The 56,763-nt window shown below is 62.9% G+C and carries 55 protein-coding genes, 1 tRNA gene and 1 pseudogene (2 of these 57 only partly in view); 32 read left to right on the top strand and 25 right to left on the bottom strand.

Features of this window, described 5'->3' with window-relative positions; genetic code table 11:
- The 6 genes and pseudogenes from pgl to KBX07_RS02170 form a co-directional block, all read right to left on the bottom strand.
- Window positions 1-654 carry the 5' portion of a 6-phosphogluconolactonase gene (gene pgl / locus KBX07_RS02195; protein ID WP_255997630.1) on the bottom strand. The gene continues 75 nt to the left of window position 1, outside the view, so 654 of the gene's 729 nt are visible here — the first part of the coding sequence; the start codon lies at window positions 652-654; its stop codon lies off the left edge, out of view.
- A 45-nt stretch (window positions 655-699) separates the two neighbouring features.
- Entirely contained in the window at window positions 700-1,635 is a 936-nt protein-coding gene (locus tag KBX07_RS02190; RefSeq protein WP_256022810.1) for a glucose-6-phosphate dehydrogenase assembly protein OpcA, read from the bottom strand.
- Window positions 1,636-1,661: 26 nt separating this feature from the next.
- Window positions 1,662-3,200, bottom strand: a complete 1,539-nt coding sequence (gene zwf, locus KBX07_RS02185; RefSeq protein ID WP_256003655.1) for a glucose-6-phosphate dehydrogenase — start codon at window positions 3,198-3,200, stop codon at window positions 1,662-1,664.
- Window positions 3,201-3,335: 135 nt separating this feature from the next.
- Window positions 3,336-4,436: a transaldolase gene (tal, locus tag KBX07_RS02180; RefSeq protein ID WP_255997632.1), complete on the bottom strand. Its 1,101-nt coding sequence runs from the start codon at window positions 4,434-4,436 to the stop codon at window positions 3,336-3,338.
- 25 nt (window positions 4,437-4,461) lie between these two features.
- Window positions 4,462-6,603 (bottom strand): transketolase, encoded by a 2,142-nt coding sequence (tkt, locus tag KBX07_RS02175; protein WP_255997705.1) that lies wholly within the window; start codon window positions 6,601-6,603, stop codon window positions 4,462-4,464.
- Between the two features lie 151 nt (window positions 6,604-6,754).
- Window positions 6,755-7,870: pseudogene (locus tag KBX07_RS02170) on the bottom strand (CapA family protein).
- A gap of 217 nt (window positions 7,871-8,087) precedes the next feature.
- Between KBX07_RS02170 and KBX07_RS02165 the strand changes: the two are divergent.
- Complete coding sequence (locus tag KBX07_RS02165) at window positions 8,088-9,038, top strand: heme o synthase (RefSeq protein WP_255997706.1); 951 nt, start codon at window positions 8,088-8,090, stop codon at window positions 9,036-9,038.
- A 6-nt stretch (window positions 9,039-9,044) separates the two neighbouring features.
- Here KBX07_RS02165 and KBX07_RS02160 read toward each other — a convergent pair whose 3' ends face one another.
- The 5 genes from KBX07_RS02160 to mptB all read right to left on the bottom strand — a co-directional run bounded on the left by KBX07_RS02160 (window position 9,045) and on the right by mptB (window position 14,533).
- Window positions 9,045-10,010 (bottom strand): quinone oxidoreductase, encoded by a 966-nt coding sequence (locus tag KBX07_RS02160; RefSeq protein ID WP_255994953.1) that lies wholly within the window; start codon window positions 10,008-10,010, stop codon window positions 9,045-9,047.
- Window positions 10,011-10,059: 49 nt separating this feature from the next.
- A complete protein-coding gene (locus KBX07_RS02155; RefSeq protein WP_255994952.1) occupies window positions 10,060-11,103 on the bottom strand; it encodes a heme A synthase in 1,044 nt (347 codons plus the stop codon).
- An 82-nt stretch (window positions 11,104-11,185) separates the two neighbouring features.
- Window positions 11,186-11,956, bottom strand: a complete 771-nt coding sequence (locus tag KBX07_RS02150; RefSeq protein ID WP_005290067.1) for an ABC transporter permease — start codon at window positions 11,954-11,956, stop codon at window positions 11,186-11,188.
- 4 nt (window positions 11,957-11,960) lie between these two features.
- Window positions 11,961-12,869 carry an ABC transporter ATP-binding protein gene (locus KBX07_RS02145; RefSeq protein WP_255994951.1) on the bottom strand — a complete coding sequence of 303 codons (909 nt, stop codon included), beginning with the start codon at window positions 12,867-12,869 and terminating at the stop codon, window positions 11,961-11,963.
- Window positions 12,870-12,874: 5 nt separating this feature from the next.
- Complete coding sequence (gene mptB / locus KBX07_RS02140) at window positions 12,875-14,533, bottom strand: polyprenol phosphomannose-dependent alpha 1,6 mannosyltransferase MptB (RefSeq protein ID WP_255994950.1); 1,659 nt, start codon at window positions 14,531-14,533, stop codon at window positions 12,875-12,877.
- 114 nt (window positions 14,534-14,647) lie between these two features.
- Between mptB and KBX07_RS02135 the strand changes: the two genes are divergently transcribed.
- The 9 genes from KBX07_RS02135 (at window position 14,648) to KBX07_RS02095 (ending at window position 23,182) form a co-directional block, all read left to right on the top strand.
- A complete protein-coding gene (locus tag KBX07_RS02135; RefSeq protein ID WP_255994949.1) occupies window positions 14,648-15,346 on the top strand; it encodes a metalloregulator ArsR/SmtB family transcription factor in 699 nt (232 codons plus the stop codon).
- The gene (sufB, locus tag KBX07_RS02130) at window positions 15,339-16,784 is read left to right on the top strand and encodes a Fe-S cluster assembly protein SufB (protein ID WP_040423696.1); all 1,446 of its coding nucleotides are present in this window, start codon (window positions 15,339-15,341) and stop codon (window positions 16,782-16,784) included. Before KBX07_RS02135 ends, sufB begins: the two co-directional genes overlap by 8 nt.
- The gene (gene sufD / locus KBX07_RS02125; protein ID WP_256022807.1) at window positions 16,785-17,966 is read left to right on the top strand and encodes a Fe-S cluster assembly protein SufD; all 1,182 of its coding nucleotides are present in this window, start codon (window positions 16,785-16,787) and stop codon (window positions 17,964-17,966) included.
- A gap of 31 nt (window positions 17,967-17,997) precedes the next feature.
- A complete protein-coding gene (sufC, locus tag KBX07_RS02120) occupies window positions 17,998-18,753 on the top strand; it encodes a Fe-S cluster assembly ATPase SufC (protein ID WP_256022806.1) in 756 nt (251 codons plus the stop codon).
- Entirely contained in the window at window positions 18,754-20,010 is a 1,257-nt protein-coding gene (locus tag KBX07_RS02115) for a cysteine desulfurase (protein ID WP_256022804.1), read from the top strand.
- Window positions 20,011-20,032: 22 nt separating this feature from the next.
- Window positions 20,033-20,482, top strand: coding sequence for a Fe-S cluster assembly sulfur transfer protein SufU (gene sufU, locus KBX07_RS02110; RefSeq protein ID WP_256022802.1), 450 nt, complete (start codon window positions 20,033-20,035; stop codon window positions 20,480-20,482).
- A gap of 71 nt (window positions 20,483-20,553) precedes the next feature.
- Window positions 20,554-20,982 (top strand): metal-sulfur cluster assembly factor, encoded by a 429-nt coding sequence (locus tag KBX07_RS02105; protein WP_256022898.1) that lies wholly within the window; start codon window positions 20,554-20,556, stop codon window positions 20,980-20,982.
- A gap of 32 nt (window positions 20,983-21,014) precedes the next feature.
- The gene (locus KBX07_RS02100) at window positions 21,015-22,643 is read left to right on the top strand and encodes an ABC-F family ATP-binding cassette domain-containing protein (protein ID WP_256022801.1); all 1,629 of its coding nucleotides are present in this window, start codon (window positions 21,015-21,017) and stop codon (window positions 22,641-22,643) included.
- Window positions 22,643-23,182 carry a DUF421 domain-containing protein gene (locus KBX07_RS02095; protein ID WP_005290089.1) on the top strand — a complete coding sequence of 180 codons (540 nt, stop codon included), beginning with the start codon at window positions 22,643-22,645 and terminating at the stop codon, window positions 23,180-23,182. The genes KBX07_RS02100 and KBX07_RS02095 overlap by 1 nt, the downstream gene beginning before the upstream one ends.
- 4 nt (window positions 23,183-23,186) lie before the next feature.
- Here the strand turns inward: KBX07_RS02095 and KBX07_RS02090 are convergent, their stop codons facing one another.
- On the bottom strand, window positions 23,187-23,921 hold the full coding sequence (locus tag KBX07_RS02090) for a glutamine amidotransferase (RefSeq protein WP_005290091.1): 735 nt from the start codon (window positions 23,919-23,921) through the stop codon (window positions 23,187-23,189).
- A 65-nt stretch (window positions 23,922-23,986) separates the two neighbouring features.
- Between KBX07_RS02090 and KBX07_RS02085 the strand changes: the two genes are divergently transcribed.
- On the top strand, window positions 23,987-24,220 hold the full coding sequence (locus KBX07_RS02085) for a PLDc N-terminal domain-containing protein (protein WP_005290092.1): 234 nt from the start codon (window positions 23,987-23,989) through the stop codon (window positions 24,218-24,220).
- A gap of 90 nt (window positions 24,221-24,310) precedes the next feature.
- On the opposite strand, the gene KBX07_RS02080 is transcribed toward KBX07_RS02085, so the two are convergent.
- From KBX07_RS02080 to KBX07_RS02070, 3 genes are read right to left on the bottom strand one after another with little or no spacing between them, the layout of a single operon-like run.
- Window positions 24,311-24,427: a MerR family DNA-binding transcriptional regulator gene (locus KBX07_RS02080; RefSeq protein ID WP_232210292.1), complete on the bottom strand. Its 117-nt coding sequence runs from the start codon at window positions 24,425-24,427 to the stop codon at window positions 24,311-24,313.
- A gap of 40 nt (window positions 24,428-24,467) precedes the next feature.
- Window positions 24,468-25,838 (bottom strand): PFL family protein, encoded by a 1,371-nt coding sequence (locus KBX07_RS02075; RefSeq protein ID WP_255994944.1) that lies wholly within the window; start codon window positions 25,836-25,838, stop codon window positions 24,468-24,470.
- Between the two features lie 6 nt (window positions 25,839-25,844).
- The gene (locus tag KBX07_RS02070; protein ID WP_256022799.1) at window positions 25,845-26,114 is read right to left on the bottom strand and encodes an ACT domain-containing protein; all 270 of its coding nucleotides are present in this window, start codon (window positions 26,112-26,114) and stop codon (window positions 25,845-25,847) included.
- Window positions 26,115-26,179: 65 nt separating this feature from the next.
- On the opposite strand from KBX07_RS02070, the gene KBX07_RS02065 reads away from it, so the two are divergent.
- A complete protein-coding gene (locus KBX07_RS02065; RefSeq protein WP_256022797.1) occupies window positions 26,180-26,857 on the top strand; it encodes an SDR family oxidoreductase in 678 nt (225 codons plus the stop codon).
- A 5-nt stretch (window positions 26,858-26,862) separates the two neighbouring features.
- Here KBX07_RS02065 and KBX07_RS02060 read toward each other — a convergent pair whose 3' ends face one another.
- The gene (locus KBX07_RS02060) at window positions 26,863-27,600 is read right to left on the bottom strand and encodes a glutamine amidotransferase (protein ID WP_256022796.1); all 738 of its coding nucleotides are present in this window, start codon (window positions 27,598-27,600) and stop codon (window positions 26,863-26,865) included.
- A 124-nt stretch (window positions 27,601-27,724) separates the two neighbouring features.
- Entirely contained in the window at window positions 27,725-30,505 is a 2,781-nt protein-coding gene (acnA, locus tag KBX07_RS02055) for an aconitate hydratase AcnA (protein WP_256022794.1), read from the bottom strand.
- Window positions 30,506-30,711: 206 nt separating this feature from the next.
- Between acnA and KBX07_RS02050 the strand changes: the two genes are divergently transcribed.
- From KBX07_RS02050 to KBX07_RS02040, 3 genes are all read left to right on the top strand, one after another.
- Window positions 30,712-31,203 (top strand): DUF6676 family protein, encoded by a 492-nt coding sequence (locus KBX07_RS02050; protein ID WP_255994941.1) that lies wholly within the window; start codon window positions 30,712-30,714, stop codon window positions 31,201-31,203.
- 567 nt (window positions 31,204-31,770) lie between these two features.
- Window positions 31,771-33,531, top strand: coding sequence for a DIP1281 family NlpC/P60 protein (locus KBX07_RS11430; protein ID WP_255997648.1), 1,761 nt, complete (start codon window positions 31,771-31,773; stop codon window positions 33,529-33,531).
- Window positions 33,532-33,567: 36 nt separating this feature from the next.
- Entirely contained in the window at window positions 33,568-34,617 is a 1,050-nt protein-coding gene (locus KBX07_RS02040; protein ID WP_256003675.1) for a ferrochelatase, read from the top strand.
- Window positions 34,618-34,624: 7 nt separating this feature from the next.
- Here KBX07_RS02040 and KBX07_RS02035 read toward each other — a convergent pair whose 3' ends face one another.
- A complete protein-coding gene (locus KBX07_RS02035) occupies window positions 34,625-35,374 on the bottom strand; it encodes a hypothetical protein (protein ID WP_040423701.1) in 750 nt (249 codons plus the stop codon).
- Window positions 35,375-35,437: 63 nt separating this feature from the next.
- On the opposite strand from KBX07_RS02035, the gene KBX07_RS02030 reads away from it, so the two are divergent.
- From KBX07_RS02030 to KBX07_RS02020, 3 genes are read left to right on the top strand one after another with little or no spacing between them, the layout of a single operon-like run.
- Window positions 35,438-36,286, top strand: a complete 849-nt coding sequence (locus tag KBX07_RS02030; protein WP_255994937.1) for a DUF3097 domain-containing protein — start codon at window positions 35,438-35,440, stop codon at window positions 36,284-36,286.
- Window positions 36,287-36,296: 10 nt separating this feature from the next.
- Window positions 36,297-36,722 carry an NfeD family protein gene (locus tag KBX07_RS02025; RefSeq protein WP_255994936.1) on the top strand — a complete coding sequence of 142 codons (426 nt, stop codon included), beginning with the start codon at window positions 36,297-36,299 and terminating at the stop codon, window positions 36,720-36,722.
- Between the two features lie 2 nt (window positions 36,723-36,724).
- Entirely contained in the window at window positions 36,725-38,026 is a 1,302-nt protein-coding gene (locus KBX07_RS02020) for an SPFH domain-containing protein (protein WP_256022793.1), read from the top strand.
- A 10-nt stretch (window positions 38,027-38,036) separates the two neighbouring features.
- Here the strand turns inward: KBX07_RS02020 and KBX07_RS02015 are convergent, their stop codons facing one another.
- The 3 genes from KBX07_RS02015 to KBX07_RS02005 form a co-directional block, all read right to left on the bottom strand.
- The gene (locus KBX07_RS02015; protein ID WP_256003679.1) at window positions 38,037-38,600 is read right to left on the bottom strand and encodes a MarR family transcriptional regulator; all 564 of its coding nucleotides are present in this window, start codon (window positions 38,598-38,600) and stop codon (window positions 38,037-38,039) included.
- Window positions 38,601-38,623: 23 nt separating this feature from the next.
- On the bottom strand, window positions 38,624-39,277 hold the full coding sequence (locus KBX07_RS02010; RefSeq protein WP_256022791.1) for a TVP38/TMEM64 family protein: 654 nt from the start codon (window positions 39,275-39,277) through the stop codon (window positions 38,624-38,626).
- A gap of 49 nt (window positions 39,278-39,326) precedes the next feature.
- Window positions 39,327-39,415: transfer RNA gene (locus KBX07_RS02005), tRNA-Leu, on the bottom strand.
- A 174-nt stretch (window positions 39,416-39,589) separates the two neighbouring features.
- Between KBX07_RS02005 and KBX07_RS02000 the strand changes: the two genes are divergently transcribed.
- Window positions 39,590-40,120, top strand: coding sequence for a YbhB/YbcL family Raf kinase inhibitor-like protein (locus KBX07_RS02000; RefSeq protein ID WP_005290120.1), 531 nt, complete (start codon window positions 39,590-39,592; stop codon window positions 40,118-40,120).
- A 392-nt stretch (window positions 40,121-40,512) separates the two neighbouring features.
- The gene (locus tag KBX07_RS01995; protein ID WP_256022789.1) at window positions 40,513-40,866 is read left to right on the top strand and encodes a hypothetical protein; all 354 of its coding nucleotides are present in this window, start codon (window positions 40,513-40,515) and stop codon (window positions 40,864-40,866) included.
- Here KBX07_RS01995 and KBX07_RS01990 read toward each other — a convergent pair.
- The gene (locus tag KBX07_RS01990; protein WP_256022788.1) at window positions 40,863-41,939 is read right to left on the bottom strand and encodes a quinone-dependent dihydroorotate dehydrogenase; all 1,077 of its coding nucleotides are present in this window, start codon (window positions 41,937-41,939) and stop codon (window positions 40,863-40,865) included. The two genes, KBX07_RS01995 and KBX07_RS01990, sit on opposite strands and share 4 nt — an antisense overlap.
- 12 nt (window positions 41,940-41,951) lie before the next feature.
- Window positions 41,952-43,016 (bottom strand): hypothetical protein, encoded by a 1,065-nt coding sequence (locus tag KBX07_RS01985; RefSeq protein ID WP_255994929.1) that lies wholly within the window; start codon window positions 43,014-43,016, stop codon window positions 41,952-41,954.
- A 117-nt stretch (window positions 43,017-43,133) separates the two neighbouring features.
- On the opposite strand from KBX07_RS01985, the gene KBX07_RS01980 reads away from it, so the two are divergent.
- The 9 genes from KBX07_RS01980 (at window position 43,134) to KBX07_RS01940 (ending at window position 52,048) form a co-directional block, all read left to right on the top strand.
- On the top strand, window positions 43,134-43,961 hold the full coding sequence (locus tag KBX07_RS01980) for an undecaprenyl-diphosphate phosphatase (RefSeq protein WP_256022896.1): 828 nt from the start codon (window positions 43,134-43,136) through the stop codon (window positions 43,959-43,961).
- A 35-nt stretch (window positions 43,962-43,996) separates the two neighbouring features.
- Window positions 43,997-45,235, top strand: a complete 1,239-nt coding sequence (gene mshC / locus KBX07_RS01975) for a cysteine--1-D-myo-inosityl 2-amino-2-deoxy-alpha-D-glucopyranoside ligase (protein WP_256022786.1) — start codon at window positions 43,997-43,999, stop codon at window positions 45,233-45,235.
- A gap of 24 nt (window positions 45,236-45,259) precedes the next feature.
- Window positions 45,260-45,640, top strand: coding sequence for a hypothetical protein (locus KBX07_RS01970; protein ID WP_256022784.1), 381 nt, complete (start codon window positions 45,260-45,262; stop codon window positions 45,638-45,640).
- Window positions 45,633-46,325 carry an HAD family phosphatase gene (locus KBX07_RS01965; RefSeq protein ID WP_256022783.1) on the top strand — a complete coding sequence of 231 codons (693 nt, stop codon included), beginning with the start codon at window positions 45,633-45,635 and terminating at the stop codon, window positions 46,323-46,325. Before KBX07_RS01970 ends, KBX07_RS01965 begins: the two co-directional genes overlap by 8 nt.
- Before the next feature lie 5 nt (window positions 46,326-46,330).
- On the top strand, window positions 46,331-46,594 hold the full coding sequence (locus KBX07_RS01960; protein ID WP_256022781.1) for a phosphoribosyl-ATP diphosphatase: 264 nt from the start codon (window positions 46,331-46,333) through the stop codon (window positions 46,592-46,594).
- 19 nt (window positions 46,595-46,613) lie between these two features.
- Window positions 46,614-47,465 carry an ATP phosphoribosyltransferase gene (gene hisG / locus KBX07_RS01955; protein WP_256022779.1) on the top strand — a complete coding sequence of 284 codons (852 nt, stop codon included), beginning with the start codon at window positions 46,614-46,616 and terminating at the stop codon, window positions 47,463-47,465.
- A 21-nt stretch (window positions 47,466-47,486) separates the two neighbouring features.
- Entirely contained in the window at window positions 47,487-48,905 is a 1,419-nt protein-coding gene (gene aspA, locus KBX07_RS01950; protein WP_256022778.1) for an aspartate ammonia-lyase, read from the top strand.
- Between the two features lie 136 nt (window positions 48,906-49,041).
- Entirely contained in the window at window positions 49,042-50,352 is a 1,311-nt protein-coding gene (locus KBX07_RS01945) for an anaerobic C4-dicarboxylate transporter (protein ID WP_370686997.1), read from the top strand.
- A gap of 19 nt (window positions 50,353-50,371) precedes the next feature.
- Window positions 50,372-52,048, top strand: coding sequence for a formate--tetrahydrofolate ligase (locus KBX07_RS01940; protein ID WP_256022776.1), 1,677 nt, complete (start codon window positions 50,372-50,374; stop codon window positions 52,046-52,048).
- Here the strand turns inward: KBX07_RS01940 and KBX07_RS01935 are convergent.
- The gene (locus KBX07_RS01935; RefSeq protein WP_256003702.1) at window positions 52,045-52,857 is read right to left on the bottom strand and encodes a RecB family exonuclease; all 813 of its coding nucleotides are present in this window, start codon (window positions 52,855-52,857) and stop codon (window positions 52,045-52,047) included. The two genes, KBX07_RS01940 and KBX07_RS01935, sit on opposite strands and share 4 nt — an antisense overlap.
- Before the next feature lie 26 nt (window positions 52,858-52,883).
- Here KBX07_RS01935 and KBX07_RS01930 point away from each other — a divergent pair, with 26 nt between their 5' ends.
- Genes KBX07_RS01930 through arc form a run of 3 tightly spaced genes read left to right on the top strand, consistent with a single transcriptional unit; the run spans window position 52,884 to window position 56,401 of the window.
- On the top strand, window positions 52,884-54,053 hold the full coding sequence (locus KBX07_RS01930) for a M18 family aminopeptidase (protein ID WP_256022774.1): 1,170 nt from the start codon (window positions 52,884-52,886) through the stop codon (window positions 54,051-54,053).
- Window positions 54,054-54,064: 11 nt separating this feature from the next.
- Entirely contained in the window at window positions 54,065-54,898 is an 834-nt protein-coding gene (locus tag KBX07_RS01925) for a tRNA (adenine-N1)-methyltransferase (RefSeq protein ID WP_256022772.1), read from the top strand.
- Window positions 54,899-54,907: 9 nt separating this feature from the next.
- Complete coding sequence (gene arc, locus KBX07_RS01920) at window positions 54,908-56,401, top strand: proteasome ATPase (RefSeq protein WP_256022771.1); 1,494 nt, start codon at window positions 54,908-54,910, stop codon at window positions 56,399-56,401.
- 17 nt (window positions 56,402-56,418) lie between these two features.
- On the opposite strand, the gene KBX07_RS01915 is transcribed toward arc, so the two are convergent.
- A protein-coding gene (locus KBX07_RS01915; RefSeq protein ID WP_256022769.1) for a PLP-dependent aminotransferase family protein crosses the window boundary here: on the bottom strand, window positions 56,419-56,763 show its final stretch. The gene runs 1,044 nt beyond the window's last position; the window shows 345 of its 1,389 coding nt (coding positions 1,045-1,389); the start codon falls outside the window, past its right edge; it ends in the stop codon at window positions 56,419-56,421.

Genomic DNA, 56,763 nt, shown 5'->3' with positions numbered 1-56,763 from the left:
GGGCCACTGCGGAGTCGGGGAGTCCTTCAGCAGGGCAGCGGTGGCCTCGGCTTTCTCGGAGCCAGAAACGAGGAGCCAGACCTCCTCGGCGCGTGAAATGCCCGGGTAAGTGAGGGTCAGGCGCTCGGCCGGCGGCTTCGGGGACTCGGTGACGGCGACGACGAGTTTTTCGGTCTCATCCAGCTGCTCCGAGTTGGGGAACAGCGAGTTGACGTGTCCGTCGGGTCCCATGCCCATCAGGTGCAGGTCGAAGCCGTCGGGGGCGTGCCTGCGGATGGCATCCTCGTAGTTCGAGGCCGCTTCATCGAGCTGCCCGCTGCCCGGGCGGTACCCGTGAATGTGCGCCTCCGGAATATTGACGTGGTTGAGCAGCGCGTACCGCGCCTGGCCCTCGTTAGAGTCCGGATCGTACACGGGCACGTTGCGCTCATCGCCGAAGAACACGTGGACGCGGGTCCAATCGATCTTCGCACGGACGAGGCGGGACAGGAGCTTGATGCCGGCGCCACCGCCGGTGAACACTACGCGCGCGATCCCGTCCCCGTGCACCCCACCGGTGGGGGTAGACACGATGGTTTCGATGGTCTCGACGAACTGGGTGGATGCTTCGTCGATAAGCACATCGAGGTTGGGGACGTTCCTGACGGTAGTCATTGTGATCGCTCCTTGAAAGCCTTGAAAAACAGCTCGTCTTCGACTCTAGACAACTTTAACGTTGGGCAGAGACTTGAGTGCTTGAGAGTACGCCCAGTCGGGGTCAAGGTGGCGCAGCTCCTCCGCGAGACAGTCGGCGTCGCTGCGCACGCTCATGGCCACGAAGGCTTCTGCAACGCCCGGGATCTTCACGCTCAGCGTCTTGTCGTCCTTGATTTCGACCTGCACAGGCCCGGAGTCACGGTGCAGGGTCAGACGGCGGATAGGGAACAAGCGTGACGGCTCTGAAGCCGACTGCTCGCTCGCGATACGCCGCACCTCAACGCCGAGAGAGGCGGAGAGCCAGCCGGCGGCGATATCGACACTCGGGTTGTCGTCCGGGCCGTCAATGTCGACGGAGGTGACCGGGTCACGCGGGTACGCGTCGAACGCGGAGGCCACCACGCCGCGCCAGTGGGTGATGCGCGACCACAGCATGTCCGAGTCCCCGGGCGCGTAGCCGTTCTTCAGACGCAGCAGGGCGTTGCCGCTGACGTTCTCACGGGCGTTGGTAATGCGGCGGTGCGCGATGCGGCCGAGCGGGTGCTCACTCGGGCGCGCCGGCGCCGTCGACGGCCACCACGCGACAATCGGGGTGTCCGGCAAGAGCAAAGGCGTGACGACGGAATCGAGGTTCCGCGCGAGCTCGCCGTGCAGGTCCATCACGACGATCTCGGAGGCCCCGGCGTCCGCAGCCAGGATGGCCTGCGCATCGAGCGAGGATGGGCCGTCAACATTGCCGGTGATGAGCATGAGCACACGCGAGGGGTGCTCATGGGAAGCCACGCGCACCTGGTCGAGGATGGACTCGACATCATCGTTGATGTCGGCAACGACGATGAGGGTGAGCACGCGGCCAGTAGCCAACGAGTGGTTCTCTTGCGTGTCCAGGAGAAGCTTGGCGATGTCCCGGGTGGACGTATCGGAGAGGGTGACGTACATGGTGTTCCTTCTCTGGTTCTTTCCTGCTAGGGGCGGCGCCAGGTGCGGCCGGCAGCGTGCATCATCTCATCGGCGGATGACGGACCCCACGTGCCGGCGGGGTACTCGTCCGGGCGGCCGTTTTCAGCCCAGTAGTCCAGGATCGGGTCGAGGATCTCCCAGGAGCGCTCGACCTCGGCGGAGGTGGGGAAGAGGCCGGTTTCGTCGAGAAGCGCGTCGAGAATGAGGCGTTCGTAGGCTTCCGGCGACTCCTCGGTGAACGCTTCGGCGTAGGAGAAGTCCATGTTGACGTCGCGGACCTCCATCGTGGAGCCGGGCACTTTGGAGCCGAAGCGCAGCAGAATGCCCTCGTCCGGTTGGACACGGATGACTAGGGTGTTGGCACCGAGCTGGCTGGTCAGCCCAGGATCGAACGGCTGGTGCGGGGCTTTCTTGAACACGAGGGCGATCTCCGTGACGCGGCGGCCCAAGCGCTTGCCTGTCCGGAGGTAGAACGGCACGCCCGCCCAGCGCCGCGAATTGATGCCCAGGGTGCAGGCAGCATATGTCTCGGTGGTGGATTCCGGGTCGAAGCCCTCTTCCTCGCGCAAGCCGACGACCTGCTCCGAGCCCTGCCAGCCGGCGGTGTACTGGCCGCGGGCCGTCGTCTCTTCAAACGGGCCAATGGGCTTGGTGGCACGCAGGATCTTCAGCTTCTCGTAGCGCAGCTGGCGCGGCGAGAAACTGACCGGCTCGTCCATAGCCACAAGCGCCAAAAGCTGCAGCAGGTGATTCTGGATCACGTCGCGGGCAGCGCCAATGCCGTCGTAGTAGCCGGCACGGCCGCCCAAACCGATGTCCTCGGCCATGGTGATCTGCACGTGGTCGACGTAGCGCGAGGACCAGATCGGCTCGAACAGCTGGTTGGCGAAGCGGAAGGCGAGGATGTTCTGAACGGTTTCCTTGCCCAGGTAGTGATCGATGCGGAACACCGCGCGTTCCGGGAAGACAGAGTTGATCGTCTCGTTGAGCTCCTTGGCCGATTCCAGGTTATGGCCGAACGGTTTCTCAATGATGACGCGGCGCCACTGCTCGTCCGTTCCGTGGGCCATGCCGGTGCGGTCAAGCTGACTAACCACGTTGGCGAAGTACTCGGGCGGCACAGAGAGGTAGAACGCCCAGTTGCCGGCGGTGCCACGCGTGGCGTCCATCTCTTTGAGGAGCTCGGCCATGTTGTCGAAGGCCTGATCGTCATCGAACGCGCCCTGGACAAAGTGCATGCCCTCAGCGAGCCGGTCCCAGACGTGCTCGTCGAAATCGGTGCGGGCACCTTCTTCGACCTGCTCGCGCACGTAAGACTCGAACTCTTCGTTCGACCACGGCCTGCGGCCAAAACCGACGAGAGTGAAGCCGGCGGGCAGAAGACCGCGGTAGGCCAGGTCGTAGATGGCGGGCAGAAGTTTGCGCTTAGCTAGGTCGCCGGTCACGCCGAAGATGACCATGCCGGACGGTCCCGCGATGCGGGGCAGGCGCCGGTCGGCGCGGTTACGAAGAGGATTGGACCATTCGGGTGCCGGTTCCGTCATGGCTGGCGGACCTTTCGTGAGATAAGCGGAAAGGTTGCTCACCAGTAGAAGGGGAGCAACCGTTGAGCCGTGGTGCCGGCCCAGGCAATGTTCATTCATTAAACCTTAGTCGCCAGGGCCGGATGAAGGTTCTGATTATTTTAGATTCTCCAACATGGAGTCGAGGAGCTCCTGCCAGGCATCGACGAACTTGTCCACGCCTTCCTTCTCCAGCACGCGGACCACATCAGCGATATCGATGCCGACGGCTTCGAGCCGGTCGAAGACCTTCTGCGCGTCCTCAGCTGTGCCGGTAAGCGTGTCGCCGGAGACGTTGTCGCCCTCAATCGCAGCGTCGATGGTCGGCTCTGGCATGGTGTTGACGGTGTCGGGGCCGGCAAGCTGCGTGACGTACCTGTCTGCCGGGTAGGCAGGGTTCTTCACGCCTGTCGACGCCCACAGCGGGCGCTGCTTGTTCGCACCGTCCGGCAATTCAGCCATGGCGGCGTCATCGAAGGAGTCGAGGAATAGCTGGTAGGCCAAGCGAGCGTTAGCGACGCCGGCTTTGCCCTTGAGCTCCTGCGCTGCGTCGGCGTGCTCGTCGCTGATGGCGTCGAGGCGGTTGTCCACCTCGGTGTCCATGCGGGAGACGAAGAAGGACGCTACGGAGTGGATCGTGGACACGTCGTGGCCGTTCGCCGCAGCCTGCTTGATGCCCTCCTTGTAGGCGTCGATGACCTGCTTGTAGCGCTCGACAGAGAAGATGAGCGTGACGTTGACGGAGATGCCCGCCGCCAGGGAAGCGGTGATGGCCGGCAGGGATGCGTCCGTTGCGGGAATCTTGATCATCACGTTCGGGCGGGCCACCATCTCCCACAGCTCGGCAGCATGGGAGACAGTTCGCGCCTCATCGTCGGCGTGGCGCGGGTCCACCTCGATGGACACGCGGCCGTCACGCCCGCCGGTGGACTCGTAGATGTCAAGGAAGAGGTCGCAGGCGTCCTGCACATCCTTGATGGACATGGCGTAGACGGCCTCATCTACGCCGGCTTTGCCTTCCTTGAGCTGCTGGATGTGCTCGTCGTAAGCGTTGCCCTTGGACATCGCGTTGGCGAAGATCGCAGGGTTGGTGGTCACGCCGACGATGGACTTCTCAGCCTTGATCTGCTCCAGGTTGCCGGAGGTGATGCGGTCGCGGGACAGGTCGTCCAACCACGTGGAGGTGCCCAGCTCGAAGAGACGGTCGATTGCGGTCATGGTTGTTCTCCTTAGTGGTGGTGGCTTAGATGTTGTCGCCGCGGACGCGGGTGCGCTGCGGGTCAGCGGCAGAGTCTGCGGGGCCTGCGGATTCGGAGCTGGCGGATGCAATGGATTCACGCGCTGCTTCGAAGACGGCGTCAGCGGTGATGCCGAAGCGTTTGAACAGCTCGTCACCGGGGGCGGACGCGCCGAAGTGCTCGAGCGAGACGTTGCGTCCGTGGTCACCGGTGAAGCGGAACCACGGCATGGACACACCAGCTTCGACGGAGACGCGGGCGCGCACCTGAGGCGGGATCACGGAGTCGATGTACTCGCGGTCCTGCTGCAGGAACCACTCCATCGACGGCATGGACACGACACGGGTGGCGACACCGTCCTGTTCAAGCTTGCTGGCAGCTTGAACAGCGAGTTGGACCTCGGAACCTGTCGCGATGAGCAGGACGTCCGGGGTCTCGTTGGAGCCTTCAACGAGCACATAAGCGCCGCGGGCCACGCCCTCGAAAGCCTTCTCCTTGGTGCCCTCCAGAACGGGGAGGTTCTGACGGGACAGGGCGAATGCCTTCGGCTGCTCGTCAGCCTCGATGGCGGCCTTCCACGCAGCGGACGTCTCGTTCGCGTCGGCCGGGCGGATGACTGCCAGGTCCGGGATGGCGCGCAGGGCGGTCAGTGTTTCCACGGGCTGGTGGGTCGGTCCGTCCTCGCCAAGGCCGATGGAGTCGTGGGTGAACACGTAGTAGCCGTCGATGCCTGACAGAGCCGCGACGCGGATGGAGGGGTAGAGGTACTCGGAGAAGATCAGGAAGGTGCCGCCGTAGACGCGGGTGCCACCGTGCAGGGCAATACCGTTCATGATCGCGCCCATGGCGTGCTCACGGATACCGAAGTGCAGGTTACGGCCGTAGGGCTCGGCGGTGAACATGTCGGTGGAGATGGATTCCGGGCCGAAGGACGGCTCTCCCTTGATCAGGGTGTTGTTGGAGCCAGCCAGGTCGGCCGAACCGCCCCACAGTTCCGGAAGCGTCGCGGCGACAGCCTGGATGGAGGCCTCGGATGCCTTGCGGGTAGCCAGGCCCTTCGCGTCGGGTTCCCAGGTAGGCATGTCGTCGGCCCAGCCCTCAGGCAGGCGGCGTTCGGTCACGCGGTCGTAGAGGGCCTTGTTGTCAGGGTTGGCGGAGGCCCATTCGTCGAAACGCTTTTGCCACTGCGCGTGCGCCTGTGCACCGCGCTGGGCCAGGCCGCGGGTGTGGTTGATCACCTTCTCCTCGACGCCGAACATGACCTCCGGGTCGAAGCCGAGCACCTTCTTGGTGGCCGCGACTTCCTCAGCACCGAGGGCGGCACCGTGCGCGGCACCAGTGTTCATCATGGTCGGGGCGGGGTAGCCAATGACCGTCTTGACGCGGATCATCGTCGGGCGAGAGGTGTCGGCCTTCGCCTCCTCGACGGCGGACAAGATGGCAGCGACGTCCTCGCCGGACTCAACGGTCAGGGTCTGCCAGCCGTAAGCCTCGTAGCGGGCCATGACATCCTCAGTGAAGGCGATCTGGGTGTCGTCCTCGATGGAGATGCGGTTGTCGTCCCAGAAGGCAATGAGGTTACCCAGCTTTTGCGTGCCCGCCAGAGAGGAAGCCTCAGAGGTCACGCCCTCCTGCAGGTCACCGTCGCCGGCGATGACGTAGATGAAGTGGTCAAAGGGGGACTCGCCCGGCGCGGCGGACGGGTCGAAGAGACCGCGCTCGCGGCGCGAGGCCATCGCCATACCCACTGCGGAGGCCAAACCCTGGCCCAGCGGGCCGGTGGTGATCTCCACACCGGCGGTGTGGTTGTACTCGGGGTGGCCCGGGGTCTTGGAACCCCAAGTACGCAGGGAAACCAAGTCCTCGATCTCAAGGCCGAAGCCGCCCAGGTACAGCTGGATGTACTGGGTCAGGGAAGAGTGACCGTTGGACAGCACGAAGCGGTCGCGGCCGACCCAGTGCGGGTCAGCTGGGTCGTGCACCATGACGCGCTGGTAGAGAGTGTATGCCAACGGCGCCAGCGACATGGCCGTTCCCGGGTGGCCGGAGCCGCAGTTCTCCACTGCGTCTGCGGCCAGCACGCGCACCGTGTCCACGGCGCGGGTGTCGGTGTCGGTCCAGTCCTCCGGGTAGCGGGCCACAGTCATGGCCTGCAGCTCCTCGGGCAGGTGTGCGGCGTTGTCAGAGTTCTCGGAAGTCACTATGTCCTCGCTTACCGGGGGTTCGGGGTGATTACTCCACACCACACTAGTGGCAATCATTGCGCCGGTCGCAGGTGGGACCGGGGTTCGCGCGCGGTTAGTCCAAGTAGCCGACCACCTCGACGTCGGTGTAGTGGTTCATCATCCGCTCGATCACGGCTTTGGAGGCGGCGGGGTCGACGTGGGGCAGCGAGTCAGCGTCGGCAAGCGGAATCACTTTGAACTCAGGCGTGTGCGGCATACCCATGTTGTATGTCGGCATGAACCGGATTGAATCCAGCGTCAAGGTGCCATCTTTGCGGCGGGTGATGGTGTATTCACCGATGCCGCCATACTTCGTCTCCTCCGCGAATTGTCCGTGCAGGATGTTTCCGTGACCCCACCAGACACCTAGGCCCGGCTCGTTGTCGGGGTAGCGCTGGAACGGTTCAATCACATGCGGGTGCCCGCCGAGCACAAAATCCGCTCCAGCATGGCGCGCGGTGTCGGCGGTGTCGATTTGGTACTGCACGGGGAAGGACTCGTATCCCTCGCCGGCGTGCATGATCACGATGAGCACGTCGACGTCTGGCCGCAACGCAGCAATGTCCGCACGCATGAGTTCGGGGCCAATGAGATTGACCGACCACTCAGCCCCTTCCGGCACCGGGATGCCGTTTGTACCGTAGGTGTAGGACAAGAACCCCACCTTCAAACCGTTGCGGTCGATCACGCGCGGCGTGGCACGGTCCTCAGGTGAGCTGTAACTGCCCACATACAGCATTCAGCGTTCACGGAGATTGCTTGTCGACGTTTGCAGCCCCTCCAACCCACGATCCAGCGAGTGGTTCGAAGCGTTGTTGACTATGTCCACGCCTGCCCCTGAGAGTGCGTCGACGACTTCCGGGGGTGAGTTGAAGGCTGGGTACCCGGAAAGCAAGAGTTCTTCTCCGGCGACGGGGACCTCCATGTTCGCCGTGGTGATGTCGGCGTTTTGCAGGTACGGGCGCACGGGGTCGAGCATTGGCGCAAAGTTGTAGCCGGTCCCGCCCGCACGGTTCGCCGCGTCGGCGTAAACCTCTTCATGGGGGAGGATGTCGCCAATGGAGCGGATCGTGATCGACGCCTCGATGTCGTCTTGCTCTGGAAGCGCCGCAGCGGTGTCCTCACCAGAGTCTGCCGGTATAGAAGGGGAGGACTGCACGGCTTGATCAACGAGGCTGCAGGAGCTCATTGTTGCGGCGGAAACCATGGTGATAGCGGAAACCACGGTGAATGTGACGCGGCGGGACATGCATTTCAATTTATCAGTATGTGATTTCCGCCCGCATGCTTTCCAGCGGTACGATATCCGGGTGTTTGCGGGGATCCCGGGAACTTCTGCGCTGACATTGCCGACTAGTTCTCTACTGGTTCGGCCCCGGGAGGAACCATCCCAGAGCGAATCCCCGCTGTGTGAAACGTGTGTTGTTGAGGAGTATTTGTTGGAGACCATCAAGGCGTATTTCGCGTTGACGAAGCCGAGGGTCATTGAGCTCTTGCTGGTCGCCGCCATCCCGGCAATGCTGCAGGCGGACCGTGGTGAAGTCCACGTTCTGCTCATCCTGGCCACCCTCTTCGGTGGCTGGATGGGGGCCGGTGCGGCAAACACGTTCAACATGGTCGCCGACTACGACATTGACCAGAAGATGGGGCGCACCCGTGCCCGCCCGCTGGTCCGCCACACGGTGACGAAGGAACGCGCCCGAGTTTTCGCATGGGCGCTGCTGATCCTGTCGGTTCTGTGGCTGGGGCTGGTGTGCAAGTCCTGGTTGGCCGCGTTCTTCATCATCCTGACCAACTGGTTCTACATCTTCGTCTACACCAAGTGGCTCAAGCGCAAGACCTGGCAGAACGTCATCTGGGGCGGCGCGGCCGGCTGCATGCCGGTCATGGTCGGCTGGGCTGTCATCCGCAGTAATGTTTCCGACGGTAGCCCGGACCGATGGTGGCAGGCGGTCGTGCTGTTTCTCATCATCTTCTTCTGGACACCGCCGCACACGTGGGCCCTGGCCATGAAGTACAAGGACGACTACGCCCGTGCGAACGTACCGATGCTACCTGTCGTCGCCAGCCCGGAAGAAACCACGAAACAGATCCTCATCTACTCGTGGCTGACCGTGCTCATCTCGCTGGCACTCGTCCCGGCGACATCCTGGATTTACCTCGCAGTCGCTGCACTGTCCGGGGCGGCCTTCCTGCTCATGGCCACGCGCCTGCACAACGCCATCAAGCGTGGCGAAGACGTCAAGCCGCTCAAGCTGTTCATTTTGTCGAACAACTACTTGGCAGTGCTCTTCCTCGGACTGTCCGTCGACGCCATCCTCGGTTTACCGACGATCGCGGAACTCTTCCCCGCCTAAGCGCCGCTAATCGGCCACTTTCAACACGACGGAGCCGGTCGTGCTGCGGGATTGAAGGTCGTGGTGGGCGCGGGAAGCGTCGTCAAGCGCGTAGGGCTCGTGGACGCGGATGTTGAGCGCTCCCTCCTCAACCGCGCGCACGACGGCTTGCGCGCGCATCCGGAACTCGTCGTCGGTCGCGGTGTACGCGCCAAGCGACGGACGGGTGAGGAAGATCGAGCCGTGCTTGTTCAATAGCTGCGGGTCAAACGGCTCCACCGGGCCTGACGCGGCGCCGAAAAGGCAGACCAAGCCGCGTGGGCGGACCGCCTCGAGCGATTCCTGGAAGGTGTCTTTGCCCACGCCGTCATACACCACGTCGACCCCACGGCCAGCGTTTCGCCGCCGCACGGTTTCCGCCAAGCCCTCGCTGTAACGGAACACCTCGGTGGCACCAGCGGCGTAGGCGAGTTCTTCTTTCTCATCAGTGGACACCACGGAGTAGACCGTCGCGCCTTGGGCGTTAGCGAGCTGGGTCAACAGCAACCCCACCCCACCCGCGCCAGCCGTCACCAGCATAGAATCGCCCTGCTGGGTGTCGCGCACCCCGTAGAGCAGGTAGTGGGCGGTCATGCCCTGCAGCAGCATCGAAGCGGCAACCTCGGGTGAAATCGAGTCCGGTACGGCGACGAGGCGGGCGCGGTCCACGCAGACCTTTTCCGCGTAGGACCCTTCCGCGGAGTCCCAGGCGACAACAGTGCCGTCGGCGATCTCACCGCGCGGGTCGTGGATGACGCGGCCGCAGCCTTCCTTGCCCGGAATGAAGGGCAGCTCGCTGTGGTAGATGCCCTCGCGGAAATAGGTGTCAATGTAGTTGACACCCGCGTAGAGCACCTCCACGAGAACCTGATGGTCCTGTGGTGTGGGGTCCGCTGTCTCGACGACCGTGAGGACGTCGGGGCCGCCGTGCTGGGTGATCTGGATAGCCTTCATGGCTCCAGGCTACGTGCCGCCCGGCGCTGCGGGGCCGGTTCACCCCGTTTTAGACGGCGGCAGCGGTGCTTGGGTCGCTGGGGTCGCTGGGGTTGCCGCTGGGGCCGCGGGCGTCCCGGATCGCGAGCGTATTGTGCTGGTGCGGCTCAAGGAGGGGAAGCCGGCGGCTGCCGTGGCTGTACAGGAACGCGCTGTAGGCCACCACCACAGAGGACATGATGATGTGCATGGGCACCGTCCAGCGCGGCACACCCAGGTAGAACTGGCCCACACCGATGGCCCACTGCACGACGATCATGGCCACGAGCACCAACGCGGTGTTGAACGCGTCCTTCGGGGCGTTCTGGCGGCGCAGCATGTAGACAGCGATGAGGGTGAACACAAAGTAGATGTACATGCACGCCGCGTGCACGTACGCGAGTAGCTGCGTGTCGATAGCCAGGCGACCTTCCATTCCCACACCGGAATCGCCGGAGTGCGGGCCGGAACCGGTGACCATCGTGCCGGTCACCAAAACGAGGCACAGCGCGACCGCAGCGACGACGACCAAAGAACGGGTAGCGGGGGAGAAGCGCTCGGTGGGTGCGACATCGTCAGGCTCTTTAATGCGCATGTAGAGAACAGCAGCGATCCAGACGAGCAGCATCGACGGCAGGAAGTGAATGGCTACAGACCACCACCGCAGGTCAAGCAACACCGAGATGCCGCCGATCACGGCCTGCAAGACGACTCCAAGACCGGAGAGCACGGACAGCACGATGATCGAGTTGCGTCGACCAGCCTTCATGACAGCCCAGAACACCAGGATCGTCGTTGCGACCACTACGAATGTCAGGGTGCGGTTGCCGAACTCGATGACCTGCTGCACCCACGGCGCCGCACCCGGCACCGGGAACAACGAGCCCTCGTGGCACAGCGGCCACGTGTTGCAGCCCAACCCAGAACCGGTGACGCGCACGAGTGATCCAGTGAAGGTGATCCCGCCCTGCGCGATGAGCATGATGAGCGCGAAGATGCGCTGAGTCCTGACCGACGGCACGTCGCGGATCTTCTCACGGAATGCCCGATTGTCGTCCTGGGTTGTCGTGCTCACGTCGCGCCCTTCTCCTTTGCGGTACCAGTGCTGCTTTGATCATCTACTTTTCGCGGCACCAATGTCTAATCTGGCCCGCTCTTTATCCGTCGAAACGGAACCACCGGATAGTTCCCAAAACCGCCAAAATTGTCCAAGCAGACAGCGACATCCACGCGGTGAGGTAGATAGTGCCGTTCAACGCGCCGGTCATCGCGCTCGCGAGCGCCACGGTGGGCACCACGTCCCACACCCCAGGCGAGCCGAGGAGCCCGGCGTAGACGACCCACCCCAGCACGGCGAGCAGTAGCAACCAGATCAGGTTCGCGCTGGCAAGCACGCTTTCCGATGACTGCGTGCCCCCCAACAGTAACCCCAACGCCGTGAACGCAGTGACACCGATGAGCAGAGTAAGCAACCCCAGCAACGCGCCGCCAACGGAAACCCGCCATCCTAAGAACAGCGCGATTGCGCCGAGCACGAGAATCTGCACTACCACGGTAGACAGCACGCCGATGACCTTCCCAGCGATGATTGTCCACGCTGGCACGCCTGAGGCGCCCGTTCGTTTGAGTGCCCCGTAGCGGCGGTCAAACGCCAACGCGATGGCTTGTCCGGTGAACCCGGCGCCGGCCGCGGCGATGGAGAAGACCATGGGGACGAGTTCATTGAGGGTGACATTGTCGCCTAAGACGGGCACGAACACGGCACCGATGAGGATGGCTGCCGGCACGATGAGGTTGAGCAGCAGTTGCTCTCCGTGGCGGAGCATGAGCTTCGACTCGATGCGGCCTTGCGCTGCCGCCATCGCCGCGGCGCTCGCCCGCTGCGGAGCCGGGGTGAAGGTGCCGGGTGGGAAATCGGTAGTGGTCATGGTGTCAGGCCCTCAACTCTCTTCCCGTGAGATCCAGGAAGACGTCCTCCAAACTGCGGCGGCGTGTGCCCATGGAGCTGATCAGTACTCCCTGCCGTGCGGCTTCACTCGCTACGGCGGCGATGATCTTTGGCGTGGGTGCGGCAATGAGCTGGTACAACCCTGGCTCCACCTCTTGCAGGTCGGGGAGAGCAGCCACGTCGAGGCTGCCAACAGTGCGCACTTCGAGCGTTTCAGAAGCGCCTTCGGCAATGAGTTCGGTAGGGCTGCCTTCTGCGATGACCGCGCCTTGGTCGACGATCACCACGTTGTCGGCCAACTCTTCTGCCTCGTCCATGAGGTGTGTGGTGAGGATGATGGTCACGCCGTCGCGGCGCAAAGCGCTGATGAGCTGCCACACGGTGCGCCGTGACTGGGCATCCATGCCGGCGGTCGGCTCGTCGAGAAAAACGAGCTCAGGGCGCCCGATGAGCGCCAGCGCAAGCGATAGGCGTTGCTGCTGGCCGCCCGAGAGCCGCCGGTACGTCGTCGATGCCACTGACCGCAGGCCGAGGACGTCCATGAGCCATTCGGGATCGAGTGGATCTGCGTTGTAGGAGGCGGTGAGATTGAGCATCTCCTTGACGCGAATGCCGGAGTAGGAACCGCCGCCTTGGAGCATGATGCCGATGCGCTCGCGCACCTTTTCTGGCTCTGTTTGCGGGTCCATCCCCAATACGTCGATCGAGCCGGAAGTAGGGGTGGTGAATCCTTCACACATCTCAATCGTGGTGGTCTTGCCAGCGCCGTTCGGGCCGAGCAAGGCGAGCACTTCGCCGCGGCGAGCAGCAAAGGACATTCCATTGACAGCAGTGGTGCTGCCGAAAGTCTTCACCACGTTGCTCACACGCAGGGCAACCTCATCTGTACTCATTGCCGTCAGTGTAAGACTTTGCTGCCCCGGGCCTTTAACCACCCACACGCCATCAGCGCGAGAATCAGCGCCGAAACGATGAGCAATGAGTAGATAGTCACTACGGTCCCCGCTGGGAGGGCGAGCCCCCGCGGCAGTACGAGGAAACTGAAAACCGCCGAATACCCAGCTACAGCCACCCGGAAGAACCTGCGGTTGGCCCAGGCGGCAAGCGGCATGATGCCCCACAGCGGGTACCAGGGATGAACAACAGGGAAAAGAAGCACGAGGACGAGCGTGGCCACGCCTAACCCCCCAACGGGGTGAATCGTGCCCTTGAACGTCGCCCACAGCATGCGCACGCAGAACGCGACTGCGACCACCAACCCCACGGTGCGAGCAATGGCGAGTGTCGCTTCAGAATGGTCGCCCAAGCCCAGTAGCTGGGCGAAGAATGCGGAGATCACGCCGATGTCGGTGGTCAGTGAGAGCCAGCTGCGTATTGACGCGGCACCGCCCTGGCCCGTCACCCAACCCAGCCCGATGCGAGTGGCCACGGTGACAGCGGCGATCGTGGTCACCATGATGAGCGTCTGCACTGCAGCGGCTTTGGCGATGCCGGTCCAGCCACCCCACCGGCGCGCGAGCGACATGCCGACGAAGCCGAGCGCGAGGAAGCCGGGCACTTTCACCATGCCGGCGCACGTGATCAACGCACCCGAAACGACCAGCAACACGACGCCCCGACGTTTCACCAGGCCAGCATTGAGCGCGTCAATGCCGCGCAGACCTAGTTCCAGACCGATGAGCAGGATGCCCATCATCACGGCCTCATTATGGATCCCGCCGACCAAGTGGAGAATCACCAAAGGGTTGAGCACGCCCATCCACACCGCCACCGCACCGGAAACGTTGCAGCGGCGAGCAAGCGCCACGACGCCCCACGCTGCGGCCGCAACACCCGCTAGTGACACCAGCCGGTGACACACGACACCCCAGAACACCGAGTCGCCCGTGAGGATGGAGATTCCCGCCGAGATCCCCAGCGCCACCGGTCCGTAGGGGCTGGGCGATTCGGCCCAAATGAACGGCACGGAACGCGCCAGCGGGTTCTCTCGCCCGAGCAGCTCCACAGGCCCTGCGGAATAGGGGTCCATGCCCTGTGCGACGATCGACCCCTGCGCGAGATAGGAATAGATGTCCTGCGTGAACAGGGGAGCGGTGAACACCAGGGGCGCCACCCAGACCGCGAATGTGCGCAGCAGCACCGGCACCCCGACACGCGACGGTCCGCCGGCAGCGCCGACGAAGGTGCCCATGAGCAACCACGCCAGAACAACGAGGGCGACGCCCAGCAGCACAATGCTTGATGATGCCACCATCATCCGCCCCATCAACGCGCCGAAAGGGAAAGAACCGTAGGCGTTGTTGACCACGGGTAGCGCTCCGCCGCCTAAGCCTCCGAGGCCCATGAGTAAAGTGCCGATGACGCCGAGCACGCGCAGGACTTCGAAGCGGTTACGCTCCCACACGCTAGGCTGGACGGAGGGAGTGCCTTCGATCATTCCCGCGTGTAGTTCGGCCGCGTGTAGTTCGGCAGAGCGCGAACCCGGCCGGCCCAAGCGGGGTAGCTCGCCCGTGAAACGGGCAAGCGGTTGCTTGGCAGGAGCGGGACGGATTTTCACACCGGTCAGTGTACAAAACGGCTCCGACACCCGACCCCCGTTGCCGAGCGTGATCGATTTAAGGCACACTAGTGATGTCTAAAGGTGTTGTGAGTTCACGGAAAGGAGACGGCAATGGCAGTCACCCGTTCCACTGACGGCGAGACGCGCCGCCTGATCATGTCCGCGATGCTCACGTCGCGGCCTGTGACCGTCGCCGAACTGGCTGAGAAGGTGGGCATCACGCCCGCCGGCGTGCGCAGGCACCTAGACAAACTGCTTGCAGAAGGTCTGGCGGAACTCGCCGAGGCTGACACAACTGGCCCTGCCACCCGCGGCCGTCCGGCGAAGTATTACCAGCTCACCCGGGACGGTCGTGAACGCAACGGACACGGTTACGATGAGCTCGCACTGGCGGCGTTCGCTGAAGTGGAAGCCCTCGGCGGGCGTGACGCGGTGAAGAATCTCGCCCGGAAACGCGCGGAGAAGGTGCTGGGTGATGTCGCTGGTGAAGGGGACGTCGATAAGCGAACGCGTGATGTTGCAGCCGCTTTCGCAGCCCATGGCTACGCCGCGAACGCGGACAACGTAGGCTCGTCTCTGCAACTGTGCCAGCGTCACTGTCCCATTCATGCGGTCGCCGCCGAATACCCGGAGATATGTGAAGCCGAGCACGAGCTGATCGCGGAGCTCGTTGGAGCCGCTGTGTCCCCGCTGGCGCTCATCGCTAACGGGGACGGTGTCTGCACAGCCCACATCAGCCGCGCTGACGGCACTGCAAGCAATGCCCAAGCTGGAGGAACCCACAAGGAAAGGAGCGGAGACGATGACTAGTACGACTCCCGCACCCGGCCTGGAAAAGCCGATGAATGACGATGAGATTATTGAGTCGATGGGCCCGTACAACTACGGGTGGCACGACTCTGACGAGGCTGGTGCGGCTGCCCGCCGCGGCCTCGACGAGCAGGTCGTGCGCGACATCTCCGCAGCCAAGAATGAGCCGGAGTGGATGCTCGAGCAGCGCTTGAAGGCACTGGACATCTACAACAAGAAGCCGCTGCCGACGTGGGGCCCGGATCTGTCCGGCATTGATTTCGACCAGATCAAGTACTTCGTCCGCTCCACTGAGAAGCAGGCCACCAGCTGGGAGGACCTGCCGGAGGACATTAAGAACACCTACGACAAGCTGGGCATCCCGGAGGCTGAGAAGCAGCGCCTCGTCGCAGGTGTCGCTGCGCAGTACGAGTCCGAGGTCGTCTACCACAAGATCCGCGAGGACTTGGAGGAGCAGGGCGTCATCTTCGTCGACACCGACACCGGTCTGCGCGAATACCCTGAGCTGTTCAAGGAGTACTTTGGCTCCGTCGTCCCGGCTGGCGACAACAAGTTCTCCGCGCTGAACGCTGCTGTGTGGTCCGGCGGTTCCTTCATCTACGTGCCGAAGGGTGTGCACGTGGAGATCCCGCTGCAGGCATACTTCCGCATCAACACCGAGAACATGGGTCAGTTTGAGCGCACGCTCATCGTCGTCGACGAGGACGCGTACGTCCACTACGTGGAGGGCTGCACCGCTCCGATCTACCAGTCCGACTCGCTGCACGCGGCCGTGGTCGAGATCATCGTGAAGAAGAACGCGCGCTGCCGCTACACCACGATCCAGAACTGGTCCACCAACGTCTACAACCTGGTCACCCAGCGTGCCCGCGCCGAAGAAGGCGCCACGATGGAGTGGGTCGACGGCAACATCGGCTCCAAGGTGAACATGAAGTACCCGGCTGTCTGGATGACCGGCCCGAACGCCCGCGGCGAAGTCCTCTCCGCGCAGTTCTGTGGCGAAGGCCAGACCCAGGACACCGGTGCCAAGGTCGTCCACATGGCGCCGAATACGTCCTCCAACATCGTGTCCAAGTCCGTCTCCCGCAACGGCGGCCGCGCAGCCTACCGCGGCCTGGTCCAGATCAACGCCAACGCGAAGAACTCCACCTCCAACATCGAGTGCGACGCACTGCTGGTGGACAACATCTCGCGCACCGACACCTACCCGTACAACGACATCCGCAACGACCACGTCACCCTGGGCCACGAGGCCAAGGTGTCCAAGGTCAGCGAAGAGCAGCTGTTCTACCTGATGTCGCGCGGCATCTCCGAGGAAGACGCGATGGCGATGATCGTCCGCGGCTTCATCGAGCCGATCGCCAAGGAACTCCCGATGGAGTACGCGCTCGAGCTCAACCGCCTCATTGAACTGCAGATGGAAGGATCGGTGGGTTAATTGACCGAGACCGTTACCAAGAAGGAACGCGTCGGCAACGCCACGTTCCACGACAACAAGGGTGACCTGTTCGCCTCCTACGACGTCAACGACTTCGAGGTTCCGCAGGGCCGCGACGAAATCTGGCGTTTCGTGTCCCTGCGCCGCCTGCGTGGGCTGCACAACGGCACCTTCCCGGACCAGGGTGAGGCGCAGGTCAACGTGTCCGGCCCGGCCGAGGTCACCGTCGAGCAGGTGTCGCCTGACGACGAGCGACTCAAGACCACGTCCGCCCCGGTCGACCGCATCGCTGCTCAGGCATGGACCTCCATGCCGCACGCGACGATTGTTTCCGTCCCGGCGAACGCCGAGCTGACCGAGCCAGTGGTCATCACCACCACCGGTGCAGGTCTGGACGTGACCACCTTCTCCGGCCTCCACATCGAGGTGGGCCAGAGCGCGACCGCCACCATCCTGGTGCAGTACGAAGGCTCCGGCACCCACGCCGACAACGTCAACTTCGTCATCGGTGACAACGCGCAGGTCAACGTCGTGGTCGACGAGCAGTGGAATAACGACGCCGTTCACGTCGGTGCGCAGAGCATCGTCTGCGGCCGTGACGCCGTGCTGCGCCACACCGTTGCCACTTTCGGCGGTGAGCTGGTCCGCAACACCCCGCGCGTGAAGTACGCAGGCTCCGGCGGTGACGTCGAGCTGACCGGTGTCTACTACGCCGACGACGGGCAGTACATTGAAAACCGCCTGCTGGTGGACCACAACCACCCGTACTGCCGCTCCAACGTGCTGTACAAGGGTGCACTGCAGGGCGACAAGGACTCCAAGCTCCCTGACGCCCGCACCTGCTGGGTCGGCGACGTGCTCATCCGCTCCAACGCTTCCGGCACGGAGACCTACGAGGCCAACCGCAACATCGTTTTGACCGACGGCGCACGCGCCGACGCGATCCCGAACCTCGAGATCGAGACCGGTGACATCCCGGGCGCAGGCCACGCCGCCACCGTTGGCCGATTCGACGAGGAGCAGTTGTTCTACCTCAAGTCCCGCGGTATCCCCGACGGCGAGGCACGCCGCCTCATTGTCCGCGGCTTCTTCAACGAGGTTCTCAACCGCATCCCGGTTGAGAATGTGCGCGAAGAGCTGATTAACCGCGTCTCCGGCGAGCTCGAGAACGTCGAACTGTAAACCCTGACCCTTCCAATCTAGAAAGAGCACTATGTCCACGCTTGAAATCAAGAACCTTCACGCTTCGGTCCTCCCGCTCGAGGAGGGGCAGGAGCCGACCCCGATCCTCAAGGGCGTCAACCTGACCATCAACTCCGGTGAGACCCACGCCATCATGGGCCCGAACGGCTCCGGCAAGTCCACTCTGGCCTACACCCTGTCCGGCCACCCGTCCTACGAGGTGACTGACGGTGAGGTGCTTCTCGATGGCGAGAACATCCTCGACATGGAAGTCGACGAGCGCGCACGCGCCGGCCTCTTCCTGGCCATGCAGTACCCGGTCGAGGTCCCGGGCGTGTCCTCCTCGAACTTCATGCGCTCCGCCGTCACCGCCGTGCGCGGCGAGGCACCGAAGCTGCGCGAGTGGGTTCAGGAGCTCAACCAGGCCCGCGACGACCTGAAGATCGACCCGTCGTTCTCCGAGCGTGCCGTGAACGAAGGCTTCTCCGGTGGTGAGAAGAAGCGCCACGAGGTCATGCAGCTCGCCCTGATGAAGCCGAAGTTCGCTGTGATGGACGAGACCGACTCCGGCCTCGACGTCGATGCCCTGCGCATTGTCTCTGAGGGCATCAACCGCTACCAGCAGGAGACCGACGGCGGCATCCTGATGATCACCCACTACCAGCGCATCCTCAACTACGTGCGCCCGGACCACGTCCACATCTTCGCGGACGGCGTGATCAAGCACTCCGGCGGCTTTGAGCTGGCTGAGAAGCTCGAGTCCGAGGGATACGAGGCGTTCATCTAAATGACGTTTCTTAACCCCGACGGCACGCTCGACGTGGGTGCGGTGCGCGCCGAGTTTCCGATTCTGCACCGCACGGTCCGCGACGACGTGCCGGTGGTCTATTTGGACTCCGGTGCGACCTCCCAGCGGCCTGAGCGCGTGTGGCGCGCAGAGGAAGAGTTCGTGCTGAACACCTTCGCTCCAGTGCACCGCGGTGCCTACCAGCTCGCAGAGGAGGCCACCGACGCTTACGAGTCCGCGCGCGAGAAGATCGCCGCGTTCGTTGGTGCGGAAGGACACGAGATCGCGTTCACGAAGAACGCGACGGAAGCGCTCAACCTTGTCGCCTTCACGCTTGGCGACGATCGCGCTGGCGAGTACCAGATCACCTCCGAGGACACGATTGTCATCACGGAGCTGGAGCACCACGCCAACCTTGTGCCGTGGCAGGAGCTTGCGCGCCGCACTGGTGCGACGTTGAAGTGGTACACGCTGACCGACGACGGCCGCATCGACCTCGATTCGCTCGAGCTCGACGAGACCGTCAAGGTTGTGGCGTTCACCCACCAGTCCAACGTGACTGGCGCGATTCCAGATGTCGCCGAGATTGTGCGCCGCGCCAAGGACGTGGGAGCGCTGACCGTGCTCGACGCGTGCCAGTCCGTGCCGCACCAGCCGGTGGATTTCCACGCCCTCGATGTCGACTTCGCGGCTTTCTCCGGCCACAAGATGTGTGGCCCGTCCGGCGTCGGTGTCGTCTACGGCAAGGGGGAGCTGCTGAATCAGCTTCCGCCGTTCCTCACCGGTGGCTCGATGATCGAGGTGGTGCGCATGGAGGGATCGACCTTTGCGCCTGCTCCGCAGCGTTTCGAGGCTGGCACGCAGATGACCAGTCAGGTCGTTGGGCTTGGCGCAGCTGTCGATTTCCTGAATGAAGTCGGTATGGAGAACATCCAGGCCCATGAGCACATGCTCACCGCCTACGCACTCGAGCGCATGCAGGAGATCGACGGGCTGCGTCTCGCCGGCCCGGCGACGCCGGAGATGCGCGGGGGAGCGGTGTCCTTCACTGTTGACGGGATTCACCCGCACGATATGGGCCAAGTCCTTGATTCCCGTGGCGTGTGCATCCGTGTGGGGCACCACTGTGCGTGGCCCGCTCACCGCGGCCTGAACGCCCACTCCACGGCACGCGCGAGCTTCTATCTGTACAACACCACCGACGAGATCGACACGCTTGTCAGCGCCATCGGTCACGCCAAGGAATTCTTCGGCTAGCCACGGCGTTCTAGGGAGCACTATGAACTTAGAAGCAATGTATCAAGAGGTCATCCTCGACCATTACAAGAACCCGCAGAACGCCGGCTTGCGCGACCCGTTCGACGCTGAGGTGCACCACGTCAACCCTTCCTGCGGCGATGAGCTGACCCTGCGCGTGCAGCTGTCCGAAGACGGGAACACCGTTGAGGACATCTCTTATGATGCGGTCGGGTGCTCGATCTCGCAGGCGTCGACAAGCGTGCTCACGGAGGAGGTCATCGGCCTGCCTGTGGCGGAGGCAATGAAGAAGCTCGACGCCTTCGAGCTGATGATCACCTCCAAGGGCGAGGAAGAAGGCGACCCAGGAATGGTCGGCGATGGCATTGCCTTTGCCGGTGTAGCAAAGTTCCCCGCACGCGTGAAGTGCGCCCTGCTCGGCTGGAAGGCTTTTCAGGCCGCCACGAGCGATGCGCTGAACGAAAAGGAGTAGACATGTCCAACCCCACCGACAACACGCTCAACAACGCTGTCGACGAGAACGGCGAGCTCGCCCCGACCGACATGGAGACCGCCCAGGCGGCGCAAGAGGCCCAGGAGGATCAGGAGAAGAACGGATCCTCCAGCTTCGACGGTCCCGGTGAGCGACCCGAGCAGACCGAAGAGCAGATTCAGATCGCCGCTGACGTCGCTGAGTACATGCACGACGTGATTGACCCCGAGCTGGGCCTCAACGTCGTCGACTTGGGTCTCGTCTACGACCTGTGGATCGAGGAAGACGGTGGAAAGAAGACAGCTGTGATCAGCATGACGCTGACCTCGCCCGCGTGCCCGCTGACCGACGTTCTCGAAGAGCAGGTCGAAGCTGCCGCTGTCGGCTCTGGCACCGTCGATGCCATCGCTCTGCACTGGGTATGGATGCCGCCGTGGGGCCCGCACATGATCACCGAGGACGGCCGCGAGCAGCTGCGTGCCCTCGGGTTCGCCGTCTAGGTGATTTGACCGCGGGGGTAGAGTGACCCCTTGTGATTGTCACCAACGACCTTGAAGTCCGCGTCGGCGCGCGTACCCTGCTGAACGCCCCTGGCCAGCACCTGCGTGTGCAAGCCGGCGACCGGATCGGCTTGGTCGGGCGCAACGGCGCGGGTAAAACCACGACGATGCGCATCCTGTCGGGGGAGACCGAGCCCTACGGCGGCACGGTGACGCGCTCCGGGGAGATCGGGTACCTCCCGCAGGACTCCCGCGAGGGCAACATTGAACAGACTGCGCGTGATCGCGTGCTCTCGGCCCGCGGGCTCGACCGGATCCGCGCCTCCATGGAGCGCCAGCAGGAAATCATGGAGGTCGAGGACGGCGCTAAGCGCGACGCCGCGATTTCAAAATATTCACGCCTTGAGGAGCGCTACCAGGCCCTCGGCGGGTACGAAGCCGACGCGGAGGCGGCGCAAATCTGCGACAACCTCGGCCTGCCGTCGCGCATTCTCGACCAGCCACTGAAAACCCTTTCGGGCGGTCAGCGCCGCCGCGTCGAGCTCGCACAAATCCTCTTTGCCGCCAATGACGGCGCAGGCAAGTCCACGACGACGTTGCTTCTCGACGAGCCCACCAACCACCTCGACGCCGATTCCATCACCTGGCTGCGCGACTTTCTGTCCAGGCACGAGGGCGGGCTGATCATGATCTCCCACGATGTCGAGCTGCTCGACCAAGTGTGCAACAAGGTCTGGTTCCTCGATGCCGTCCGCGGCGAAGCCGACGTATACAACATGGGCTTCTCCAAGTACAAGGATGCTCGGGCCGAGGACGAAGCGCGCCGTCGCCGCGAACGTGCCAACGCTGAGAAGAAGGCATCTGCTCTGCAGAAGCAAGCCGCCAAGCTGGGTGCGAAGGCGACGAAGGCCGCAGCCGCCAAACAGATGCTTGCTCGCGCCGACCGCATGATGAATGAGCTTGACGACGTCCGAGTCGCCGACAAGGTCGCCTCCATCAGCTTCCCGGAGCCCGCCCCCTGTGGAAAAACACCGCTGTTCGGTAAAGGCCTGACGAAGATGTACGGCTCGCTCGAGGTCTTCGCAGGCGTGGACCTGGCCATTGACAAGGGCTCGCGCGTGGTCGTGCTGGGCACCAACGGCGCAGGCAAGACGACGCTGCTCAAACTGCTTGCCGGTGTGGAGCGCACGGACGGTGAAGGCGGCCTTGTGACAGGCAACGGCCTGAAGATCGGCTACTTCGCTCAGGAGCACGACACGATCGACGGCGACAAGTCCGTCTGGGAGAACACCATCGCCGCCTGCCCCGACGCCGGCCAGCAGGATCTGCGCGGCCTCCTCGGCGCGTTCATGTTCTCCGGTGACAAACTCGAACAGCCGGCCGGCACGCTCTCTGGCGGCGAGAAGACGCGCCTGTCGCTCGCCACGCTCGTCTCCTCCCGCGCCAATGTATTGCTTCTCGACGAACCCACCAACAACCTCGACCCCCAATCCCGTGAACAGGTCCTCGACGCCTTGAAGACCTACACCGGCGCCGTCGTTCTGGTCACACACGACCCCGGCGCGGTCAGAGCGCTCGAGCCTGAGCGCGTTATCATCATGCCCGAGGGCGACGAAGACATTTGGAGCGACGACTACATGGAGATTGTGGAGCTGGCCTAATGGAGAATATCCTTTACAACGACTGGTCCACCATTGGTGTCACCGCAGCCAAGGGTGTGCTGATTTACATCGCATTGATCGCGATGCTGCGCATCAGCGGGAAGCGCTCACTGTCGAAGTTCAACATCTTCGATTTCGTGATCACCATCGCCATCGGATCTATTTTCGCGTCGACCCTGACCAGCAACGACGTGAAGTTGGCTCAGGCCGTCACCGCGATTGTCGTCCTTCTGGGCGGGCAATACCTCATTTCTAAACTGGCCTTGGGCTCTGAGTCCTTCGAGAAGTTAGTGAAGTCCGATCCAGCGTTGCTCTTCTACTCCGGCGAATTCAACGATGAGACAATGAAGAACGAGCGGGTGACTAGACGCGAAGTGCTGCAAGCAGTGCGCGGCAGCGGTTCGTCGAGCATGGACGATGTGGCGGCGGTCATCTTGGAGACTGACGGCACGATCTCTGTGATCGGAGCCGCGGAGGGCACCGCCACGCCGAAACGGAACGAACTTTTCGATTCCGTGAAGCGAAACCCAGAAGCCTAACTCGCTAACGCCGGTAACGCTGAGCGAAATTGGCCAGAATCTGGTTGTTGGCGGAGTAGTCGTAGTCGTAGGAGCGGGCGATCTGGGTCTCGAATGTCTCAAGCGATGTGTAGCCCAGGTGCGCGTACAGGCGCAGGCGGAATTCCAGCGCCTCGGCCGTGAGCTCCGGGTGGAATTGCGTGGCGTAGACATTCTGGCCGACCCGGAACATTTGGGTTGGGCATGCTTCACCAGTGACGAGGACGGTCACGCGCGGATCCTCGGGGAGTGCGGCGAGCGCCTCTTTGTGCCCGACAAGCGTGTCGAATGTCGCGGGGGTGGCCCCCAAAACCGCGTCGTCGGATTCGACGCGGCGCACCGTCACAGGGCCCGCCTCCTCGGCGTGCTCGTCCGAGAGCGTCGCTCCGATGACCGTCCCGATCGCCCCGATACCGTAGCACGCTCCCAGAACAGGGAAGTCCCGGTCGATGCATTCGGCGATGAGAGTGCCGACTTCGCGCTCGACACGCAGCTGCAAGGGGGACTTACGTAGTTCCAGGTTATTGAACGGGCTGCCGCCCAGCAGCACGCCCGAATACTCATCGAGGTCGACGCGGCCGAGTTCGGAGCGCTCGAGGCGCCGTTGTTCGATCGCGCTTTTATCTACTTGCATTGCGTTGGAGAAGCTTTCCAGCTCCTCGGCCGCGGCCTCGTCTTCGGGGCGGGTGCTCAACAACAGGAACGGGCGGAAAGTACTCACCGTGATTAATCTAGCCCCCGGCAAGTTTCGGCGGGAAATCGGCCTGCGTGTGTAAGATCGCTGCCATGAACCCGATTCAATCACTCCGTGAAGCGTGGAACGCCCTGAGCAAAGAGGAGAAAACCGCCGCAGGCGTCCTCGGTGCCATTGACACCGCCGCGAAGGGCATCGCCCTGTGGGACCTCGCCCGCACCGACTCGAAGAAGCTCCGCGGCCCGAAGTGGCTGTGGACGTCCGTTATCGGCGCTGTCAACACCATTGGTTGGCTGAGTTACTTCATCGTGGGCAAGAAGTACTAGAGCACACCACCCGCATAGAAGCGGATACGCGTCACGGGCGCGGTCCGCTTCTTTTGCCATGGGTAGGTGTCTTCGGTGGCCCTCACCGGTTCAAGCAGAATAATCTGCGTGTCCGTGCGGCGGTTCGGGCACCGCGCCAGTTTCGTGCAGGTGGCGCACCGCCCGCACAGAGCAACCGGCGGCGCGCGCGACATCGGAGATCTTCATGGCACCAGTCTGAACTATGACGCCGCGTGAGGGTCAAGCGTTAGTTTCGGAAACCGTGGACCGGTGCGGGAATGAAACCGCCCCGTTCCACAAACGGCGCGCAACTGACCTGGTTGACGGGGATGACTGGAGCGTAGCCCAACAGCCCGCCGAAGTTGACCTCGTCGCCAGGCTGAGTGCCGGGGACGGGGATGAGGCGTGCTGCGGTCGTCTTGTGGTTCATCACGCCAATGGCCGCTTCGTCGGCGATCATGCCGGCAATGCTGGCGGCTGAGGTGTCGCCCGGAATCGCGACCATGTCGAAACCGACCGAGCAGATCGACGTCATCGCCTCCAGCTTGTCCATCGTGATCGAACCCGCGCGCACAGCGTCGATCATCCCTTGATCTTCGGAAACGGGGATGAAGGAACCGGAAAGCCCACCGACGCGCGAGCACGCCATCATGCCGCCCTTCTTCACCGCATCGTTGAGCAGCGCCAGAGCGGCGGTCGTGCCGTGCGTGCCCACTTGGGACAACCCCATGTGCTCGAGGATGTGCGCGACGGAATCGCCGACCTCCGCGGTGGGGGCGAGCGACAGGTCGACGATGCCGAACGGCACCCCGAGCCGTTCTGCGGCGAGCGAGCCCACGAGCTGGCCCGCGCGGGTGATCTTGAAGGCTGCCTTCTTGATCTCTTCGGCGACCTCGTTCAGGCTTGCACCCGCGAGCGGGGTAATGGCGTAGTCGACCACACCCGGGCCAGACACGCCGACGGAGACGACTGTGTCCGGCTCCTCGATGCCGTGGAAGGCACCGGCCATAAACGGGTTGTCACCGACGGCGTTAGCAAAGACGACGAGCTTCGCGCACGCGATGGAGGATTCCTCCGCAGTACGGGCGGCAGCGTCTTTGACCACCTCACCCATGGTCTTCACGGCATCCATGTTGATGCCGGCGCGCGAGGAGGCGACGTTGACAGATCCGCACACGAAGCTGGTCTCCGACAATGCCTCCGGGATAGAGCGGATGAGGCGCTCGTCGGCCTCGGTCGCACCTTTCTCCACGAGAGCGGAGTAGCCGCCGATGAAGTTCACCCCGAGTTCGTTCGCGGCGCGGTCGAGAGCGCGGGCGATGTCAGCGGGGTTGCCGTCGACACCCGCGGCAACGAGCGCAATAGGGGAGACGGACACGCGCTTGTTCACGATCGGGATGCCCAACTCGCGTTCGATGCCCTCGCAGACCTCGACGAGACGGGAGGCGCGTTGAGTGACGCGGTCATAGACTGCGTCTGCAGTGGCTTCCATCGTGCCGCGCGTGCAGCCGATGAGCGAGATGCCCATGGTCACGGTGCGGATGTCGAGGCGGTAGTCCTCGATCATCGAGATCACGTCGACGATGCTCGAAGCCTTGAAATTGAGCTGGTTTGCCATGCCCGCTTAGACCTCGTTCATGACGGTGAACAGTGCCTCGGACTGGACGCGGATGTCCACGCCGAGACTCTTGCCCAGTTCACCCATCGTGTCTTGGAGTCCAGCGAGGTCGAATCCCTCGGCGGGTAGTTCCGCACGCATGATCATGGTGAAGAAGTCGTCCATGATGGTCTGGGAGACGTCGACGATGTTGAGGTCGTGCTCCGCGGCTACCTGCGCAACGCCGGCAATGATGCCGACGCGGTCTGGTCCAGTGGTGGTGATGATGGCGTACATGCGCCCCATCCTACGACTCGCGGGTAAATCGGCAGGAGCCAGCATTCACGGTTACGGTGGGGTACATGAGCACTGAAGAAAGCACAGACAAAGCAAGCAAGTTCGTCCTCGTTCTCGGCGCGGGCGGCAACGTGTCCAAGCACACCGTTCCGCTGCTGATCGAGTCGGGGCACGAGGTCGCAGCACTCGTGCGCAATCTAGAGCACGCGCCGTCGCTTATCGACGCTGGCGCCACCGTCATCATTCAAGACCTGACCACGCTGGACGAGGAAGGATGGGCGCGCCTGATCACTCCATTCGACACCGTTGTGTGGTCCGCGGGTGCCGGCGGCGGTAGCGCTGAGCGCACGTACGCGGTGGACCGCGATGCAGCGATGAAAGCAATTGACGCCCTGGAGGAACTGGGCGAATACACACCGCACTTCATCATGGTGTCCTACGCCGGTGCCGCCGAGGCCACGACTGAGGACGACGGCGGCTCGTGGTACGCGTACGTGGAATCGAAGAAGGCCGTGGATCAGCGCCTGCTCGCGTCTGACCTGCCGCACACGATCCTGGGGCCGACTCTCCTCACGGATGAGCCGTCCAAGGGCGTGACCGTGTTGACCGAGACGCGCAACGCGGACTCGACGACGTCGCGCGAACTCGTCGCCCAAGTGATCGTGGAGGCTGTCGACCGTGGTGAGATGTCGCCGAACCCCTTCGAATTCGAAGACGGCACCGAGCCGGTCAGTTCCGTCTAATCAGTCTAACTCGCTGCCTGCCCGGCGAGGCAGAACTGCGCGAAGCGCTTCACGATCTCGTTCGCCGTTTCCGTATCCACGCTGGGTAGTCCCGCGATGATGTCGTCGTAAGCCTCTTGCGGGAAGTAGCCGTAGTCGTAGTAGAAGTCCATGCGGGTCTTCATCGCCGCAGCGTCCATTTCAGCGTGGAACTGGGTGGCCCACACGCGGTCGCGGTAGCGGACGATTTGAACGGGGCACGAGGGGCCGTCGGCAAGCAGAGTCAGCTCTGGGTGCGTGCTGTGCGGCTCGGCGTTCTCGGTGTGGCCAGTCAGAGCAGTGAACAACTTCGGTAGGTCGCGCAACAGAGGGTCCTCGTCGGCTGAGGGAAGCAGGTTCACGATCGTCGGGCCCGAGGCCTCTGGGTGCGAGTGGGTCACGTTCCCGCCGAGGTGGTGGGTGAGCCAGCTCAGGCCGTAGCAGACGAAGAAAACAGGGATGTCGCCTTCGACGACCTCTCCGAGCAGGGTGTGCACGTGTTGCTGCCAGGCGTCGTAGGTGCCGTTGGTGATGTTGAGCGAACTGCCACCCACAAATATCCCCTGAATGCCGTCCAAGCTGCCCAGCTCGGCGTGCTCGTCGCTAATTGTGCGCAGCTCTACGTCGTCGGTGGTGAGTCCAGTGGCACGGAGGGTGTCGTGGTATTCCGCGTGGGACACCGCCGGGCCGACAGGGCCGTTGCGCAGGGAAAGGAAGAGAAGCATAGCGGGTAAGTCTAAACCGCATGCGTGACGGCCCGCACATCCGGGGGAAGGAAGCCCAAGGCGCCGATAAGCAGAAATGCGAAAGGGGCCGGGGAAAACCCCGGCCCCAATCAGCTACAGACGGTTAGCTCTTGACCATCTGGCGCAGCACGTACTGCAGAATGCCGCCGTGGCGGTAGTACTCAGCCTCACCCGGGGTGTCAACACGGACCTTTGCGTCGAACTCGACGGTCTCGCCGCCGTCCTTGGTGGCGGTGACGTGGACAGTCTCCGGGATGGTGTCGCCCTCGTTGAAGGCGGTGATACCGGTGATGTCGAAGGTCTCCGTGCCGTCCAGGCCGAGGGACTCGTGGGACTCGCCCTCCGGGAACTGCAGCGGCAGCACGCCCATACCGATCAGGTTGGAGCGGTGGATGCGCTCGAAGGATTCGGTGATGACAGCCTTCACGCCCAGCAGGTTGGTGCCCTTTGCAGCCCAGTCGCGCGAGGAACCGGTGCCGTACTCCTTACCGGCCAGAACAACCAGCGGGATGTCCTGCTCGGCGTAGTTCTGAGCGGCGTCGTAGATGAATGCCTGCGGGTTGCCTTCCTGGGTGAAGTCCAGGGTGTAGCCGCCGGCGTCCTCAACGAGCTGGTTGCGCAGGCGGATGTTGGCGAAGGTACCGCGAACCATGACCTCGTGGTTACCACGGCGGGAACCGAAGGAGTTGTAGTCGTGGCGCTCCACACCGTTGTCGTCCAGGTAGTTCGCAGCCGGGGTGCCCGGCTTGATCGACGACGCAGGGGAGATGTGGTCAGTGGTCACGGAGTCGCCCAGCTTCGCCAGGACGCGTGCGCCGGTGATGTCGTTGACATCGTTCGGCTCCTCCGGCATGCCGTCGAAGTACGGCGCCTTGCGGATGTAGGTGGAGTCCTCGTCCCATGCGAAGGTCTTGCCCTCCGGAACGTCGAGGTTCTGCCACTGCTCGTCGCCCTTGAAGACGTCGGCGTAGTCAGCCTCGTACATTTCGCGGGAGATGGTCTCGGCGATGACGCCCTCGATCTCCTCGGCGGACGGCCAAATGTCCTTGAGGAAGATGTCGTTGCCGTCGGCATCCTGGCCGAGTGCTTCGTTCTCGAAGTCGAAGTCCATGGTGCCGGCGATGGCGTAGGCGATGACCAGCAGCGGGGACGCGAGGTAGTTCATCTTCACGTCCGGGGAGATGCGGCCTTCGAAGTTACGGTTACCGGACAGCACGGCAGTGGCGGTCAGGTCGTACTCGTTGATGGCCTCGGAGATCTCGTTCGGCAGCGGGCCGGAGTTACCAATGCAGGATGCGCAGCCGAAGCCGGAGAGGTAGAAACCGACAGCCTCGAGGTCCTTCCACAGGTCGGCGCGCTCGTAGTAGCCGTTGACCACCTGGGAGCCCGGAGCCATGATGGTCTTGACCCACGGCTTAGCCTTCAGGCCCTTCTCGGCGGCCTTGCGGGCGAGCATGGCAGCACCGACCATGACGGACGGGTTGGAGGTGTTGGTGCAGGAGGTGATCGCGGCAATCGCGACCATGCCGTGGTCGAGGGTGTACTCGCCGCCCTGCGGGGACTCCACGATGACCGGCTTGGAAGCGCGGCCCTCTGCACCGTCAGCAGCGGACTCGCCGTTAGCCGGCCAGGACTGGTTGTACTCGACGGTGTCGACCTTCTCTGCGCGGACCGGCTCTGCCTGGCCCTCGCCTGCGGTGTTGTAGTCCGGCAGCTGGGTGCGGAAGGTGGTCTTGGACTCTTCCAGGAGGATGCGGTCCTGCGGGCGCTTCGGGCCAGCGATGGACGGCTTGACGGTGGACAGGTCCAGCTCGAGGTACTCGGAGTACTCTGCTTCCGGAGCGTCCTGCTCGAGCCACATGCCCTGTGCCTTGGCGTACGCCTCGACGCGGTCGATGGTCTCCTTGTCGCGGCCGGTGAGCTCGAGGTAGTTGATGGTCTCCTCGTCGATCGGGAAGATCGCACAGGTGGAGCCGAACTCCGGCGACATGTTACCGATGGTCGCGCGGTTAGCCAGCGGGATCTCCTTGACACCGTTGCCGTAGAACTCAACGAACTTCTGGACCACGCCGTGCTCGCGGAGCATCTCGGTAACGGTCAGAACGACATCGGTTGCGGTCACGCCAACCGGGATCTCACCGGTGAGCTTGAAGCCGACAACGCGCGGGATGAGCATGGACACCGGCTGGCCCAGCATGGCTGCCTCAGCCTCGATGCCGCCAACGCCCCAGCCGAGGATGCCCAGTCCGTTTTCCATGGTGGTGTGGGAGTCGGTACCGATGCAGGTGTCCGGGTAGGCAACGCCGTCGTTGTCGAAGACGACGCGGGAGAGGTACTCGATGTTGACCTGGTGGACAATACCGGTCCCCGGGGGAACGACGCGGAAGTTGGAGAAGTTCTCTGCACCCCAGCGCAGGAACTGGTAGCGCTCTTCGTTGCGCTCGTACTCGATCTCGACGTTCTTGTCGATGGCGTTCTCGGAACCGAAGGCCTCGATGATCACGGAGTGGTCGATGACCATTTCCGCCGGGTTGAGCGGGTTGACCTGGTCCGGGTTGCCGCCGAGAGAAGAAACGGCCTCACGCATGGTGGCGAGGTCGACGACACAAGGGACACCGGTGAAGTCCTGCATGAGGACGCGGGCCGGGGTGAACTGGATCTCGATGGACGGCTCTGCCGACGGGTCCCAGTTGGCGATGGCGTTGATGTGCTCCTCGGTGACGTTCTTGCCGTCTTCGGTGCGCAGCAGGTTCTCACCCAGCACCTTCAGGGAGTAGGGGAGTTTCTCCATGCCTTCGACTGCGTCGAGGGCGTAGTAGTCATAGGACTTGCCGCCTACCTCGAGAGTCTTCTTGGCGTTGAAAGAGTTCTTGCTTTCAGACACGTGAGCTCCGTTTCTCGTTGTCGAACTGTGAAATTCTGGGTGTTGTGACCCATTCGGGTCCCTACCCGACAATGGTAAGGCACACACCAGATATAAGGGGTAATTCTAGGCACACTTGAAAGTTCTGTAAGCCTTTTAGTTACCCCGTTTGGGTATTTGCGCGTCGTCACGCTTATCGACGTTTCCCACCGCTACCCTTGACAACCATGCCGCACCCCGAAGCTGACCTCGATGCGCTGTCCGCCCAACTGCGTGACGGACGGGTCGCTTTCGGCACGGACAATCCGGTGAACGAGTCCCTGGCCGCGGATCTCACCCGAGCAATGGGCAATATCGATGCGGCGGGTGCGGCGGATGTGGGCGACATCGGCGTCGTGGTGCTGGAGACGACACCAGAGCGACCGGGGGACCTGCGGGACATCGCGCAGGATCTCCAGAATGTCACTGGATTGGACACGGTCGTGGTGCGCACGCCCAATTCGGCGGCTGCAGTGAGTAATTCTCTTTCACGCGCCGAGATTGAAAGCGGGCAATTGGCCATGGTGGGCGAGCCCGACTACGCCGTTGGTCTGGAGGCATTCGCCGCTGAAGCCGACGGGTTCGCGCCTCCGTGGGTTGTTGTCTTTCTCGTTCTGGCGGCCATCGTGGCGGTAGTTGTGCTCATGACGTTCTTCTCGGTGGTGCGACAGCGACGATAGTGGGCACCGTTAGTCAAGTTATCTGGCTTGTCTAGCAAAGCGTCCCGGCGTGTCTAATTCTTTCTTTTGAGGCGTGTGTTAACGGTTGTGGCGCGAACGTGACCGACGTCACATAAATAGTTTCCGCGGCTAAAACCGCAGGGTGTGCAGAAGTAACAGTCATGAGATTCGCCTTGACCAGTGTGAAAATTGGTAAAGGTTGTGCAACAGACTAATTAAGTGACTTATGGTTTCCATGTCAGCTCGTGGGCTGATCGCAGTTACATCAAACGCATACGTAACAGATCCGGAAACGGAAACTCGATTCGGGCATGTGGGGAAGCACGCCAAGGATTGGAGTTGACGGAAGCGCCAGGAAGAAGTCCCGGCGCTCCCGTGAGCTCTCTCTTGTTACGCCATGCAGCGCCGATGGGCCGCGTTCATTCCCGCGGGTTCGCATCCGTGACCATTCAATCGTCCGCACGTCAGACTTGACTGTCTGGCCCAGTGTGCCGCGCGTGGCTATCCGACTAAGTTCGGCGCGACCGCCCGCTGCACGGTGGGTTGTGCGGTGAGAGGAATACCTCCGTGGGATTCACCGTTCGTTCCGCGCAGGCGTCGTGGACTCGTTTCCGTTTCCGGAGCGTCGTCCCGGCCGCAGCATGCGCAGTTACCCTGTCCATCGCCAGCTCGTCGACGACCGCTGTCGCTCAGGACACGCCCGTGCCCTCGATTATCTCTGAGATCTCTCAAGGCGAGGCCGAGATCGATCGACTCAATCTGGAGATCGGCGGTCTCGCTGAGTCAGTCAACCAAGCGCTGGTTGATCTCCACGATGCTCAATCGCTTGCTGAGCAGGCCCGCCGCGGTGCTTCTGCGGCACGCGACCGTCTCAACGAGACCCAGGTCGATGTTGAGCGCGCACAGTCGGAGCTGGACGAAATCTCCCGTTCCGCCTACCGGTCTAGTAATGGCGGCGGCGCACGTGTTCAGGCCAACGGTGATGCACGTAAGGACTCCCTTGACCGTCAGACGTATCTGCGGAAGGAATCTGAGGGCAAGCGAGCGACGCTCGAGGAGCTGCAGCGGACGCGTACCCAAGCGGCGAACGAGGAATCGACGCTGCGTCAAGCCAGCAAGCTTGCCGAAGAGCGTGAGCGCGCAGCAACCACTGCGGAGTCCGAGGCTCGACAAACTTTGCAGAACTCGCTGTCTTCTCTGAACGAGCAGCTTGGGCTTCGCGATGACGCGCACGAGAATCTCTCGACTGCGCGGGAAGCGTTGGGCGAGCTGCGTCCGGAAGCTGCGTCTGAGACCGCGGCCCCTCAGGGAGCGAACGAGAGTGAAATTCCGTCCGGCTCTGCTACACCCGTTGAGGAAACGGAACAAGCCGCGGAGACTCTCGAGTCGGCAGAGGCGTCCGAGACCGCTGACGGCGAAACTTCAGTGACCCCGGATGCGGAGAATACAGAAACGCCGGAGCCGGCTGCTGCGGAAACCCCGGTGGAGGAAACCCCGGTGGAGGAAACCCCGGTGGAGGAGAGCTCCGAAACTGGGGAGAGTGACGCTAACGTATCCGAGACTGCTGAAATTGAAGTGCCTGCTGAGGCTTCCGTGACTGTGGAGGAAGCGCCTGCCGGCCCGAGTCGCCCGGTCCTGGGTGACTTGTCCAACCCGGATTCGGTAGCAGCGGCTGTCGACGCTTTCGCTCAGGCTGTTGGGGAAGCACAGCCTGACCACGGTGTGTTCGACGATCCTTACTCGGAGGGTGACCGCGAGATCGCGTCGACGTCGTCAAGCGAAGAGGCGGACAACGCTGTCGCTGCAGCAGATGAAGAGAACGGAACCTCGGTCGCCGAGGTGCTGCCTGAGGTCATGGACGCTGCGCAGGCGACTGAGGAGATCCGTGGCGCAGAGCAGCCGGCGGCTGCGACGGCCCGTGAGGACCAGATCGAGGCTGTGATTGCGCGCGGTGAATCGCAGATTGGCACTCCGTATGTGTGGGGCGGCGGCGACGCCAACGGCCCGACCACCGGTATCCCCGACGGTGTGAGCGCGCACACGGGGCAGGCGGGTTATGACTGCTCCGGTCTGGTGCTCTACGCCTACTCGGGTGCTGGGGTCGATCTGCCGCACTACACCGGCTACCAGTACCAGCGCGGCGAGAAGATCCCTGCCGCCGAAGCTGAGCGCGGTGACCTGCTGTTCTGGGGCGACGGCGGCAACCAGCACGTGGCCATCTACCTCGGTGACGGCATGATGCTCGAGGCACCGCAGAACGGCTCGAACGTGCAGAAGTCCCCGGTTCGCCACAGCGGTATGGCTCCTTACGCGGTCCGTCTGATCTAGCCCGGGCCCACCCCCACGTGATCTAGACTGGGGTCTATGTCCCTGAGTGATTTTGATGCCCTCCTCGTCCTTTCCTTCGGTGGCCCCGAAGGGGAGGACGAGGTTATTCCTTTTCTCGAGAATGTCACCAAAGGCCGCGGCATTCCCCGCGAGCGCCTCGCTGAGGTCGGTGAGCACTACTTCAACTTCGGTGGTGTGAGCCCGATCAACGAGCAGAACCGCACGATCATCTCCAATATTGAGGCGGAGATTGAGCGGCGAGGCGAAACCCTTCCTGTCTACTTCGGCAACCGCAACTGGCGCCCGTTCGCATTGGAAGCGGCCGATGAGATCAAGGCGGACGGCCACCGTAATGTCGCTGTCTTCGCCACCTCGGCCTGGGGTGGGTACTCGGCGTGCCGCCAGTATGACGAAGACATCGTGAAGCTGCGCGAGTCCCACGGCGACATTGAGTTCACGAAGTTGTGGCAGTTCTACGGTCACCCGACCTTCGTCTCGCTCATGGCCGACCATGTCCGCCAGGCGTGGGAGGCCGCAGACCAGGCCACCACGCGCGTGCTGTTCACTGCGCACTCTGTTCCCAACGCGGCTGATGACGCTTCCGGTGGCCCGACCGACGCCAACCTGTACTCGCGCCAGGTCGAGGAGGCGTCCCGGCTGATCGCTGAGGCTGCCGGCCTGCCGTCTTACGAGGTCGTGTGGCAGTCCCGCTCCGGTAACCCGGCTACGCCGTGGCTGGAGCCGGACGTGGTCGACCGCACCGAAGAGCTGCATGATGAAGACAGCTCGATCAAGCACATCATTTGCGTGCCGGTGGGCTTCATCACCGACCACATGGAGGTCATCTGGGACCTCGACACTGAGCTCAAAGAAGCTTGCGATGAGCGCGGCATCACCTTGACTCGTACGCCGACGGTCGGACTCGAGCCGGAATTCGCCAACCTCGTCCTCAATCTCGTGGAAAACACCGCCGCCGGGACCGAACCGAAGACGCTGTCCACGATCACGGTTCAGGGCTGCACGCTCAATGGCGCGCCGTGTAAGGAAGGCTGCTGCACCCCGCAGCGTCCCCAGCCGCAGAGCTAAGCCTGCTTTAGTCGCCGCGCTGGTAGTCGAGCACAGCGTCGGCGACACCGGCCATGCGCGCCGTGCGGATGTGGCGCCACAGGGCGAACAGGTGCGGGTCAAATGAATGGTCGCCTAGCGTATCGACGACCGTCTCCACCACCGCCGCAACCGCATCCGCCCGGGCGAACAGTTTGGCCGCACGCGGCGGGGTTCGCATGGGCAACCCCGGGGTGTCGTAGAAGTCTGCCAGTGTCCCCACCGTCAAACGCGGGTTGGGCAGATCTGACCGGATACCCCCGGCCGCCTCGATGAGGACCGCAGCTTCGTTCGTGGCGCGGGAGAGAAGCGCATCCGCCTCGCCGGGGGAGAGCCAGGCCGGTTCAGGCAGGCGCTCGTGCTCCTCGAACCAGCGCCACTGCGTGCCGTTATCGCCATATTCGGGAATCAGGATGTGGTTCGCCCCTGCGTGGCCGCGGATGACCACCGCACCGGCTTCACCAAGGGCCGCTGCCGCTGGCGAACCGGCGGGCAACTCCGGCGGTTGGCCAGGTCCGGATAGGATGAGGCGGACTGCTGGCCCTTCTGTATCCAGGTCGGCTTCGGAACGGACCTCCCGCAGCAGGTGGGCCAGCGGTTGGCCGGCATAGTGGTGGTCCCCGCCGAGGTCCGTCAGCGCCGACACGAGCGCGTCAGTGGACTCGTGCCCATAGAGCCACGCAGCCAACCAGACAGCTGCGTTCTGGAGTGGAGAATAGACTTCGGTGCGGGCATTCACGCCGGAGAAGTATAGCGTGGGGCCCCGATCAGACAGAATGGATCGGCTACACTCTTGGCCACTATGAGCCCATCCCATGATCCTTATGGCGGCGATATTTTCGCTGGCCACGACCGTAAAAAACCGCGAACGTTCCGCACCGTGGAGGCAACTCCGGACGTTATCGCGGAGGTCTTCGGCGACCCGGACGAGTTCGTCGGGGCCGTCGTTGGACTCGAGCGGACCTACGACGGGGATTTCGTCCGCCTCGAAGACCGCCGGGGCACCCAGCGGTTGTTCAAAATGCTGCCCGGAGCGTTTCTGGTGGAGGGGGAGAGGGTGACGTTGGGCAGGCCCGTCGTCAAGCAGGAGCCGCGCAAGTCGAATTCTGGCTCGCGCCGCGTGGACAACGTGCAAGCGAAGGTGGCTATGCCGTCGCGCATTTGGGTCGAGGGCGTGCACGATGCCGCGATTGTGGAAAAGGTGTGGGGGCACGACCTGCGGGTTGAAGGTGTCGTGGTCGAGTTCCTGGAGGGACTGGATAATCTCCCGCAGCGGCTCGAGGAATTCCAGCCCGGCCCCGGCCGGCGCATCGGTGTGTTGGCGGATCACCTCATCGAGGGGTCGAAGGAGTCCCGGCTCGTCGCGAATGTCGGGCCGCACGTGCTGGTCACCGGTCATCCCTACGTGGATATCTGGGCTGCGGTGAAACCGGAGAAGCTCGGCATGCGCGCATGGCCGGACGTGCCTAAAAGCGAAGACTGGAAGACCGGCATTTGCCGGCGGTTGGGATGGTCCGACCCGCGCGAAGGGTGGAATCGCGTGTACAACGCGGTGGAGACCTTCCGCGACATTGACCACACCTTGATCGGTGCGGTGGAGAGACTCGTCGACTTTGTAACTAACCCGGAGCTGAGCAAAGAAGACCTGTAGTCTTTTGAGCGTGGGAACAGTTATTTGGCTTATCGGCACACTTGTTCTCGCCGGTCTTGAACTTGCGGCCGGTGAGTTCACTTTCCTCATGCTCGCCGGAGGTGCCGCGGTTACCGCGGGGGCGTCGCTGTTTGGATTGCCGGTGTGGGCTGAGATTGTCATCTTCGGGCTGTCGTCGGCCGCGTTGATTCTGTTCCTCAAGCCCTGGCTGCACCGTCGGTATTCGAAGCCGCGCGCGCTCGACACATCCCCGAAAGCGCTCGTTGGATCGAGAGCGCACGTGCTGGAAGACATCACTCCGTCGAGCGGCCAAGTGCGTCTCGACGGTTCCATCTGGTCTGCCCGGGCCATTGACCCCGCCCATGTCATCGCGGCGGGTGAACACGTCATTGTTGCTGATATCGACGGGCCAACGGCCGTCGTCTGGAAGGAATAGCCATGCCGTTGACGATCTTTCTCATCGTCCTTTTCCTTTTCATCATCTTCGTCATCTTCCGCTCTATCGCGTTGATCCCGCAGGGCGAAGCTGCCGTCATCGAAAGGTTGGGAACCTACACCCGCACCGTGTCGGGCGGAATCACGCTCTTGGTCCCGTTTGTGGACCGGGTGCGTGAGCGCGTCGATACTCGTGAGCGCGTTGTGTCCTTCCCTCCGCAGGCCGTGATCACCCAGGACAACCTGACCGTGGCGATTGACACGGTAGTGACGTTCCAGATCAACGACCCCGCCCGCGCGATCTACGGCGTGGACAACTACATCGTCGGTGTGGAGCAGATTTCCACCGCAACCCTGCGCGACGTTGTCGGCGGTATGACGCTGGAAGAGACCCTGACCTCGCGCGAGACGATTAACCGCCGCCTGCGTGGTGAGCTCGACGCAGCGACTGCGAAGTGGGGCCTGCGCATTAGCCGAGTGGAGCTCAAGGCGATTGATCCGCCGCCGTCCATCCAGCAGTCCATGGAGATGCAGATGAAGGCGGACCGTGAAAAGCGCGCGATGATCCTCACCTCCGAGGGTCGCCGCGAGTCCGACATTAAGACTGCAGAAGGTGAGAAGCAGGCACGCATCCTCGCCGCGGAGGGTGAGAAGCACGCCGCGATTCTCGCAGCCGAGGCCGAGCGCCAGGCCACCATCCTGCGTGCTGAGGGTGAGCGCGCCGCGAAGTACCTCAATGCGCAGGGTGAGGCCCGCGCAATTCAGAAGGTCAACGCCGCGATCAAGACCTCTGGCGTTACTCCCGAGCTGCTCGCGTTCCAGTACCTGGACAAGCTGCCGCAGATTGCCGAGGGCAAGGGCTCGTCGATGTGGATGATTCCGTCGCAGTTCGGCGACGCGCTGGAGCAGTTTGCGAAGGCCTATGCGAAGAAGGACGACGACGGGGTCTTCCGCTACGAGGCGGCGCTTGTCGACGAAGAGACCAAGGACCTCGCCGGCCGCGAAGACACCGACCAATGGTTCGAGACCGCCCAGGACCCGGAGATCGCCCGTGCCGTGGCAGAAGCCCGCGCTGTGGCCAATAAGCCGGTGGACTCTCCGCTCGACGAGCAGGAAGAGCGCGAAAAGCCGGCGATTAGCTCGCGAGTGAAGCGTAACGACGACCCGGCTGGCCCGTCTGGTGACGGTGCTTCCCGCCCGGTGGCGATGCCAGGGGAGCCCCAACAGCAAGAGTTCCCGCAGGTAGCCTACGAGCAGCCGCCGACCGGTCAGCCCGGTCAACCCGGTTTTCCGGGCCACCAATAGTTAGCTGCAACTAGCTGGCAGCGCGGCTGATCAGGTTCACGGCGAGCTGCCACCCAGCCTGCTCGGCCTGCCAGCCGGCGGCCTGGAGCCGCTGGCTCATCGCCTGTTTAGAGATGCCGAGCTCCTCGGCTGCCTCGTTCTGATTCAGTCCTGAGCGCACTAGGGAGGTTGCTTCGCGGCCCTCAAGGGTGCGCTTCGCAAGGACGTGGCTCAAGAGCGCAAAAGCGGCTGCGATGTCGTCAGCACCGGTTGCGTCGGCGGATCCGGCTTCCACTACTACGCTGACAGTTCCCGGACGGTTGCCCACCGCGTCCGTTGCGGCATAGACAGCAGGGCTTACTGCGGATGATCCCGCGGTGATCCCCAGTCCGATCGCCCAGTCGCCGTCGGACAGAAGTGCCATAATCAGCATGCAAGCGGCTTCGGCGCCATCCACGTGTGCGCGGATGTCCTCCACACCGACGACATCGAAGCTGCCGACACCATCGAGGGTGGACAGTGCCTCGGCGGAGCGCTTGACCAATTGGGCGCGGCGGGTGTCGCGGCCGCGGTAGCGGGCGTGGACAGCAATCATGCGGTCTATTCTACCCGCTAAAGCTAGTGGTCTAGGGTAGGGGATTGACGGGTGGGGAGTCGGTCGTCGATAAGCAGACCGGCGAGGCCGGCAACCGCAAGCACCGCCATGATCGCGATGAAAACAGGGTTCGCCTCACCGGTAAGTGTGTCGCCGAAGATGGTGACCAGGATCGTGCCCGGTGCGGAGCCGATGAGCGTGGCCACTGTGAACGGAACCACGCGCACACGGGTGAGTGCGGCGGTGTAGTTGAGGATGGAGAACGGGATTCCTGCGATCATCCGGAGGCTGAGGATAGCCAGCCATCCTCGTTCCTCTAACCGTTGATTGATGGCCAGAACCGACGGGTGCGTCAGCCGGGGTTCAATCCAGTCGCGGAGCAGAAAGCGCACAATGAGCAGCGAGATCGTGCCGGCCACTGTGGTCGCTGTGAGCGCGAGAAGGATGCCTTGCACGGTTCCGAAGAGGATGCCAGCTGAAATCGTCATCACGGTGCGGGGGATTGGAAATTGCGTGATCAGGATGTACAAAAGCCAGAAAACGACGGGGAACCAGGGGCCGGTTTGATCGGCCCAGGCGCGAAGAGTGGCCAGGTCCGGGACGTCAAGAAGCATCCACAGCGCAACGAAGGCGACAACCGCCACGAGGAGGGCTGCGATGCGGCGAGGGTCGCGCATGTAAAGCCTCCTGAAACGTGAAAACCGGCTCCTCGGGGGAGCCGGTCAATGGTGCCCGAGGGGGGACTTGAACCCCCACGTCCGTTAATAGGACACTAGCACCTCAAGCTAGCGCGTCTGCCATTCCGCCACCCGGGCTTTGGGTGTTATCGGCCACCAGGATAACCGGGTGGCCGGGCACTCGTAAGACTATAAGGCGTGCGTCGCACGGGGAGCAAATCGCATGGTAGATGTGCGTTTGCATAGAGCGGTGCCGAGATAGTCTCGGCCGAGATCGTGGGCAGGATAGGAAGTTTCCGGTACAAAGGAGCTATGACTGCTTCTTATGACCAAGACCGTTTCCCCGGCCCCGATCCGTACGCACCGCTGGCTGACGTGCCGGCCTTCGAGCTCACGTCGACCGACATAGTCGATGGTGAGCGCCTGGACGACAAGCTGGCCGGCGATGACGCGACCAGCCCGCAGCTGGCGTGGTCCGGTTTCCCGGAAGGCACGAAGACGTTCGCGGTGACCTGCTTTGACCCGGATGCCCCAACCGCATCGGGCTTCTGGCACTGGTCGGCATTCAACATCCCGGCTGATGTCACAGAACTGCCGTCGGGCGCTGGCTCCAAGGAGGACCTCGGTGTCGGTGCGACGACCCTGACCGGCTCGTCCGGCATCAAGGGCTACTACGGCGCCAACCCGCCGGAGGGCCACGGCCCGCACCGCTACCTCTACGCTGTCCACGCTGTGGACACTGAGCTGCCTGTCGACGAGATCGCCAACCCAACGCAACTCGGCTTCAACCTGAACTTCCATGCGCTTGGCCGCGCCATCGTGTGGGGCTGGTACGAGAACTAAGCATTGCGCGCGAAGGTTCTTCCAGCGCTGTGTCTGCTTCCGGCGCTTCTTGCCGGGTGCAGCATGAGCGAGGTGCTGGTGCCATCTCTGTCTGCGCCTTCTGAGTCGTCTACGGCTCTTTCGCCGGCTGAAACTCCGACTATTCAGGAGGCCAAGGAGAAGTCGGTGGCCATCCATCGTGAGCTGCAAGCACTAATTGCACAAGGACACTGAGCGCCGGATCGGCCATCATTTCGTCTCTTGACCGTCCGGACGATTTGTCGATGCTCACCATTGATGTGTGGAGTCCCTGTGCAACGCTTCCAGAGGGCGTGAACCCATACTCGTTCAAGATCTAGCCAACACACCGCACGCGGCTGGGCAGCATACCCCCGTGAGGTAAGGTCGCCGGCATGGTCCCCGTTCAGCTCCGTGTCGGCGGTGCCTTCATGGCTCTGGCCGTCGCCCTAATCATCCTCGCCATTATGGCGTTCATCTCCGGAGACAGCGTTTTCACGTTCACGCCGTCTGACCTGATGCTGTGCCTTGCTGCTTTGCTCTTCGGCAGTTTCGGCGCATTCACACGCGAAGAACGGGGCTCCCTCACACGCGTTATCGCACTGGCTCTGACTTCAGTGCTCATCCTTGCGTCGGTGGTCACGCCGAAGACGACCACCGTTTTCACCACCGAGACCTACTGGCTTCTCCTGTGGGCCGGCATGGCTATCATCTGCGCGCTCATTCTGCGCCGTTCAGCCGCCGCTTAGGCCTTCCACTCGAGACCACTACCGACGGCTTCGCTGATGTTGCTTAGCCCGTGCGCTTTCACCTGAGCGGCAAGTCCTTTGTGAATGCCGCGGATCCATCCCAGCCCGCCATAAATGAACGGGGTGTAGCCCTGCAGCAGGTGAGCACCAGCCGCGATGCGCTCCCACGCCTGTTCAGGGGTAGAGATGCCGCCCACGCTCACGAGCACGAGCTTTCCGCCGACACGCGCATGCAGCCGCTTGAGCACTTCGAGCGAGCGCTTTGCGACGGGCGCACCAGAAACCCCGCCAGCCCCCAACGCCGCGACCTCGTCCGCGTCGGTTTTCAACCCCTCGCGGCTGATCGTGGTGTTGGTGGCCACAATGCCTGCCAGACCCAGATCAAGGGCGAGGTCGGCGACGGCATCGACATCCTGGTCGGAAAGATCCGGGGCGATCTTCACCAGGACCGGGGTGTCGGTCGATTCCTGTACTGCGGTGAGGATGGGGCGCAGCTCCTCGATGGCTTGCAGGTCACGCAGGCCGGGTGTGTTGGGGGAGGAGACGTTGACCACCAGGTAGTCGGCAAGCGGACCGAGCAAGGAGGCACCAGTGCGGTAGTCGGCGACAGCATTCTTGGAGGTCTTGTTTTTGCCGATATTGATTCCAACAACGTCGTTGGAGTGCTTGCGCTCCAACCTGCGGGCCACATCGAGCGCGCCCTCATTATTGAAGCCCATACGGTTCAAGATCGCTTTATCGGCGGGCAAACGGAACAGGCGCGGGGCCGGGTTGCCTGGCTGTGGGCGCGGGGTAACGGTGCCGAGCTCGGCATATCCAAAGCCGATTGCCCCCCACGAGTCGATGGCCGTGGCGTTCTTATCAAAGCCCGCGGCGAGGCCGAGTGGGGCGGGGAAGGAGACGTCGAAAAGCGTCTGCCTGAGCACGGGATCATGAACTCGGACGAGTTTTTCCATGCCGCGGTTGGCTGGGGTGACCGCATTCAACAGCGCGAGCGAGCCACTGATGATGCCGTGGATACGCTCTGGGGGGAGTAGGAACATGACCTTGAGAAGACGGTCGTAGGCACTCACAGCGGTCTCCTTTTAGTTGGTGGCACTATCGACAGTAGCCGGATCGATGACTTGCAGCCCGTCGCCTGAGGCGGAGCCGAGCACGAGTGAGCCGTCTTCCAGTGCTATGAGGCTTTGAGCATCAGCAACAGTGTTCAGCTTCCCCTTTTCCAGGGGTACACCCTGGGAAAGGTCGTAGGCGGTGACCGTGTTGGTCTCGGTGGAGCTCACCCAGGCAAGACGGCGCTTCGAGTCCCACGCGACATCCCAGGGGCCGCCGTCGGTAGGCACCATTTGGTGTAGTCGGACGACTTCATCCGTGGTGTAGACCAGCATGCGGTTGCCGGTGGCATCGGCAGCCAGCACCATGCCGTTTTCGCCGAAGGCGACTTTGCCCACGCCCAATCCAACACGCAGTGTGCCGCCCTGGTGCCCTTCGACGTGAAGGTCTTGGATGGTGGTGTCAAAGCGGTTGATGCGCACGACTCGGTCAGCGTCGTCCGTCTGCTCCTGCGCAAGGAGGTAGTCGGACGGACGGGCCACTTTGAAGGTATCTAGCTCGGTGCCGTCCTCGGCGTAGATCCAGACGCGTTCTTCCGTGTCGGAACCAGCGATGATGCCGCCGCCGAAGAGGGGAGCAGCAACAGTCACGTCGTCGCCAACGGGAACGATTGTGTTCGGGTTACTCGGGGCAGAAGGGTCGACCAGTTCGACCTCGTTGTGGTCCGCGCGCGCAACCGCGAACTTGCCAGCGTTCGCCGAGATGTCCGCGGCGTCGGGATCGATTGCGGTTTCCCGCGCATTGCCGGAGGTGAGCATGTCGATGTCGCCGACGAGCAGTTTGTCGCCAGCCCGCACACCAAGGCCGCCGTCTTTGATCTCGGTATCGGTGCGCGTTGCCGGCACGAGATCGATGTCTTGGATCGGGTCGAAGTCGATGACCTCACCCGCCGGGTCAGTAGCCTCTGGTGAGGCCACGGGCTCGGCGTTGCCCATGGTGTCCATCTGCTCCTCGCCCTGCTCGATCATACCTTGGGTGCAGCCGGTCAAAACCAGGCTGGCAGAGACAACAACAGGCAAGAACACACGCTTTTTCACGGTTGTCAGCCTAGCAACTGGCCAACCGCCACCAATCTGCTGGCCGTGCGCCATGATTGCCGGTATTCAGCCGCGGAGGGTATATCGTTGTGCTCCGTGATTGAAGCAGCCGAAAACATGTCGTGGATTCAGGTCATCGTTCTGTCGATCGTCCAGGGGTTGACCGAGTTCTTGCCCGTGTCCTCCTCTGGGCACCTGAGGATTGTCTCCGAACTGTTCTGGGGCCAAGACGCTGGCGCCAGCTTCACCGCCGTCATCCAGCTGGGCACAGAGCTGGCCGTTCTCGTGTTCTTCGCGAAGGACATTTGGCGGATTCTGACGGCCTGGTTCGCTGGGCTCGTCGACAAGAGCAAGCGCGGTTTCGACTACCGGATGGGTTGGATGGTCATTGTCGGCACTATTCCCGTCGGCTTAGCAGGCGTGCTGCTCAAAGACCTGATCCGTGAAAATTTCCGCAACCTGTGGATCACCGCGACGGTACTGATCGTCTTTTCCTTCGTGTTCATTCTCGCCGAGCGCAAGGGCCGCAAAACGCGCGGCTTCGACGAGCTGACCATGAAAGACGCCATCATCATGGGCCTGTGGCAGTGCCTCGCGCTCATCCCGGGCGTGTCGCGCTCCGGCGGCACGATCTCCGGTGGTCTGTTCTTGAACCTCGACCGCGAGGTGGCCACGCGTTTCAGCTTCCTGCTCGCGATTCCGGCAGTGCTCGCCTCCGGGCTCTTTTCGCTTCCCGACGCCTTCGACCCCCAGGCCGGTCAGGCCGCCTCCGGTATTCAGCTCTTCGTCGGGGCGGGTATCGGCTTTGTGCTCGGCTACATCTCGATTGCGTGGCTGCTGCGGTTTGTCTCGCACCACTCGTTCGCGTGGTTCGCGGCCTACCGCATCCCGCTCGGAGTGATCGTGATGGTCCTGCTGGCCACCGGCGTGATGCAGCCGGTGTAGCGCTCGTAGTCACGGCTGTCTTGTAGGCTGACCCCATGCACTCTTGGCCCGCGCCCTCCGTCCCCGCCGTCGCCGGAACTCCTGTCCCGTTGACCCTTTTTGACACCGCTGACCAGCAGGTCAAGGAGGTTGACACCACGGCCACGACCAGTGGCGGTGAGATCGGGATGTACGTCTGCGGCATCACGCCGTATGACTCCACTCACCTGGGCCACGCAGCGACGTACCTCACGTTTGATCTGGTCCACCGCCAGCTGAACGCCAACGGCCACAGTGTCCATTACGTCCAGAACATCACTGATGTCGACGACCCGCTGTTCGAGCGCGCCGAGCGCGACGGGGTGGACTGGCGCGAACTTGGTCAGAGCCAGACCGACCTGTTCCGCACCGACATGGAGATCCTCTCCGTCATCCCCCCGCGCGACTACATCGGCGCGATGGAATCCGTCGATGAGGTCATTGCAATGGTGCAGACGCTGCTGGACAACGGCAGTGCGTATGAGCTTGTGGACGACTCCGGTGACCACCCCGTCACCGACATCTACGCGCCCATCACAGCAACCGAGCAGTTCGGCTACGAGTCCAACCTCGACCGCGCCACGATGGAGGAGTACTTCGCCGAGCGCGGCGGCGACCCGGAGCGCACGGGCAAGCGCGACCCGCTCGACGCGCTGCTGTGGCGCGGCCACCGTGAGGGCGAACCGGCGTGGGAGGCCCGCTTCGGTGCAGGCCGGCCAGGATGGCACATCGAGTGCTCCGCTATTGCGACGAATCGTTTGGGAACACAGTTCGCCATTCAAGGCGGCGGCTCTGACTTAGCTTTTCCGCACCACGAGTTCTCGGCCGCCCACGCTGAGGCCGCGTACGCGGTCCCGCGCATGGCCGGCCACTACGTCCACGCTGGCATGATCGCGCTCGACGGGGTGAAGATGTCTAAGTCGCTGGGCAACCTCGTTTTCGTGCACAAGCTGCGCGAAGAAGGGCACGACGCGTCCGCGATCCGTGTCGCGGTGTTCGGGGGCCACTACCGTGATGACCGCGACTTCTCCTACGTCGTCTTGGACGAGGCGGAGCAGCGTTTGGCCAATTGGTGCGAAGCTCTCATGAATGAGGTCAGCGAAGGCGAGGCGGTAGGTACCGTCGATAAGCTGCGTGCTGCTCTCGCGGACGACTTGAACACTCCAGAGGCGCTGCGCATTGTGGACGCAGCACTCGGTGACCACAACGGGATCGTTGCAGCTGCACTGGACGGCTTGCTTGGCGTGCGGGTGTAGCGAAACTGCGCCACAATAGCGGGTATGACAATCCGCGATCAGTTCCAGAGCGACGTCGACGAGTTCATCGACGACCTGACCACGTTTGCAACCGGTTCGTACCTGCAGGACAGCGATAAGGAACTGTGGGAGGAGCCGTTTGACCCGGCTGTCCTGCCGGACCTGAAAGAGCTCATCGAGAAGTACCTCGACGCCCTGGAGATCATCGGCGACGACCCGGACGGGGAGAAGCTGAACTCGGTCGTGGAACCGTTCTTTGCCAAGCTCGACGAGTTCAACGCCAAGCACGCTGAAGCTGTCCTGGAGCCGGAGGAGAAGTCGGACCTGCAGGACTTTGCGTACCGCGCGGCTGCAGCCACCGGCGCTGACGACGAAGCACTCAACTCCCTTCCCGAGCTTGACTAGCCGCACACCAAGCACGGCGCCGAAGGCCGTGTTCTGGGACATGGACGGCACGATGGTTGACACTGAGCCGCTGTGGGGCATTGCCACCTACGAGCTCTCAGAGCTGCTTGGCCGCAGGTTAAGCTCAGAGAAGCGCGAAGAGACAGTCGGCGGTGCCTTTGCGAACACGTTGCGCGTGTGCGCGGAGTGGGCGGGAGTCGAGCTTGTCGACGGTGATTATGACCGTTACCGGTCCTGGATGTACCAGCGGATGGGCGAATTGCTCGCCGGCGATGTGGAGCCGAATCCCGGCGTGCGCGGCTTTCTCGCCTCTCTCAAGGGCGCGGGGATGCGGATGCTGGTGACCACGAACACGGAACGCGAATTGGCGGACTACTGCATTGACATCGTCGGCCGTGAGTTCTTCGTCGACTCTGTCACCGGTGATGAGGTGGCCCAGCCGAAACCGGCGCCGGACATGTACCTGCGTGCTGCCGAGATCGTGGGGGAGGACCCCGTCGATTGCCTCGTTTTCGAGGATTCTTGGGCCGGTATGTCCGCAGCCGCCACGGCCGGGTGCGTTGTGCTTGGGCTCGCCGAAGAAGTACCGGAAGGTGTGGTGCGTTTTGATCCAGTCGAGTTCGTCGGTGCCGATGCACACGATGTGTCCGCATGGTTCAGCGCTGCCCGTGATCGGATAAAGTAACTCGCGTGAAAAACTTCGAGGATCTTTTCGCGGAACTGACCACCAAAGCAGCCGAGCGTCCGGCCGGTTCGGGCACGGTGGATGCTCTGGACAAGGGTGCGCATTTCATCGGCAAGAAGATCCTCGAAGAAGCCGGTGAGGTGTGGACCGCCTCCGAGTACCAGTCCGACGAGGAACTCGCCGAGGAGATGAGCCAGCTGATCTACTGGACGCAGGTGATGATGGTTCACCGCGGCCTGACCCCGGACGACATCTACAAATACCTCTAATAGGAGCCCTGACACCCCCATGATCAAGATCGCCGTGCCCAACAAGGGCTCCCTGTCCGAGGCTGCGACCGGCATCCTCAAAGAAGCTGGCTACAAGGGCCGCGGATACACCAAGGCTCTCAACATTGTCGATGAAGCCAACGGAGTCCAGTTCTTCTTCCTGCGCCCGAAAGACATTGCCATTTATGTCGCCGGAGGCCATCTTGATCTGGGCATCACCGGTCGCGACCTGATGCTCGATTCGCGTGCGGACGTCGAGGAGATCCTCGACCTCGGTTTCGGCGGCTCCACCTTCCGCTTTGCCGCCCCAGCCGATGCGGCTGAGAGCATGACCATTGCAGATCTTGAGGGCAAGCGCCTGGCGACCTCCTACCCGCACTTGGCGGCCGACTACCTCGCCGACCGTGGCATTAACGCTGAAGTGATCCGCCTCGACGGCGCAGTAGAGATCGCCATCAAGCTCGGCGTGGCCGATGCTATTGCCGACGTGGTCTCCACCGGTGCCACGCTGCACCAACAGGGGCTTGCCCCGTTCGGGGAGCCGATTGTGGCAAGCGAGGCAATCGTGGTCAAGCGCACCGGGCGCGAGCTGACCGTAGAAGATGAGATCGTGCTCTCGCGCATCCGCGGTATTCTCACCGCGCACAACTTCGTCATGCTCGACTACAACGTCTCGCGCGACAATCTGCAGTCCGCGGTGGACATCACCCCGGGGCTGACCGGGCCGACGGTCTCCCCGCTGCAGCGTGAGAACTGGGTCGCCGTGCGCGCAATGGTTCCGCGCAAGGAAGCGAACCTACTCATGGACCGTCTCGCCGCAGCTGGCGCTGAAGCAATCCTCGCCTCGGAGCTCAAGATCGCGCGAATCTAAATCTGGCTACACTGGGCACGTATGGGCTACAGAACAGAAGAAGATTTGCTCGGTACCGTCGACGTTCCCGACGAGAAGTACTACGGCGTGCACACGATGCGCGCGATCGACAACTTCCAGATCTCGTCCGCCAAGATCCAGGACTACCCGGATTTCGTCCGCGGCATGGTCATGGTGAAGAAGGCCGCCGCGATGGCCAACCGCCGTCTGCACACCCTGCCGAAGGACAAGGCTGACGCGATCATCGCCGCATGCGACCAGATTCTTCACGACGGCCGGTGCATGGACCAGTTCCCCATCGACGCCTACCAGGGCGGCGCGGGCACCTCGGTGAACATGAACACCAACGAGGTCGTGGCCAACCTTGCGCTCGAGCTCCTGGGTCACCCGAAGGGTTCCTACGACGTCATCAACCCGAACGACGATGTCAACATGTCGCAGTCCACGAACGACGCGTACCCGACTGGTTTCCGCCTGGGCCTGCACCAGTCATTCCAGGGCCTCATCGAGGAACTGGATGAACTGCAGAAGGCGTTCCGTTCCAAGGGCGATGAGTTCCACGACATCCTCAAGATGGGCCGCACCCAGCTGCAGGACGCTGTCCCCATGACTCTGGGCCAAGAGTTCACCGCCTTCGGTGCCAATCTCGCGGAGGAGCAGGACCGACTGCGCCAGGCAGCGGACTCGCTTTTGGAGATCAACCTGGGCGCCACCGCAATCGGCACCGGCGTGAACACTCCGGGCGGCTACCGTGACCAAGTCACCGCCGCTCTGCGCGAGGTCACTGGCCTGCCGATCTCCACCTCCCCGGATCTCATCGAGGCAACGAGTGACACCGGCGGTTACGTCATGGCTCACTCCGCCCTGAAGCGCGCAGCCATGAAGCTGTCGAAGATCTGCAACGACCTGCGCCTTTTGTCCTCTGGCCCGCGCGCTGGCCTGAATGAGATCAACCTGCCGGAGCGCCAGGCTGGTTCCTCGATCATGCCCGCGAAGGTCAACCCGGTCATCCCCGAAGTGGTCAACCAGGTGTGCTTCAAGGTGTTCGGCAACGACGTCACCGTCTCTATGGCCGCCGAGGCTGGCCAGCTCCAGCTCAACGTGATGGAGCCGGTCATCGCTCGCAGCTTGTTCGGGTCCATCTCACTGCTGCGCAACGCCGCGAAGACGCTGCGTGAGAAGTGCGTCACTGGCATTACCGCCAACAAGGACGTCTGCCAGGGTTATGTGGAGAACTCCATCGGCATCATCACCTACCTCAACCCGTTCATCGGCCACCACAATGGTGACCTGATCGGCAAGGAGGCCGCCGAGACGGGCCGCGGTGTGCGCGAGCTCGTGCTGGAGAAGGAGCTTCTCGACGAAGAAACCCTCGACAAGATTCTCTCCAAGGAAAACCTCATGCACCCGGAGTTCCGCGGCAAGCTCTACCTGGAGTGAGACGCAAACGGGGGTTAGCCTCGCCACAATCCGCCTCTGACCGCTCTACCAGCCTGGTAGGGCGGTCTTTTGCGTCGCATACTGGAGGTATCGCAACTCAACAGAGCTCTCACTGTGCTCGAGAAAGGACCCCGTTGTGCTGTTAGTCCTTCAGCTCATCATCCTCTTCGGCGCCATCATTTTGGGCGCCCGCCTGGGTTCCATCGCTATCGGTTTCGCCGGAGGTTTGGGCGTTATCGCGCTCGGCCTGACCGGCATGCAGGTCACTGCCGAAGACATTCCCTTCGATGTCATCGGCATCATCATGTGCGTCATCGCTGCGATTTCAGCGATGCAGCTCGCCGGCGGAATGGACTACCTGGTGTATCTGGCGGAGAAGTTCCTCCGCCGCGACCCGAAGCGCGTGACGTTGTACGCGCCGATTGTCACCTGGCTCATGACCGTCCTAGCCGGAACCGGCCACACCGCGTTCTCCACGCTGCCCGTCATTGTGGAGGTGGCGAAGGAGGGCAAGGTCCGGCCGTCGCGCCCCCTGACGGTGGCAGTCATCGCTTCCCAGATGGCCATTGTCGCTTCACCGATCTCGGCCGCAGTGGTCTTCATGGCAGACCTGCTTGAGCCTCACGGCGTGGGTTACCTGCAGCTGCTCGGTGTGATGATTCCTGCAACGTTCCTGGCCATCTTTCCCACGGCATGGTTGGCCAACCGAATGGGCAAGGACCTTGTAGACGACCCTGTTTACCGCCAGCGACTCGAGGAAGGCTTGGTCAAGCCTCCCGCCTCGCAGACCGGTTACGCACCGACAAAGGGCGCGAAAACATCTGTGATCATTTTCCTTGTCGCCATTGTCGTAGTCATGGTGTACGCGACGATCATTTCCGATCAAGTCGGTCTCATCGCAGAACCCACGATCCCGCGCAATGAGGCGATCATGACCATCATGCTGGCGGCCGCGGCCATCATTCTCATGGTGACAAAGCAGCACGCCGCGCAGGTCTTGAACACCCAGGTGTTCCGCTCCGGAATGTCGGCCGCGGTCTGCGTGCTCGGTGTCGCATGGCTGGGCACCACCTTCATTAACCACTACATCGACGAGATTCAGGACATCTCCGGTAACGTGCTGCAATCGCAGCCGTGGCTGTTGGCGGTCGTGCTCTTCTTTGCGGCATCTCTGCTGTACTCCCAGGCAGCCACCGCGAAGGCGCTCATGCCAGCGGCTATTGCCATTGGAGTTAGCCCGCTGACTGCAGTCGCCGCGTTCCCGGCAGTGTCCGCGCTGTTCGTCTTGCCTACATACCCGACTCTGCTCGCGGCAGTGGAGATGGACGACACCGGTTCCACGCGGATCGGAAAATACGTCTTTGACCACCCGTTCATCATTCCGGGCACAGTGTGCATCATTCTCTCCGTCCTGTTGGGTTACGGTTTCGGTGCGGTGCTGATATAGGGCGCCTACGCTGGGAGGTATGAACGCTCCTACCACTGACGTCGCTATTGCCCAAGCCCACACACTCGAACCGATCGGGGACATCGCCGCGAAGGCCGGTGTGCCCGACGGTGCACTCATCCCGTACGGCAGAAACATGGCGAAGGTGGATGTCAGTGCGCTTCAATCGGCGGGCCGCGACCACAAGAATGGAAAGCTCATCCTCGTCACCGGTGTGTCGCCGACCCCGGCTGGCGAAGGCAAGTCGACCGTCCTGATTGGTCTGACCGACGCATTGGCGCAGCAGGGCCACAACGCCATGGTCGCTCTGCGTGAACCGTCGCTGGGCCCAGTCATGGGTATCAAGGGCGGTGCCGCCGGTGGTGGTTACTCGCAGGTGGTGCCGATGGAAAACATCAACCTTCACTTCACCGGTGACTTCCATGCGATCACGTCGGCCAACAACACGCTTGCCGCGATGATCGACAACCACATCCAGCAGGGCAACGAGCTGGGAATCGATGCCCGGCGCGTGACATGGCAGCGCTGCTTGGACGTCAACGACCGCTCCCTGCGCAACGTGGTCACCGGGCTCGGTGGCCCAGCCTCTGGTGTCCCAGCCCAGACCGGCTTCACCATTACCGCGGCCAGCGAGATCATGGCTGTGCTCGGTCTCGCCACCGACCTCGAAGACCTGAAAGCGCGGCTGGCGCGGATCACCATTGGCCTGACTTTCGACGGGAATCCTGTCACCGCCGGTGATCTCCACGCCGAAGGTGCCATGGCAGCGCTGCTCAAGGAAGCTCTCAACCCGAACCTTGTGCAGACTCTCGGGGGTACACCAGCGTTCATTCACGGCGGCCCGTTTGCGAACATTGCGCACGGCTGCAACACCCTCATCGCCACCCGCACCGCGCAGCAGTGCGCCGACATCGTACTCACCGAGGCGGGCTTCGGGTCTGACCTGGGTGCAGAGAAGTTCTTCGATATCAAGGCCGCATACGGGAACTTGGATGTCGCCGGCGCAGTGATTGTGGCGACGATTCGTTCGCTGAAGTACAACGGCGGCATCGACAAGCAGAAGCTCACGGACGAGAACCTTGAGGCGCTCAAGGCGGGCGTGGTCAATCTCGAGCGCCACGTGGAGAACGTGCGGAAGTTCGGTGTCACGCCAGTTGTCGCGCTCAACCTGTTCGCGTCCGATACGCAGGCCGAACGCGACTTCATGCGTGAATGGGCCGACACATTCGGCGTCGCCCTGGAGGAAGCCGAGGTGTGGGCGAAAGGCGGCGAAGGAGCCCAGAAACTGGCCACAACGCTGTTGGACAACCTCACCGAAGGCTCGTCGAAGACACTGTATGACCCTGCCGATGGGATTGAGAATGCTATCGAAACCCTCGTCCGGGAGATTTACCGCGCCGACAAGGTGCAGTACTCGGTCAATGCACAGCGCGACTTGAAGACGATCAAGGACAACGGCTGGGACACCCTTCCGGTGTGCGTCTCAAAGACCCAGTACAGCTTCTCGGACGACCCAGCTGCGCTTGGTGCACCGGAGGGACACACATTGCACGTGCGCAAGCTCATCCCACGCACCGGAGCTGGCTTCATCGTCGCTCTGACCGGCGACGTGATGACCATGCCGGGGTTACCCAAGGTGCCCGCCGCCAACAATATCGACGTCGACGCCACCGGCACCATCAGCGGGCTGTTCTAAACCTCCGGAACAGAATCAGCTGCAGACCCCGGCCATCCGGGGTACTCCGGCGGTGTCCCACCGTAGATCGGGCACAGGGCTTGGAACGAGCACCAGTTGCACAGCTTCGACGGCTTTGGGCGGAAGTTGCCGGACTGCCCGTCGGATTGAATCTTGTGCCACAGGTCGCCCAGATCGCGCTCGAAGAATTCGAGTTCTTCCCGCGATGGGGCAAGGAAGAGCGAATCGATCACTTTGAGGTACATCAGCCTCAGCTGGTGCGGAATCGTGCCGAACATGCGCCAGTACACCAGCGCATAGAAACGCATCTGGAACTTTGCTTCGTCAGAGAAGCGGGGCGAGGGCTTCTTGCCCGTCTTGTAGTCGACAACACGGATTTCACCCGTGGGCGCAATGTCCACGCGGTCGATGAACCCGCGCACGGGAACACCGTTCGGCAGCACGGCATCGACGTACATTTCTTGGGCGTGTGAGTCGAAACCGTGCGGGTTCTCCATCTCGAAGTAGCCGCGCAGCAGGGAACGCGCCGCGACGAACAGGGCGTACTCGTCGGCAATGGGGTCGGCGCAGGAAGAGTCGTCGATAAGCATCTTCTGCCATGCCGGCTTGATGCGCTTCACCGCGGCGGGGTAAGTCCGCTCCTCGCGGGGCCAGGCGTGCATCTCCTCGAGAACAGCATGCACAAGCGTGCCGGTGACCTGCGCTTCCGTCTTCGGTTCCGGGATCCGGTCGATCGCACGGAGGCGATACTTCAGCGGGCATTGCAGGTAGTCGTTGGCGCGCGAAGGGGAGAGGGCAAGCGGTTTCATCGTGCCCACCATTCTAAGGTGGAGCCATGAACCTCTCCGAATTCATCGCAGCAAGCCCAAGCGCGTTCCATGCCGCCGCGAACGTCCGCGACGAGCTGGTGGCCGCAGGCTTTCCCGACGACCAGATCCTCGTCCACGGCGGCGCCGTGATCGCATGGTGGATCCCGGAGAACCCGAACCCGCGTTTCCGCATCATCGGCTCGCACACCGACTCGCCGGGGCTGATGCTCAAGCCAGACCCCGACTTCGTCCGTGAGGGGTTCCGCCAGCTCGCCGTTGAAGTCTACGGCGGGCCGATTCTGTCCTCGTGGTTCGACCGCGAGCTCACCTTCGCCGGGCGTGTGTCGCTTATCGACGGCTCCACCCACCTCGTATCCACCGGCCCTATCGCGCGAGTACCGAACCTAGCGATCCATCTCTACCGCGGTGACGCGCCGGAGATGGACAGGCAAGTGCACATGCAGCCGGTTATGGCTGTGGACCGGCCGTTCATGGACGTCGTGGCTGAGCAGCTCGGTGTGAAGCCGGAGGAGATCATTGCGCACGAACTCATCTCCGCTGATGCTCAGTCCCCGGTCGTGATGGGCGATGTCATGGCTGCGGGCCGCTTGGATAACCTGTCGAGTGTGCACGCGTCGCTGCAGGCCATGGTGCGCGCGAAGGATGAGGCGAAGGACGTGATCGTCCTCGCCGCATTCAACCACGAGGAGGTCGGCTCGGCCTCGGCCACCGGGGCGGGCGGGCCGTTGCTCGAGCGGGTGCTCACACGCGTTGCCCGCGATCTGGGTGACCCGCTGGATATCTTCGCCGAGTCGACGATGATCTCGGCTGATGCCGCCCACGCTGTGCACCCGAACTATCCGGGCAAGCATGACCCGACCCACCGTCCGTTGATGAACCGCGGGCCGGTGCTGAAGATCAACGCGAACCAGCGCTACTCCTCGGACGCGGAAACGGAAGCGACCTGGATCCGTGCCTGCCGCAACGCGAACGTGCCGGTGCAGACGTTCGTCGGGCACAACGGGGTGCCATGCGGGTCGACGATCGGCCCGATTGCCTCGACGCGCCTAGGCATCCCCACTGTTGACGTAGGCGTGCCGCTGCTATCGATGCACTCTGCCCGCGAGTTGGTCGGCGTGCAGGACCAGGCCTGGTTCGAGGATGCGCTGTCCGCCTTCCTGCGTGGCGACTGCTAGAAAGGACTCCCATGTATTCAGGCCCATTCCGCCCCGGCGACAAGGTGCAGCTGACCGACGCGAAGCGCCGCCACTTCACCATTGAGCTCGTCCCCGGCGCGACGTACCACACGCACAAGGGCGGCATCTCCCACGACGACATCATCGGCGCCGACGAAGGCTCCGTGGTGAAGTCCTCCAACGGTGCCGACTATCTGTGCTTCCGCCACCTGCTCGTGGACCAAGTCCTGTCGATGCCCCGCGGCGCGGCGGTTATCTACCCGAAGGACGCCGGCCAGATCCTCGTCGAGGGCGACATTTTCATGGGTGCCCGCGTGCTGGAGGCTGGTGCTGGCTCCGGTGCGCTGACGATGTCCCTGCTGCGCGCAGTCGGCCCGGAAGGTCACGTGTTCTCTTACGAGATTCGTGATGATCACTTGGCTTTTGCCGAGGACAACGTCGACGATTACTTCGGGCAGCGCCCGTCCTGGTGGACCCCGCGCCTGGGCGATTTCGGCGAGGTGACCCAAGAAGACCTCGGTGGTCCCGTCGACCGCGTCATTTTGGACATGGTGGAGCCGTGGCACTTCATCGATACGGTGAAGGACATCCTCATCCCGGGCGGGGTGTTCATGACGTACGTGGCCACAGTGCCGCAGCTGATGAACATCGTCGAAGGTATCCGCGAAGCGAAGTGCTTCACCGAACCGCGCTCCTGGGAGACCCTCCTGCGCGAATGGAAAGTCGAGGGCCTGGCCACCCGCCCGGAGCACCGCATGAACGCGCACACAGCGTTTTTGGTGTGGACCCGCAGGCTTGCCGACGGTGTCACGCCCCCTCGTCCGCAGCGTCGAGCCCGCAGATAAGCTGGAGTCATGAACGATGCCGACCTCCGCGAGCTGAAACAGCAGAACCAGGCTCTCTCCGCGCGCAATAAGCAGCTCGCGGAGATGTTGAAGGTCTCCCGCGACAAGCTCAAGGACCTTTCCGCGCAGGTCGACGCATTGTCCGAGCCGGCGTCGACGTACGGCATCTACCTCGCCCCAGCGCGCCGCGGACAAGAAGCTGAAGTGTTCACGTCCGGCCGACGGATGCGTTTGAAGGTCTCGCCGCATATTGAGCCGGGCACGCTCACTCCGGGTGGACTTGTGCGCCTCGGCGAAGGGTCGATTGTCGTGGAGGCGGCCGGTTTCCCTAAGGCCGGTCAGCTGGCAACCCTGTCGGAGAAAATCGGGTTTGACCGCGCCATCGTCGCTGACATGCAGGGCGCGGAACAGGTCGTCCAGCTTGCCGAGAATGTTCGCGCCAAGGCCCGCGCAGGCGACACCGTGCTTATCGACGCAAAAGCGGGCTACGCCTTCGAAGGCATCCCCAAAACTGAGGTCAACCAGCTATCCCTCGAAGAGATTCCCGACGTCACCTACGCCGACATCGGCGGCCTGCGGGACCAGATCGAGACGATCCGGGATTCTGTCGAGCTGCCGTTCACGCACCCGGAGCTGTACAAGGCCTATAACTTGAAACCGCCGAAGGGGCTGCTGCTCTACGGCCCGCCCGGTTGTGGAAAAACGCTGATCGCCAAAGCGGTCGCTAACTCGCTGTCCACTCGCATCGGTGACGGGGGAGCGGCGCACTTCCTCAACGTCAAGGGCCCGGAGCTGCTGAATAAGTACGTCGGCGAGACAGAGCGCCGCATCCGCCTCATCTTCGAGCGAGCCCGCGAACTCGCCGGCGAAGGACGGCCCGTCATCGTCTTCTTCGACGAAATGGAGTCGATCTTCCGGACCCGCGGCTCCGGTGTGTCCTCCGACATGGAAACGACCGTCGTCCCGCAGTTGCTCACGGAGATCGATGGAGTGGAAGACATCGCCAACGTCATCGTCATCGGCGCCACCAACCGGGAAGAACTCATCGACCCGGCGATTCTGCGGCCCGGCCGCCTAGACATCAAAATCCGTGTCGACCGTCCCTCACGCGAGGAGGCCCGCGAGATCTTCGCCCGCTACATCACCGACGATGTTCCGCACGCGGAGGAGGTGGAAGATCTGGTGAACGCGGGCGTCGATAAGCTCTTTGCCCCGCGTCCTTTCGTCCAGCTCACGCTTGTCGACGGCACCACCGAAACCCTCCACTACTCCGACTTCGTCTCCGGCGCGATGATCGCCAACGTCGTCGACCGTGCGAAGAAGCTGGCTATTAAGGATGAAATTTCGGGCGCGGGTTCGGGAGTTTCCGTCGAGCACGTGCGCACCGCAGTTCGTGCAGAGCAGGACGAGAGCGAGGACATGCCGAACGTGTCCAACCCGGACGAATGGGCGCGCATTTCGGGCCGCACCGGCAAACGAGTCGTGGCTGCTGAGGTGCTGTAGGTGTCCGGGGTCGTGCTTCAAAGAGCCGAACTGCTAGCAAGGGTCCGTAGGACAATGTCGAAGTCGTGGTCACTGAGGTGCGCGAAGCTCATGATCAATCCTTCCGTGCGCCCATCACGGCTCGACCACAACGACTCGAGGCGGCCGCACTCGATCCCATGTGACCGAAGCTTGTCAGCGAATTGGTTCCGGTGGGCAGGTGAGTCGAAGTTCAGTGTGAGATCCACTCCGTTCGACTCGGCCATTTCGTTGACGTGTGCACCGCTGGCCTCGAGCGCCGGAACGAGATCAGTGTGGATGATCGCCCGCCGACGTGCCAAACGGTTACGGACGGCTTTCGTGTTCCGGCGAACATGCCCGTT

The sequence above is a fragment of the Corynebacterium sp. CCUG 70398 genome (assembly GCF_024454055.1).
Lineage (GTDB): Bacteria > Actinomycetota > Actinomycetes > Mycobacteriales > Mycobacteriaceae > Corynebacterium > Corynebacterium genitalium.
The sequence above is the reverse complement of the archived record's forward strand: the minus strand, read 5'-3'. Positions and strand labels throughout refer to the sequence as shown.

Excerpts from the sequence above, each read along its gene's own strand:
- KBX07_RS02190 (WP_256022810.1), bottom strand. The coding sequence starts at position 1,635 with ATGTACGTCACCCTCTCCGATACGTCCACCCGGGACATCGCCAAGCTT.
- zwf (WP_256003655.1), bottom strand. The coding sequence starts at position 3,200 with ATGACGGAACCGGCACCCGAATGGTCCAATCCTCTTCGTAACCGCGCC.
- tal (WP_255997632.1), bottom strand. The coding sequence starts at position 4,436 with ATGACCGCAATCGACCGTCTCTTCGAGCTGGGCACCTCCACGTGGTTG.
- tkt (WP_255997705.1), bottom strand. The coding sequence starts at position 6,603 with ATGACTGTGGCCCGCTACCCGGAGGACTGGACCGACACCGACACCCGC.
- KBX07_RS02160 (WP_255994953.1), bottom strand. The coding sequence starts at position 10,010 with ATGAAGGCTATCCAGATCACCCAGCACGGCGGCCCCGACGTCCTCACG.
- KBX07_RS02150 (WP_005290067.1), bottom strand. The coding sequence starts at position 11,956 with ATGACCACTACCGATTTCCCACCCGGCACCTTCACCCCGGCTCCGCAG.
- KBX07_RS02145 (WP_255994951.1), bottom strand. The coding sequence starts at position 12,869 with ATGAGTACAGATGAGGTTGCCCTGCGTGTGAGCAACGTGGTGAAGACT.
- KBX07_RS02135 (WP_255994949.1), top strand. The coding sequence starts at position 14,648 with ATGGCAGTCACCCGTTCCACTGACGGCGAGACGCGCCGCCTGATCATG.
- sufB (WP_040423696.1), top strand. The coding sequence starts at position 15,339 with ATGACTAGTACGACTCCCGCACCCGGCCTGGAAAAGCCGATGAATGAC.
- sufC (WP_256022806.1), top strand. The coding sequence starts at position 17,998 with ATGTCCACGCTTGAAATCAAGAACCTTCACGCTTCGGTCCTCCCGCTC.
- KBX07_RS02115 (WP_256022804.1), top strand. The coding sequence starts at position 18,754 with ATGACGTTTCTTAACCCCGACGGCACGCTCGACGTGGGTGCGGTGCGC.
- sufU (WP_256022802.1), top strand. The coding sequence starts at position 20,033 with ATGAACTTAGAAGCAATGTATCAAGAGGTCATCCTCGACCATTACAAG.
- KBX07_RS02105 (WP_256022898.1), top strand. The coding sequence starts at position 20,554 with ATGGAGACCGCCCAGGCGGCGCAAGAGGCCCAGGAGGATCAGGAGAAG.
- KBX07_RS02095 (WP_005290089.1), top strand. The coding sequence starts at position 22,643 with ATGGAGAATATCCTTTACAACGACTGGTCCACCATTGGTGTCACCGCA.
- KBX07_RS02085 (WP_005290092.1), top strand. The coding sequence starts at position 23,987 with ATGAACCCGATTCAATCACTCCGTGAAGCGTGGAACGCCCTGAGCAAA.
- KBX07_RS02080 (WP_232210292.1), bottom strand. The coding sequence starts at position 24,427 with ATGAAGATCTCCGATGTCGCGCGCGCCGCCGGTTGCTCTGTGCGGGCG.
- KBX07_RS02075 (WP_255994944.1), bottom strand. The coding sequence starts at position 25,838 with ATGGCAAACCAGCTCAATTTCAAGGCTTCGAGCATCGTCGACGTGATC.
- KBX07_RS02070 (WP_256022799.1), bottom strand. The coding sequence starts at position 26,114 with ATGTACGCCATCATCACCACCACTGGACCAGACCGCGTCGGCATCATT.
- KBX07_RS02065 (WP_256022797.1), top strand. The coding sequence starts at position 26,180 with ATGAGCACTGAAGAAAGCACAGACAAAGCAAGCAAGTTCGTCCTCGTT.
- KBX07_RS02060 (WP_256022796.1), bottom strand. The coding sequence starts at position 27,600 with ATGCTTCTCTTCCTTTCCCTGCGCAACGGCCCTGTCGGCCCGGCGGTG.
- KBX07_RS02050 (WP_255994941.1), top strand. The coding sequence starts at position 30,712 with ATGCCGCACCCCGAAGCTGACCTCGATGCGCTGTCCGCCCAACTGCGT.
- KBX07_RS02040 (WP_256003675.1), top strand. The coding sequence starts at position 33,568 with ATGTCCCTGAGTGATTTTGATGCCCTCCTCGTCCTTTCCTTCGGTGGC.
- KBX07_RS02030 (WP_255994937.1), top strand. The coding sequence starts at position 35,438 with ATGAGCCCATCCCATGATCCTTATGGCGGCGATATTTTCGCTGGCCAC.
- KBX07_RS02020 (WP_256022793.1), top strand. The coding sequence starts at position 36,725 with ATGCCGTTGACGATCTTTCTCATCGTCCTTTTCCTTTTCATCATCTTC.
- KBX07_RS02015 (WP_256003679.1), bottom strand. The coding sequence starts at position 38,600 with ATGATTGCTGTCCACGCCCGCTACCGCGGCCGCGACACCCGCCGCGCC.
- KBX07_RS02010 (WP_256022791.1), bottom strand. The coding sequence starts at position 39,277 with ATGCGCGACCCTCGCCGCATCGCAGCCCTCCTCGTGGCGGTTGTCGCC.
- KBX07_RS02000 (WP_005290120.1), top strand. The coding sequence starts at position 39,590 with ATGACTGCTTCTTATGACCAAGACCGTTTCCCCGGCCCCGATCCGTAC.
- KBX07_RS01995 (WP_256022789.1), top strand. The coding sequence starts at position 40,513 with ATGGTCCCCGTTCAGCTCCGTGTCGGCGGTGCCTTCATGGCTCTGGCC.
- KBX07_RS01980 (WP_256022896.1), top strand. The coding sequence starts at position 43,134 with ATGTCGTGGATTCAGGTCATCGTTCTGTCGATCGTCCAGGGGTTGACC.
- mshC (WP_256022786.1), top strand. The coding sequence starts at position 43,997 with ATGCACTCTTGGCCCGCGCCCTCCGTCCCCGCCGTCGCCGGAACTCCT.
- KBX07_RS01970 (WP_256022784.1), top strand. The coding sequence starts at position 45,260 with ATGACAATCCGCGATCAGTTCCAGAGCGACGTCGACGAGTTCATCGAC.
- hisG (WP_256022779.1), top strand. The coding sequence starts at position 46,614 with ATGATCAAGATCGCCGTGCCCAACAAGGGCTCCCTGTCCGAGGCTGCG.
- aspA (WP_256022778.1), top strand. The coding sequence starts at position 47,487 with ATGGGCTACAGAACAGAAGAAGATTTGCTCGGTACCGTCGACGTTCCC.
- KBX07_RS01940 (WP_256022776.1), top strand. The coding sequence starts at position 50,372 with ATGAACGCTCCTACCACTGACGTCGCTATTGCCCAAGCCCACACACTC.
- KBX07_RS01935 (WP_256003702.1), bottom strand. The coding sequence starts at position 52,857 with ATGAAACCGCTTGCCCTCTCCCCTTCGCGCGCCAACGACTACCTGCAA.
- KBX07_RS01930 (WP_256022774.1), top strand. The coding sequence starts at position 52,884 with ATGAACCTCTCCGAATTCATCGCAGCAAGCCCAAGCGCGTTCCATGCC.
- KBX07_RS01925 (WP_256022772.1), top strand. The coding sequence starts at position 54,065 with ATGTATTCAGGCCCATTCCGCCCCGGCGACAAGGTGCAGCTGACCGAC.
- arc (WP_256022771.1), top strand. The coding sequence starts at position 54,908 with ATGAACGATGCCGACCTCCGCGAGCTGAAACAGCAGAACCAGGCTCTC.